This is a genomic window from Kitasatospora sp. NPDC051914, assembly GCF_040680995.1.
Taxonomy (GTDB): domain Bacteria; phylum Actinomycetota; class Actinomycetes; order Streptomycetales; family Streptomycetaceae; genus Kitasatospora.
Genome location: NZ_JBFAXX010000011.1, coordinates 1 through 55,315, shown reverse-complemented (window position 1 = coordinate 55,315; position 55,315 = coordinate 1). Strand labels below are relative to the sequence as shown.

Here is a 55,315-nt window from a genome sequence, read left to right as displayed (position 1 = left end):
GGTAGTTGAGGAAGGAGTAGGGCGAGGTCGGGTCGGCGAGCGTCACCAGGTCGGCCATGAACGGCGTCTGCAGGGTGGCGAAGTCGAGCAGCATCCCGGGGTGCCAGTCGAAGTCCGACTTGCTCTCCAGGAACAGGCCGTCGAGGCCGTCGATCGGCTCGGTGAGGCAGGCGAGGCCCAGGTTGTAGGGGCCCAGCCCGATCGCGACGAAGTCGTGGGTGGACATGCTTCTCCCGTGGTGCGGAGGGGGCGGGCAGGATCAGCCGGCGACGCGGCAGAGTTCGGGGGCGGCGGCCTTGTCGTTGACGTACCGGCCGGCGTGCTCGGCGAGGAGGTCGAGGACGTGCGCGATGTCGTCCAGCGTGGTCTCCGGGTTGAGCAGGGTGAACTTCAGGTAGTGGTGGCCGTCGACCTTGGTGCCGGCGACGACGGCCTCGCCGGAGGCGGCGAGCGCCTCGCGGGCGTACAGGTTGGCGTCGTCGGCGAGTTCGCGGGCCGGGCCGGAGGGTGGCAGCCAGCGGAAGACGACGGTGGACAGCTGCGACTTGGTGACGACCTCGAAGCGCGGGTCCTCGGTGAGCATCTCCCAGGCCGCGGCGGCGCGGTCGACGACCTCGTCGAAGAGCACGCCGACGGCCTCGGCGCCCATGATGCGCAGCGTCAGCCACAGCTTGAGGGCGTCGAAGCGGCGGGTGGTCTGGATGCTCTTGTCGACCTGGTTGGGGATGCGCTGCTCGGCCATCCGGGCCGGGTTCAGGTAGTCCGCGTAGTAGGTGGCGTGCCGCAGCACGGCGCCGTCGCGGACCAGCACGGCGGAGGAACTCACCGGCTGGAAGAAGGACTTGTGGTAGTCGACGGTGACCGAGTCGGCCCGCTCGATGCCGTCCAGCAGGTGGCGGCGGGTGGGGGAGACGAGCAGTCCGCAGCCGTACGCGGCGTCGACGTGCATCCAGGTGCCGGAGGCGGCGCAGAGCGCGGCGATCTCCGGGAGCGGGTCGATGGAGCCGAAGTCGGTGGTGCCGGCGGTGGCGACGACGGCCATCACGGTCAGACCCTCGGCCTCGCAGCGGGCGAGCTCGCGGGCGAGCGCCTCGGGCTTCATCCGGCGGCTGCGGTCGGTCTCGGCGGAGATCACCGCGTCCATGCCGAGGCCGAGCAGTTCGGCGGACTTCTTGACGCTGAAGTGGCTCGCCTCGGAGGCGATGATGCGCAGCTTCGGCAGCAGCTCGTGCTTGGCCGGCGGGGTGTCGGCGGCGGCCGCGAGGGCGGTGCAGGCCTCCTCGCGGGCGAGCAGCAGGGCCTGGAAGTTTGACTGGGTGCCGCCGCTGGTGAAGACGCCGTCGGCGTCCGGGCCGAGGCCGATCCGCTCGGCCGTCCAGTCGATCAGGCGGCGCTCGATCAGGGTGCCGCCGGCGCTCTGGTCCCAGGTGTCCAGCGAGGAGTTGACGGCGGTGAGGACGGCCTCGCCGAGGAGGGCCGGGATGACCACCGGGCAGTTGAGGTGTGCCAGGTAGCGGGGGTGGTGGAAGTAGACGGCGTCGCGGAGGTAGACGTCCTCCAGCTCGGCGAGGGCCTCGGCGGGGTCGCCGAGCGGGCGGTCGAGGTCGATGCCGGATATCTCCGGCGCGAGCCTGTCGGGTGTCGTCCCGGTGAAGGGGCGGCGGGTGCTCGCGATCTTCGCGGCGACGGTGTCGACGCCGGCCGCGAGGGACTGCCGGTAGCCCTCCACCGTGCGGTCGTTGAAGAGGTGCGATCTGGCGCCCTCCAGGGTGGCGGTGCTGTCGGCCGACGGCTCGACGGTGTGGCCCTGGAAACTCATGGTCAGTCCTCAACGGTTCGCGGACGGGGTGGCGAAACTTAGGTTAGCCTACCCTAAGTAGAGCCATGCGCGAAGGCCCGGTCCCCGATGGGTGGGGAACGGGCCTTCGAAGCCGTTCGGTTGACGGTGCGGCAGATCGAACGGTGCGGCAGGTCACTCGGCGTCAGGATCGCCGCCGGAGGCCGCCTCCAGGCGGAGCTGCTCCTCCGAGGCGCCTCGGCGCCAGTACCCGGAGAAGGTCACCCGGCTGCGGTCCACGCCGCGCTCGCCGACCAGGTGCCGGCGGAGCGCCCGGACGCTGCCGGACTCGCCGGCGATCCAGGCGTACGGGGTGCCCTCGGGCAGTTCGGCGGCCCGGACGGCGTCCGCCAGCGGGGCCGCCCCGCTCTCCCGGACCAGCCAGGTGATCTCCACCTCCGGCCCGGCCGCCAGGTCCTGGACGTCCCCGGCGTGCGGCACCTCGATCCACACCCGGGCCCGGGTTCCGGCCGGCAGCCAGTCCAGGATGCCGCCGGCCGCGGGCAGCGCCGTCTCGTCGGCCGCGACCAGCACCCAGTCGGTGCCGGCCGGCGGCCTGAAGCAGACGCTGCGGTTGTCCTCGACCGCCGGGCCGAGCAGGATCACCCGGTCGCCGGGGCCGGCCTTCGCCGCCCAGGACGCGGCCGGCCCGGCCGCACCCGGGGAGTCCACCCCGTGCAGCACGAAGTCGACGTCCACCTCGTCCGGATCGCGGCGCTGCCCGCGGATCGTGTACGAGCGCATCACGGCCCGCACGTCCTCGTCCAGCGCCCGCCACGCGGCGAACCAGCCCTCGCCCTCCTCGACCGGCAGCACCGGGGCCTCCTGCCCCGGGTGGGGCAGGAAGAGCGAGAAGCTCTGGTCACGGCCGCCGGAAGCGAACCCGGTCAGCTGCTCCCCGCCGAAGGTGACCCGCACCAGCGTCGGCCCGAGGCGCTCGGTCCGGACGACCCGCACCTCGAAGAAGCCGTACTGCGCCGCGATGTCGGAAGCGGTGGCCATCGGTGCGTCAGCTCACCTTCTTGGCGTTGCGGATGGCCTTGGCGAGGTTCTCCAGCAGCGGCGCGGCACCGGCGTACGAGAAGCGCGGCACGGCGTCCCAGCCGACGACCTGGCCGGCCTTGACGGCGGGCAGCTGGCCCCAGGCCGGCTTGGAGGCCAGGTCCTTGGGCTGCAGCGCGGTCGAGCGGTTGTCCAGCAGGAGCAGGTCGGCGGGGAACTTGCCGGCGTTCTCCCAGCTGAGCGCCTCGAAGTAGTCACCGGCCTCCAGCTTGGTCGGCACCACGATGTCGACGCCGAGCTCGGCGAAGTACATCAGGTCGGTGGAGACCTTCGGGTTGGAGACGTAGAACACGTCGGCGGCGCCGGAGCAGGCCATCACCTTGATGCCGCCGCTGGCCTTGGCGGCCTGGCGCAGCTCCTCGGCGGCCTTCTCGAAGCGGGCCTTGGCGTCGGTGACCTTCTTGGCCTTCAGGTCGGCGCCGAGCGACTCGGCGAGCGCGGCGTAGCGCTCGATCGGCTTGGTCATCGGGACGCGGGCGGTGGTGATCGCGACGCTCGGGGCGAGCTGCAGGATCTTGTCCTTGCTCTCGTCCGGCACGTACCACAGCGCGTCCGGGTCGTACATGTGCGTCACCAGCAGCTCGGGGCGCAGGGCCGCGTACTTCTCGACGCCGAACTCGCCCCAGACGTTGCCGAGGATCTCGACCTTGTCGACCTTCAGGTCGCCGGCGGTCGGGTCGGCCTTGCCGTCCGCGGTCTTGGTCTCGCCGAAGACGCCGACGATCTGCGCGTCCAGGCCGAAGTCGACCAGGGCGGCCGCGGTGCCGGTGTACGCCACGACCCGCTTCGGCGCGGCCTTGGCGGTGACCTCCTTCTTGCGGTCGTCGGTGAACGACCACGGGCCCGCGCCGGCGGGCTTCGCCGAGGAGGAGGCACCGTCCGAGCCCGAACCGCCGCTGCTTCCGCAGGCGGCGAGCACGGCTCCGAGGGCGGTGGCGCCACCGGCGGCGAGCAGGCCGCGACGGGAGAGGTGAGCGGCAGTTCTGGAACGCGGCATGACGGTGTCTCTCTCACTGGCGAAAGGGGTGCGACTGCGGATCGGAACTGGCAGCAGACCGGCAGCGGGCATTAGGTTAACCTAACCTAAGTCATTGTCCAGAGGGGGTTCCGGAAGCCGGTCCCCGCCAGCGCCGGAGCACCACCCGTGTCTCTCACCAAGCCACCCCGGGCCCGAGGGGGTTCGGCCGAGCCCGCCGCGGCCGGCCGGCGCCCGCCCGCTGCCCGCACCGCACTCCGCGCCGCCGGCCTCGCCGCCGCCCTGGCCGTCCTGCTCGCCGTCCTGGCGCTGAGCATCGGCGTCGGCGCCAAGCAGCTCTCGGTCACCGAGGTCTGGCACGGCCTCGTCGACAGCGACTCCGACTCCGACTCCTGGACGGTCGTCCACGAGATGCGGCTGCCCCGCACCCTGCTCGGACTCCTCGTCGGCACCGCCCTCGGCCTCGCCGGCGGCGTCATGCAGGCCCTGACGCGCAATCCGCTCGCCGACCCCGGCCTGCTCGGCATCAACGCCGGCGCCTCCGCGGCCGTCGTCTCGGCCGGCACCTTCCTCGGCATCGCCACCTTCGACGGCTACGTCTGGTTCGCCCTCGCCGGCACCGCCGCCGTCGCCGTCCTCGTCTACGCCGTCGGCGGCGGCCGCGGCGCCACCCCCGCCCGGCTCGCCCTCGCCGGATCGGCCCTCAACGCCACGCTGTTCAGCTACGTCAGCGCCGTCATGCTGCTCGACACCGGCGCCCTGGAGAAGATGCGCTTCTGGACGGTCGGCTCACTGGCCAGCGCGCAGAGCGGCACCGTCCTCAGGGTGCTGCCGTTCATCGCCACCGGCCTGCTGCTCGCCCTCGCCCTCGCCCGGCCGCTCAACGCCATGGCGCTCGGCGACGACTCCGCCCGCGCGCTGGGCGCCCGGCCCGAACTGATCCGCGCCGCCGCCATCGTCGCCGTCACCCTGCTCTGCGGCGCGGCCACCGCCGCCTGCGGCCCGATCGTCTTCGTCGGCCTGATGGTGCCGCACTTCGTCCGCGCCCTCACCGGCCCCGACCTGCGCTGGCTCTTCCCGTACTGCGCCGTCCTCGCCCCCGTCCTGCTGCTCGGCGCCGACGTCCTCGGCCGCGTCCTCGGCCGGCCCGGCGAACTCCAGGTCGGCATCGTCACCGCCGTCCTCGGCGGCCCCTTCTTCCTCTGGTTCGCACGCCGCGGAAAGGTGGCCCGGGCATGAGCACCCTCCGCATCGGCTCCGCCGTCTCCGTCCGCTACCGGCCCCGCGCCCTCGCCGTCGGCGCCGTCTGCACCCTGCTCGCCCTCGCCACGGGCGTCCTCGCCCTGGGCAGCGGCGACTACCCGATGAGCGCCTCCGACGTGCTGCGCACCCTCACCGGCGGCGGCAGCCCCGCCGAGGACTTCATCGTCAACGAGCTGCGGCTGCCCCGCGTCGTCACCGCCCTGCTCGTCGGCGCCGCCCTCGCCCTGGCCGGCGCCCTCTTCCAGTCCCTCGTCCGCAACCCGCTCGGCAGCCCCGACATCCTCGGCTTCACCCAGGGCGCCGGCGCCGGAGCCCTGCTGGTCGTCCTCGCCGGCGGCAGCAGCCTCGCCCTGGCCGGCGGTGCGATCGCCGGCGGCACCGCCACCGGCGCCGCGATCTACGCCCTCGCCTGGCGGCAGGGCGTCCAGGGCAGCCGGCTCGTCCTGATCGGCATCGGCAGCGCCGCCATCCTCACCGGCATCAACGGCTACCTGCTGACCCGCACCCAGCTGATGGACGCCGCCCGCGCCATGCTCTGGCTCACCGGCAGCCTCGACGGCCGCGGCTGGCGCGACGCCGTCCCGCTGATGATCGCCCTCGCCGTCCTCGGCCCCGCCGTGCTGCTCGGCGCCGGCCGCGCCCTGCAGATGCTGGAGATGGGCGACGACGCTGCGAGCGGCCTCGGCATCCGCGTCGAACGCGTCCGGCTCGCCCTGCTCGCCACCGCCGTCCTGCTCGCCTCGCTCGCCGCGGCCGCCGCCGGCCCGGTCAACTTCGTCGCCCTCACCGCGCCCCAACTGGCCAAGCGGCTCACCCGCGCCCCCGGCCCCAACCTGCTCGCCTCCATGTGCACCGGCGCGGCCCTGCTCGTCACCGCCGACTACGCCGCCCAGCGCGCCTTCGCCGACCACCAGCTGCCGGTCGGCGTGGTCACCGGCGTCCTCGGCGGCGGCTACCTGGTCTGGCTGCTCGCCACCGAGCGCAGGGCGGGGCGGCTGTGAGCAGACGGCCCGAACCCCGCACCGGCACCACGCACCCGAACGGAGACCCGACCATGGAAAGCGGCGGATCGCGCCTCGGCGGCGCCGACCTGACCCTCGCCTACGAGAAGCGCATCATCGCCGAGGGCCTGACCGTCGCCGTCCCCGACCGGTCGTTCACCGTCGTCGTCGGCCCCAACGCCTGCGGCAAGTCCACCCTGCTGCGCGCCCTCTCCCGCACCCTCAGGCCGACCGCCGGCTCCGTCCTGCTCGACGGCCAGGACATCGCCACCGTCCCCGCCCGCAAGGTGGCCCGCACCCTCGGCCTGCTCCCGCAGTCCTCCGTCGCCCCGGACGGCATCACCGTCGCCGAACTCGTCGCCCGCGGCCGCTACCCGCACCAGGGCCTGCTCCGCCAGTGGTCCCCGCGCGACGAGGAGGTCGTCGCCGAGTCGATGGCCGCCACCGGCGTCGACTCCCTCGCCGACCGGCTCGTCGACGAGCTCTCCGGCGGCCAGCGCCAGCGCGTCTGGATCGCCATGGCCCTCGCCCAGGAGACCCCGCTGCTCCTCCTCGACGAGCCCACCACCTACCTCGACATCGCCCACCAGATCGAGGTCCTCGACCTGTGCGCCCGGCTGCACGAGGAGCAGGGCCGCACCCTCGTCGCCGTCCTGCACGACCTCAACCACGCCGCCCGGTACGCCACCCACCTGATCGCCATGCGCGACGGCAAGGTCGTCGCCTCCGGCCCGCCCACCGAGATCGTCACCGCCGACCTCGTCGAACAGGTCTTCAAGCTGCCCTGCCGGGTCATCGACTGCCCCGAGACCGGCACCCCGCTGGTCGTCCCCGCCGCCCGCCGCGGCGCCGTCCGCCCCGAGGAGAGCCGGGCATGACCGCACGCACCTACCGCGACGCGTACGGCATACCCCACCTGCGCGCCGCCGACCCGCTCGAACTCGCCCGCGCCCAGGGCCGCAACGCCGCCACCGACCGCGCCTGGCAGATCGAGGTCGAGCGGCACCGCGCCCTGGGCACCTCCGCCGCCTTCCTCGGCGCCGACGCCCTCGGCTGGGACGTCTTCGCCCGGCAGGCCCGGCTCGCCGACACCGCCCGCCGCTGCTACGACGCCCTCGCCCCGGCGACCGCCGAATGGGTGCGCGCCTACGTCGACGGCGTCAACGCCGGCCTCGCCGAACACGGCGACCGGGCACCCGAGTTCGCCGCCGCCGGGATCACCCCCGGCCGCTGGGAGCCGTGGACCCCGCTCGCCGTCTGGCTCTCCCACCACGTCCTCTTCGCCGGCTTCCCGACCAAGCTCTGGCGCGACCGCGTCGCCCGCGCGCTCGGCGACGAGCACATCGAACTCTTCGCCACCGACGGCCCCGGCACCTCCGGCAGCAACGGCTGGCTGGTCGCCGGCGAACGCACCGGGAGCGGCGCCGCACTGATCGCCGGCGACCCGCACCGCTTCATCGAGGACCCGGGCATCTACCAGCAGATCCGGCTGGCCTGCCCGGAGTTCGACGTGATCGGCCTGGCCGTCCCCGGCGTCCCCGGCATCGGCCACTTCGGTCACACCGGCGGCGTCGCCTGGGCCATCACCAGCGCCATGGCCGACTACCAGGACCTCTACCGGGAACGGCTGCGCCGCACCGAAGGCCCCGGCGGCCCCGGCATCGAGGCGCTCGGCCCGGACGGCTGGCAGCCCGCCGCCGTGCACACCGAGACGGTCGAGGTCGCCGGAGCCGAACCGGTGGAGATCGAGATCGTCGAGACCGACCGCGGGCCGGTGATCATCGGCGGTGCGGACGGCGGGGGAGAGGCGATCAGCCTGCGCCACCTGCCGCGGGCCGAGGCCGCCCTCGGCTTCGACACCCTGCCGGCCCTGCTGCACGCCCGTACCGTCGCCGACGTCGACCGCGCCTTCGACCGCTGGGTCGAGCCGGTCAACGTCGTCCAGGCCGCCGACACCGAGGGCGGCCTGCTGCACCGGGTGGCCGGTGCCGTACCGCTGCGCGCCCGCGAGAACAGCCTGCGGCCCGTCCCCGCCTGGGACGCCGAGTACGCCTGGCGCGGCCGGCACCCGATGCCGCGCGCCGAGGTGCACGGCACCGCGGTGATGGCCAATCAGCGCGGCCTGGCCGCACCGCTCGGCGTCGAGTTCGCGCCGCCGCACCGCGCAGAGCGGATCGCCCGCCTGCTGGACGCACCGGTCGCCTGGGCACCGCGTGACATGGCCGCCGTCCACATGGACACCCACCTCACCTCCGCCCGCCCGCTGCTCGACCTGCTCGCCGCCCTCGACGGGCTGAGCCCGGCCGCGGAGAAACTGCGCGGCCGGCTGCTGGACTGGGACCGTCGGATGGAGGCCGACTCGGTGGAGGCCGCCCGGTTCGCCGCGCTCCGCTCCGCCGTCGTCCGCCGCCTCGCCGCCGACCCGGCACTCGCCGGCCTGGCCGGCCCGTCGCCGTACCCGGACCTCTTCCTGCCCTGGCTCGCCCTGCTGCCGCGGGTCGCCTTCGCGCTGGAGACCCTGCTGGCGGACGACCACCTGCCCGGCGTGGACCGGGCGGAGCTGGTGCGGGCCGCGGTGGAGGAGACGGCCGGGGCGGGCGGCGAGGTGACCTGGGGTGCCACCCACCGGCTGGCGCCCTGGCAGGCCCTGCCCGGCGCGGACGGCACGGCCGACGAGGAGTGGCCGGGGCTGGCCGGCGACCACGACTGCGTGCTCGTCACCTCCAGCGTCCCCGGCTTCACCGACCGCAGCGCCCGCGGCTCGGCCGCCCGGTACGTCTGGGACCTCGCCGACCGCGACAACAGCCTCTGGGTGGTGCCCTTCGGCGCCTCCGGGCTGCCCGGCCACCCGCACCGCCGCGACCAGCTGCCGCTCTGGCTGAGCGGCGGCCTCGCCCCCGTCACCACCGATTGGACCCGCCTCACCGAGGAGCCGTGATGACCGCGAACACCCCCGTCCGGGCGGCCGCACCCGCGGACCGCCCGGCGGTGCACGAGGAGAAGCTCCCGGCCTTGGGAGCCGTCCGGATCGTCGAGCTCGACCCGGCCGCCGACGCCGGCCTGGTCCACCGCTGGGTCACCCAGCCGCGCGCCCGCTACTGGGGCATGCTGGACCACGATCGCGAACAGGTCCGGGAGATCTACGAGTTCGTCGACTCGCTGCCCACCCACCACGCCTTCCTGGCGCTGTGCGAGGGCCGTCCGGCCGCGCTCTTCCAGAGCTACGAGCCCGAGCACGACCCGGTCGGCGAGTGCTACGACGTCCTGCCCGGCGACCACGGGCTGCACCTGTTGATCGGCCCGGCGGACGGCCCGCCGCAGCCCGGGTACAGCCGGGCGCTGCTCGGTGTCTTCCTGCGCCACCTCCTCACCGGGCCCGACCGCCGCCGGATCGTCGCCGAACCCGACGCCCGCAACGACCGGGCGATCGCCCTGCTGCAGCGCTGCGGCTTCGAACTCGGCCCGGAGATCGACAAGCCGGAGAAGCGCGCCCGGCTGGTCTTCCTCACCCGGGAGGCCGCCGAGCGCGCCTGATCCGGCCGCCTCGGCAGCGGCGGCCGCCACACTGCCCCCGGCCCGGCCGTCGACCGGGTGGGCTACCGCTCCGGGTACGCCTTCGCCGGGGCCTCCGGGCGCGCGTACGGGCTCGCCGACGGCGCGGGCCAACACGCCGAGGCCGGCGGACGGGGCGCGCACGGCCCGTTCGCGGCGGATACTGGCGCCATGCGCCAGAACCCAGAGAACCCGGAGTTCCCCGAGGACTACGACGAGGAGTCGCCGGCCGTCATGGAGGCGGAGGACGAGGAACGGGAGGTGTCCGAGCGCCAGGGCGACGAGTTGGAGCAGCTGCGCGAGCGGCGGGCACTCGGCGCGGACCAGGCCGACGACGGCGACGCCGTGGAGCAGTCCCTGGTCGTCTCCATCGACGAGGACGACTACCGGGACTGACGTCCGAGGCATCCAGGGGCCCCTGCGGTGCTGCCCCTGTGCCTTTGGACCCTCTACAGGGCCCGGCGGCGCTGGAGCCAGGTGAAGGCGAGCCAGCCGGGGAGGACCGGGAGCAGGAAGACCAACAGGCGGAAGAGCATCACCGCGGCGAAGGCGCTGCCCTGGTCCATGCCGCCGGTGTGCACCAGGCCCTCGGTCAGCAGTCCTTCGACCACGCCCGCGCCGCCCGGGGTGGGTGCGGCGGAGCCGGCCGCGTTGCCGGCCAGGAACACCACGGCGACGGCACTGAAGGACGGCTTCGCGCCGACCGCCAGCGCGCAGCAGTACAGGCAGGCCACGAAGGCCATCGACACCAGCAACTGGCCGGCCACGCCGACGGCCAGCTTGCGGGGCTGCTGCACCAGGTCCAGCAGGCGGGGCAGCACCTCGGCGCGCAGCGGCCGCAGCAGCCCGGCGATCCGCCGCCGCAGCCACGGCACGGCGAGTGCGGACAGCAGCACCGCCGCCACCAGGCCGAGTCCGGCCGCGAGCCAGGCCGGGTCGGGCAGGTCGGCCTGCGGGCCGAGGCCCAGCATCGTGGTGAAGACGGCGAGTTGCAGCAGGTGGAGCACCAGGCCGAGGAGCTGGGCGGCGCCCACGCTGGACAGTGCCTGTGCGGTGGGGATGCCGCTGCACTGCAGGAAGCGGGTGTTCAGGGCGACGCCGCCGACCCCGCCGGGGGACACCAGTTTGACGAAGGAGCCCGCGACCTGGGCGGCCAGGGCGCTGCGGGGGTCGAGCCGCTCCGGGACGAAGCCGACGAATCCCATGGTGGCGGCGCCGTAGCTGGCGGCCGCCGCGAGCACGGCGGCCGCCAGCCACAGCGGGTCGGCGTCGGAGACCGCCCGGAAGGAGTCCAGGCCGGCGCCGAACAGGGCCTGCAGCAGCAGGTATCCGCCCGCCATCCCGGCGGCCACGGTGGCCAGCGTGCGCGGCCGCAGCCGTTCCAGCCGAACCGGTTCCACCGGTGCCTGCGGGCGGCAGCGCAGTACCTCCGCGCGTATGGCGGCGGCCAGTTCGGGCTGTGTCGACAGCGCCTCGCGGGTCGCCCTGGGCAGTGCGATCGGCTGCAGCAGCGGCAGTGCGGCGCCGATCGCGGCGGGTCCGAGGACGGCGACGCCGGTGGCCACCGCGCGTTCCGCCCCGGCGCGCAGCGCGAGGACGGTCAGCATTCCGGCCACGTCCAGGCGCAGCAGCAGTTCTCCGGCGGCTATCTCGCCGTGGGCGAGTTCGGCGAGCTGCACCCCGCCGTCGGGGCCGATCCGGACGGCGTCCGGGGTGAGCGCCCGGTGGGCGATGCAGCGCCGCTGCAGTAGTTGCAGCTGCTGCCAGGCGTCGGTGAGGAGTTCGTCGGTGACCTCGGCGGTCGGCACTTCGGCGAGCGGCCGGCCGGGCAGGTGGCGGTACGCCACCAGGGCGGCGTCCGCCCCGAGTTCGGCGGCGGCGAGCGGTTCGGGGGTGCGTACGCCGGCCGCGGCGGCGGCGTGCGCGAGCAGGGTCTGGTGCTCCAGGCCGGCCCGCAGCGAGCGGAGGCCGAGCGGGAGCGGTGCGGTGCGCAGCCGCAGCAGCTGCCACACGTGGTGGGGGAGGCCGAGGGCGCTGGCCCGGCGGTCGAGCAGCCGGACGTCGAGGTCGGGCCGGTCCTGGTGCTGGGTCACCAGGTAGCGGCAGGGCCCGGCCACCCGGACGGTGTTCGGGCGGGCGCCGGCGTTGCGCAGGGTGACCCAGATCTGCAGTTCGGAGGGTTCCCGGGTGGGCTCGCCGAGCCCCCAGGCCACCAGGTGCGCGGAGGTCCAGCCGACCAGTAGCCCCAGCAGCACCGACAGCGGGGTCGCGTACCCGGTGAGCAGCCCGGACAGGCCGGCGGTGGTGAGCGTTGCGGCCACGGCCGTCCGCCAGCGCGGCAGGCCGCCGGTGCCGACCGCCGTCATGAAGGCGAGGACGGGGGCGAGGTGCCCGTAGACCGGGTCCGTCCGGCCGATGCCCTCGGGGGAGGGGTGGGTGAGGGCGGTCAGGCCGCCCGCGGCCAGGTCGAGGACGAGCGAGAGGGCGTACGCCAGGACGGCGGCGAGCACGCCGTCGGCGATCTGCCGGCCGGCGCGGCGCAGCAGCCGGCCGACGGCGAAGGCGAGCGGCACCACCAGCAGGGCGGCGGCGCTGACGGCGGCCACCAGCCGTACCGGCGGCCGGGGGAGCAGCCCGCTGCCCTCGACGACATCGGCGTCCATGCCGCCGGCGGTGCCCTGGGCGTACTGGGCGATCAGCAGGATCAGCCCGGTCACGGCGAGGCCGATCAGGGCGCGGGTCAGCGCCGCGGGGTGTCGCACCCGCCGGTGACGCGGGGTCGCGGGTGCGGTCCGCAGCTCTTCGGCAGGGGTCAGCGTGGCCACGCGGCATGCTCCCACATCGCGGTGCCGGGCCCGTGGGGAACGGCGGACCGCTGCCGCGCGGTGAAGCGTGCACCCAGGTATGAAAGGGCTAAAATCCGGACATAAAACCCCGTGCGGCCGGTGTTCCTCGAGCCCAGCGCCCCCAGCGGGCGGCCCGGCTGCCGAAGGGAGGCAGACCATGGCCAAGCAGACCACAGGGAAGATGACCAAACTCCGCCGCGGCACCCAGGAGCTCCTCGAACGCCGCGGCATGGCCACCAATCCGGGCCCGCTCACCCCGCAGCTCCACACCGACACCCCGGCCGCCGCCCGGAGCGGACCGTACTTCGGCGACGCCGTGTTCAGCCACGGCGGACGCCGCACCGACACGGCCGCCGGCCCGATGGCCGGAGTGGCCCAGCACGTCGAACTGCCGGGCCACCGGCACCGCGGCGCGGAGAAGCACTCCGCGCACTGATCCGGCCCGCCCGCGAGCCGCGCTCCGCCGCACCGGCAGGGGCGCGGCCGCCCGTGCGGACGCGGCCGGGCAGGACGGCCACGGGCGGCGGCGCCGATGCGGAAGAGTGGGGTGCGTGCCGCCGCCGGGCGGCCGACCGACCCGAGGAGCGCCGATGTCCGACAGCCCGCTGCTGCAGTCCCGTGAAGAGTGGCTCGCCTCCCTGCCCCGCGTCTACGCCGCCGCGGGCTGCCTGATCACCGACCCGCAGGGCCGGGTGCTGATCGTCAAGGCCGGCTACCGCGACCACTGGCAGTTCGTCGGCGGCACCGTCGACCTCGGCGAGAACCCGCAGCAGTGCGCCACCCGCGAACTCGCCGAGGAGACCGGCATCGAGAAGGAGGCCGGCCAACTGCTGGCCGTCGGCTGGACCAACCCCTCCGCCGAACTCGACCACCCGGCCTGCCACTTCCTGTTCGACCTCGGCACGATCCCGGCCGACACCCCGATCACCCTGCCGGCCGGCGAACTCGACGACCACCGCTGGGCCGAGGTCGACGAGGCCCTCGAACTCCTCGGCCCCGCCCGCTCGCTGCGCCTGGCCGCCGGCCTCGCCACCCGCGCCGACGGCCGCACCAGGATGGTCGGCACCCCGGTCAGCGGCTTCTGACCGGAGCGGCCCCGGCCGGCCGCGCCTCAGAGCGTCAGCTTGAAGCCGTCGTGGCTGCGCTCGAAGCCCAACGAGGCGTAGAAGCGGTGGGCCTCGCGGCGGCGCTTGTTGCTGGTCAGCTGGACGAGCCCGCAGCCCTGCGCGCGGGCCCGGCCGATCGCCTGCTCCAGCAGCAGGCGGCCGAGCCCGCCGCCGCGCCGGTCCGCCCGCACCCGTACGGCCTCGATCAGTGCCCGCTCCGCGCCGCCCCGGCCGAGCCCGGGGATGCGGGTCAGCTGGAGGCAGCCGAGCACCGTGCCGTCGCCCTCGTCGAGCACCATCAGTTCGTTGCGCCCGTCCGCCTCGATGGCGGCGAAGGCGGCCTCGTGTGCCGCACCCACCTGCACGGTGGCCGGGTCGGTGACGGCGTTCTCGTCGGCGAGCAGGGCGAGGACGGCAGACAGGTCGCCGCGGGCGGCGGTACGGACGATCATGGGTGGAGTCTGGCAGACGGGGATCCCGGAGGCCGGGGTGCCGGGCGGGCGGTCAGTCCAGCAGGCGGGCCCTGACCGCGTCGGCCGCGCCGGCCGGCAGGTACGCGGAGGGGTCGAACTCGGCGATCGTCTCCAGCAGTGCCGTCTCGGCGGTGGTACCGGCGCCGTCCAGCACCGCCTCGATCTCGGCGGTCTCGTCCGGGCGGCCGAGCATCGCCCAGAGCGGGCGCAGGTTGTCCGCGCTCAGCAGGTAGTCGTCGACGATCGCGTCGGCCGTCACGCCCACGGTGGCGAGCAGGACGAGGGCGGCCAGCCCGGTGCGGTCGCGCCCGGCGCCGCAGTGCACGACCACGCCGCCCGGCCGGGCCCGGCCCACGGCGGCGACCACGTCCGCGACCGCCTGCGGGCAGTGGTCGAGGTAGGGCCGGAAGGACAGCGGGGTGCCGTCCAGGCCGCCGAACCGGGCCCACCACTCGGAGCCGGCCAGCTCGTCCAGCGGCACCCGCACCAGGTCCACCCCGTCCGGGCGCGCCAGCAGCGGCCGGTACTCCTCCTCGTTGCGCAGGTCGACCACGGTGCGTATGCCGTACGCCTCCAGCGCGGCCCAGCCCTCGGCGGTGAGCCGGTCCAGGTTGTCGGCACGGACGACGGCCCTGCGCCGTGTCCGCCGGCCGTCCCGGGTGGGCATCCCGCCGAGCTCTCGCACGTTGAGGCAGCCGTCCCACACCAGGCGCCGCTCGTCCGTCATGTCCCGTTCCCCCCAAGCCGTTGCAGGGGTCCGCGTCGGAGCCCCTCTGATCAGACTCCCGAGCACGGGCGGATGGTTCCCCGGGCGGCCGCCGGTCAGCGCCCGAACGCCCACAGGTCGCGGCCGGCACGGTCCCGGCAGCGGACGGAGCCGAAGCGGGTGTCGCCCACCGACAGGAAGCCGGTGGCGGCGCCGCGCAGCACCTCGCGGGCGACCGTGTCGGAGGAGGACCAGTCGCCGTACAGCCGCAGGGCGCTGCCGGCCAGCTCGGTGCGGCGGATCGGCGCGACGTCGGCGAGCCGCAGGGCGGCGTTCACGTCGACCAGCTCGTCCGGGGCGAGGTAGCACTCGGCGCCCGCGGAGCCGCCCTCCAGCCGGCGGAACAGCTCCGGCAGCGCGTAGTGGCGGACGGCGGCGACGGTGTCCTGGACGGCGACCGCCCAGCGCGGGCCCGGCGAGATCTGCCACCAGACGTCGCCGCCGACCGGCAGCAGCGGGCCGATCCTGGACCGCCAGGCCTCCAGGCCGGTGACGGTGTTCGGATCGGGCCGCAGCGCGCGGCGACCCCGGCCGGCCGTCCAGTCGGCCTTGGGGGTGAGGCCGAGGTTCACCGTGTAGCGGACGAGGCGGTCGTCGGCGCTGCCGAGTTCGATGCCGAGCAGCGCCCAGTGGTGCTCGTCGGGCAGGACGAACGTGTGCCGCCATCCGGTGAAGCCCATGGCGCGCAGGGCGGGCGCGAGGTGGTCGCGCATGCCCTCCGCGAAGAGCGTCCGGGCAGTGGTCATCACGGTGTCCTGGGGTAGGCGGGCCTGTGAGCGGGGCCGCGAGGGGTGGAGCGGCCCGCCACCAACGTATGCCCCGGTCACCTCTGGCGGCTTCGGACGAATGACAGCAACTGCCAGGACGTTGGTCCCGGCCGGCTCACGCGGTCCTGCGGCCGCGGACCTCGCCCCACCCGCCCCGGAGCGGCCCCGGATGGCCCATGATGTGGCGGGTGCACAGTGCAGACCACCACGGGCCGGGCGTCGGCGACCCGGCGGGCCCGATCACCAGTCCGGACCATCCGCCCGGCCGGGACGCGGACCTCACCGACACCGTACGGGCCGCCCAGGAAGGCGACGAACAGGCCTTCCGGCAGCTGTTCAGAGCCGTCCAGCCCGGCCTGCTGCGTTACCTGCGGGTGCTGGTCGGCGGAAGACCCGAGGACGCGGAGGACATCGCCTCCGAGGCCTGGCTGCAGATCGCCCGCGACCTCGGCACCTTCAGCGGGGACTGGGACGGTTTCCGCGGCTGGGCCGTGACGGTCGCCCGCAACCGCGCCATGGACCACCTGCGCCGCATGCGCCGCCGCCCCACCGCCGACCTCCCGGTCGACCACCTGCTGGACCTGGCCGCCGCCGAGGACACCGCAGGCAGCGCCATCGCCACCGTCACCACCGCCGACGCGCTCGCCCTGATCTCCCGGCTGCCCCGGGACCAGGCCGAGGCCGTCCTGCTCCGGGTGCTGCTCGGCCTCGACGCCGAGAGCGCCGCGCGCGCGCTCGGCAAGCGCTCCGGCAGCGTCCGGATGGCCGCCCACCGCGGGCTGAAGCGGCTGGCCAGGATGCTCGAGCAGACCGGCGGTCCGGCCGCCGGACTGCCCCGGCAGCAGCCCGCCGAAAAAAATTCCGCGCGAGGTGTGACACCCGCGCGGACCGCGACGCTGAAGGACATGAGATGAGCAAGAACCGATCCCGCCGGATCGACCGGGACACGGCCGAGCAGCTGCTCGGCGGTGCCGCGGTCGGCTCGGAGGCCGGTCGGGCCTCCCTCACCGGTCATGCGGCCCTCGCCGGGCTGCTCGCCGCCGCGGCAGCCCCACCCGCCGACGGCGCACTGCCCGGGGAGGAACAGGCCGTGGCCGCCTTCCGGGAGGCTCGTCGCACACCAGCACCGCAACCCGGGAGAGCAACCATGGCGGACCGCGCGCGAAGGAGGGCCTTCACGCTGAAGGCGCTCGCCGCGGCGTTCGCCGTGACCGCCGTCGGGGGCGTGGCCGTCGCCGCGGGCACCGGGAACCTGCCCGAGGCCCTCGGCGGGAGCCCGTCCCGCGAGCACGGCCCCGCCGCCCCCGCGACCGGGCCGTCCGACGCCTCCTCCACCGCCCGATCCGGCAGCAGCACCCCGGGCGCCCCCTCCACCGCCGGGTCCGGCACCGGCAGCGCCCCCTCGGCGACCGCCCCGGCCTCCGCGGCCTCGGCCCTGCCCGACCTCGCCGCGCTCTGCCAGGCGTGGACCGACGGGACGGGCCGCGGCAGCAAGCCGCACGACCTGCTCGCCGACCCGCGGATGGCACCGCTGGTCGCGGCGGCCGGCGGCGAGGCCAAGGTCGAGCCCTACTGCAAGGCCGCCAAGGCCAAGGGCCCGTCCGCGAGCCCCAGTGCGGCCCCGAGCGCCAGCCGCGGCAACGAGGGCCGGCAGCCGACCGCCACCCCGACCAAGGGCGGGACCGGCACCCGGTCCGCACCCCAGGACCTCGTCGACGACGCAGCCGGGAACGGCACCGCGATGAGGTGACCCCATGCTCCGGGCGGCCGGCGGGCACACCCCCCCGGGCTCGTCGGCCGTCCGGTGATGCACCACCCCCCGAAGACTCCGGGGGGACGGTGGGCTCCCCCGTGTCCACCGCCCCTCCGGGAACCTCTCCGGACGGTCGCAGGTACTCCCCCGGGTCCTGCGCCCGTCCGGAACCGCCCCCGGCGGGCGCCACGGATCCCCGGGCGGACGGTGGACCCCCCTGTATCCACCGCCCGCCCGGTCTCCGCCGGGGCCACCCCCGGGGACGACGTTTGGAGCAAGAGCCGTGACCGACGACACGCTGCAGATCCCGCGTGTGGTGGCCGCACGCCCGGCCGAGGGCGCCCCGGTGTTCGTCGACACCAGCGGCCGCCGCCTGCGCCGGGCCCGGAGGGCCGGCTGGCTGCTCGCCGTCCCCGCCGCCGGCTACCTCGCGCTGCTGGCCAGCAGCCTGGTCGGCGGGCCGACCCTGGACGCCCCCTTCCTCCCCGCACTCCCGGCGCACACGGCGACCCCGGCGGCCACTGTCCCCGCGGTGCCCGCCCCGGACCGGACGGAGACCGGCGGAGCGGCGGCCGACCCCGCCCGCGCCGACCGGACCGCCTCCGCCGCGACCAGGACCGCCGGCACGACCACGGGCACCCGGGCGCCGGCCACTCCCACCGCGGCCCCGACGACCGCCACCCCCGCCCCGACCGGCACCGGTCACGGCAGGTCGACCGCCCAGCCCAGCCGCAAGCCCACCAAGACCCCGTGAGTGCGACCCCGTGACTACCGCCACCCGCTCCCGCAAGGGCTCCCGCCGAGGCCGCCGGGCCGCCGTCCGCCAGGCCCCGCTGCGCACCCACTGGCTGCTGCTGACCACCCTGGTGCTCACCCTGGCGGCCGCGCTGCTGCTGCAGGGCTACACCCGGCACATGTACGGGCACGCCGCGGACGGTGCCGCGCCCGACCGCGGCGGCAGTGCCACCGTCCCCGAGCAGGTCCGCACCGGAGGGCCGGTCATCGCCGCCGACGACGGTGCCGAACCGCGTACCGCCCGCCCGGCCGCCGGGACGATCGCGCTCACCTTCGACGACGGCCCCGACCCGCGCTGGACCCCGCAGATCCTCGACGTGCTGCGCCGCCACGGCGTGCACGCCACCTTCTTCACCGTCGGCACCCAGGTCGCCGCCGAGCCCGAGCTGGCCCGCCGGATCGTCGCCGAGGGCCACCAGATCGGCGTGCACACCTTCACCCACGCCGACCTCTCCGCCGCCGCCCCGTGGCGCCGCAACCTGGAACTGCGCGAGGCCCAGCTGGCCCTGGCCGGCGCCACCGGGCGGACCAGCACGCTGTTCCGCCCGCCGTACTCGGCCGGGAACGACGCACTCACCGACGCCGGCTGGGACGTCGTCGGACAGGCCGGCCGGGAGGGCTACCTCACCGTGCTGACCAGCCAGGACAGCGAGGACTGGCGCCGCCCCGGCACCGACGCGATCGTGGCCGCCGCCACCCCGAAGGGCCGCGACGGCCAGATCCTGCTGATGCACGACGCGGGCGGCGACCGCAGCCAGACCGTGGCCGCCCTCGACCGGCTGCTGCCCCGGCTGCAGGCGGAGGGCTTCCGCTTCGAGACCGTCTCCACCGCCGTCGGCCTGGCCGACCCCGTCCGCCCGGCCGGCACCGCCGAGCACTGGCAGGGCCTCGCCCTGATCGCCGTCCTCGGCGCCAGCTCGTGGGTGCTCGACCTGCTGGACTGGCTGCTCTGGGCAGCCGGCGCGATCGGCGTGCTGCGGGCGGTCGCCCTGCTCGCCGCCGCCCGCCGGCACAAGCGGCTGCGCGCCCACGGCTGGGGCCCGCCGGTCACCGAACCGGTGTCGGTGATCGTCCCGGCCTACAACGAGAGCGCCGGCATCGAGGCAGCCGTCCGCTCCCTGCTCGCCTCCGACCACCCGGTCGAGGTGATCGTCGTCGACGACGGCTCCACCGACGGCACCGCCGACCTGGTGGAGTCGCTGAACCTCCCGTACGTCCGGGTGTTCCGGCAGCCGAACTCCGGCAAGCCCGCCGCCCTCAACCTCGGCCTGCGCTACGCCCGCGCCGAGCTCGTCGTCATGGTCGACGGCGACACCGTCTTCGAACCGGACGCCGTGCGGATGCTGGTGCAGCCCTTCGCCGACCGCCGGGTCGGCGCGGTCTCCGGCAACGCCAAGGTGGTCAACCGCGGCGGTCTGCTCGGCCGCTGGCAGCACATCGAGTACGTGGTCGGCTTCAACCTCGACCGCCGGCTCTTCGACCTCGCCGAGTGCATGCCCACCGTGCCCGGCGCCGTGGGCGCCTTCCGCCGCTCCGCCCTGCTGCGGATCGGCGGCGTCGCCGAGGAGACCCTCGCCGAGGACACCGACCTCACCATGGCGCTCTGCCGGGCCGGCTGGCGGGTCGTCTACGAGGAGCGCGCCAAGGCCTGGACGGAGGCCCCCGCCTCGCTCGGTGCGCTCTGGCGGCAGCGCTACCGCTGGTGCTACGGCACCCTGCAGGCCATGTGGAAGCACCGCGGCGCACTCCGCCAGCGCGGCCAGGCCGGCAAGCTCGGTCGCCGCGGCCTGCTCTACCTGCTGATGTTCCAGGTCCTGCTGCCCCTGCTGGCCCCGGTGGTGGACGTCTTCACGCTGTACGGCCTGGTCTTCCTCGACCCCGTCCGGATCATCGGCCTCTGGCTGGCCTTCATGCTGGTGCAGATGGCCATGGGTGCCTACGCCTTCCGGCTGGACGGCGAGAAGCTCGGCCCGCTCTGGACCCTGCCGTTGCAGCAGTTCGTCTACCGCCAGCTGATGTACCTGGTGGTGATCCAGTCGGTGTACACCGCGCTGGCCGGCTCCCGGCTGCGCTGGCAGCGGATGCAGCGCTACGGCAGCCTCTCCGTCCCGCCGCCCGCCGCCGGCTCCGCGCCGGGCCGCTAGGGTGCACAGGTGCACCAGGCGGGCGGCGAGGCCCGGACGACCGATGCGAGAGGAGCCGGACGGGTGATCGGACGCGCGCTCAACGGGCGCTACGAACTGACCGAAATACTCGGCGTCGGGGGCATGGCCACCGTCTACCGCGCCGTGGACCACCAGCTCGGCCGCCAGGTCGCGGTCAAGGTGCTCAACGGCGGCCTCGCCGACGACCCGCGCTTCGCCGAGCGCTTCGGCCGCGAGGCCCAGCACGCCGCGATGCTGGTGCACCCGCGGATCGTCATGGTCTTCGACTCCGGCCTCGACCAGGGCTCCCCGTACATCGTCATGGAGCTGGTGCAGGGCCGGACCCTGGGCCGCCTCCTCGCCGAGCAGGGCGTCCTGCCGGTGGACCGCGCCGTCGGCATCGCCGCCGCCGTCTGCGAGGCCCTGGAGGTCGCGCACGGCGCAGGACTGGTGCACCGCGACGTGAAGCCCGGCAACATCATGATCGCCGACGACGGCGGCGTGAAGGTGGTGGACTTCGGCATCGCCCGCGCCAACGCCTCCGCCGGGCAGCAGCTCACCCAGAGCGCCTCGGTGCTGGGCACCGCCTCGTACTTCTCGCCCGAGCAGGCCACCGCCGCACCGCTGGACGGCCGCTCCGACCTCTACGCGGTCGGCTGCGTGCTCATGGAGATGCTCACCGGAGCACCCCCGTTCGGCGGCGACACCCCCGTCGCGATCGCCTTCAAGCACGTCTCCGAGCAGCCCGCCCCGGCCTCGCTGCGCCGCCCCGAGGTCCCGCCCGCGCTGGACGTCGCGGTCATGCGGCTGCTGTCCAAGAACGCGGACGACCGCCCCGCCACCGCGGGCGCCGCCCGCGCGGAGCTGCTGGCCGCCGTACCGGTCGCCGCCGACCGCACCAGCGAACTGCTCGGCGCCGCCACCCAGCTGCTCCCGCCGGTGGCCGGTCCGCCCGGCGGCTTCCCGCCCGCGGCCTTCCCGGCCGCGCCCCAGCAGCCGTACGTCGAACAGCAGCACACCTCGATGCTGCCGCCGCTGGAGATGCCGCGACGGGCCCCGGTGGACCACGAGGAGCACCACGAGCCGCCGACCGGCCGCAACCCCCTGGTGCTGGCCGGCGCAGGGGCGGCCGTGCTGGCGGGAGTGGTCGCCGTCGCGGCCTTCGCGTTCAGCGGCGGCCCGTCCGGCGGGGGCGCCGCCGCGGCCGCCACCCCCGCCGTATCGGTCTCCGCGTCCGCGGCGGCGCCGTCCGCCGAGGCGCCCTCGCCCACCGCGTCCCCGACAGCGTCGGCGAGCCCCTCGCGATCCGCCTCGCCGGGCGGGAAGCTCGATCCGGCGGCCGCCCTCGCCGACCTGCGCTCCGACGTCGCGGGGGCCGATCTGGCCAAGGACCGCGACCGCAAGGAGGCGCTGCTGCGCACCCTCGACGCGGCCTCCGACGCGATGGCGGGCGGCGACTGGAGTGGGGCCGAGGACAAGCTGAAGTCGGCCCAGCGGACCGTCCGCGACCTCGCCAAGCGGCACGCCCTGCCCGCCGCGACCTTCGCCTCCTGGCAGACCCGGCTGAGCGCGATCACGGCGGCCGCCCACGCCAGGGCGGACTGACGGGTTCAGTCCCGGCGCCCCTCGGGCGGCTGCTGGCCCAGCCGGCGGCCCACCAGGTTGCGGGTCCGCCGGCTGACCGAGGTGGCGCCGGCGGTCAGGAAGATCAGCGTGTAGAGGATCTGCAGCATCACCACGCCGCGGGCCTCCTGGCTGACCGGGGTGATGTCGCCGTAGCCGACCGTCGCCATGGTGATCACGGTGAAGTACATCGCGTCGAGCCGGGTGTTCAGGGCGCCGTTGAACGCCCCCGGGGTCCGGGCCAGCGACTGGTAACTGGTGGCGAAGACGATCAGTGCCGCGGCGATCAGCATCACGATCACGAAGGCGGGGTGGCCGGGCCGCTCGGTGAGCTCGGCCCAGATCTCGTGGAGCAGCGCTCCCGCCAGGGCCACCAGGGCCAGCGCGAAGGCCGTCCAGCTGATCGCCGGGTGCCCCGGGCCGAAGACGCCTATCGGCACCAGGAACCACGCGGTCAGCATCAGCGCCGGCCCGCCGAGCATGAGCGCCAGTCCCCACAGGTTCGGACGCCGCCTCACGCCCCCACCTCCTTCGCCGGGCCCGCCGGGGCACCCGGGTCGTCCAGCAGCTCGACCACCGCGAGGACGGCGAGCAACGCCACACCGAGCCGGACGGCGACCAGGGCCGTCGGGTGGTTCCAGAGCAGCAGGACGAGCACCGCCGCGCCCACCGCCGCCCAGCACAGCCACGCCTTGAAGCGGTGGACGAACCGGCCGACCGGCCCGAGCCGCAGCCCCATCCGGCCCGCGGCCGTCCGGACGCCGCCCAGGCCCGCCCGCCACAGGCCGCGCACCGCGGTCGCCGAGCGGCCCGCCCCGCTCAGCCAGGCGCCCAGCGCCACCAGCAGGCCGAGCACCAGCACCAGCCGCACCGCGTCGCGCAGGTAGCGGACGAGGGTGTCGTAGACCGCGGCGGCGGCGTCCTGGTCGACGCCCGCGGGCAGCCTGTCCAGGTAGACCGCCCGGAAGGCGGTCAGCCCGAGCCCGAGCAGCCCCGCGGCCGCGGCCGTGCCCAGGGCTGCGGCCACGGCCGCCCGGCGCCGCCGCACCGCGGCGAGCACCCCGCCCACCGCGCAGGCCGCCGCCAGCACCGCCGCCCAGTACCCGGACAGCGACAACAGCCGGACCAGCGTGCGGACGTCGTCCACCTGGTCGGACTTGACCAGTACGTACGAGGTGTGGATCTCCGGGATGCGGTCGGCCGCCACCACTCCGTCGGCGACCAGCGCCTGTTTGACCCGGTCGATCACCGGCGCGAGGTCGAGGGTCACCGTGTCGTCCCGGATCTCCACGGCGCCGCCGCCCTTTCCGGTCAGCGCCCGGTCCACGGCGGCGTGGGCGCTGCGGTTCAGGTCGTCCCAGATCGCCGGGAAGGCGTCGCTCTGCACCAGGCGCTGCACCCCGTCGTGGACGAGCCCGGTGACCCCGCTGCCCAGGGCGGAGCCGAGGCGCTGCAGGAGGGCGTCCAGCAGCGGGGCGCCGCCCGGGGCGAGGTCGGAGACCAGGGACTCCACCGGGAGACGCTCGACGATCGCCGCGGTCACCCGGTCGGTGACGGCGGCCTGCACCGCCGGGTCGTCGGCGAGCGGCGCCATGGTGGCGACGTACCGGTCGGGGTCGGTGATCTCCGACTCCGTCCAGGCGGCGACCACGGCCAACGGGGTGAGCAGCACGGCCAGCACGATCAGCACGGCGGCCGCGGCGGAGCGCAGCCGGTGCCGCCCGTGCGGGGCCGCGGGGGCCCGCACGGGCGGCGGGGCCGGTACGGGGCCGTCCGGCCCGGCCGGCGTGCTGCTGGCCATCGGTGCCTCCACCCAGGGATGCGATGCGTCCCAGCAGACACCGGCCCGGGCGGGTGGGCCAGTCGGGAGAACGCCGGAGCCGCCGGCCTCCCTCTGGCGGGGGACCGGCGGCTCCGGGTGGAATCAGGCGCTGGTGGACGACTTGTTCGTCTCGGCGGCGGTGGTGATGCTGGTCGGGTTCACCGCCGGGCGCGGCTGCTCGGCCGCGGTCGACGAGGCGGTGGTGTTCTGCGCGTCGGCCGGGGCGTCGTCCTCGCGGAGCGCCTTCGTCTCGGCCTTCAGGATGCGCATGGACTTGCCGAGCCCGCGGGCCATCTCGGGCAGCTTCTTCGAGCCGAACAGCAGGACGAGCACTGCCACCATCACGAGGATGTGCCAGGGCTCGAGACCGTTACGGAACATCCCTGACCACCGGTCCTTCCGAGGAGTTCTCGTCGCTAGAGGAGCGCCGGACGGAGGTGCCCGACTCCGGCCAGTATGCCTGGCCGGAGCGACGGACGTATACACCGGCCCGGAAACCACGGTCAAAATGCAGGTGATTCCTCGATGGTGGTCTGGACCATTTCCGGCTCCCGGGCGGTCGGCCCGGCCGGCAGGTGCCGCATCAGGCGGTGCGCGGCCAGCGCGGCGCAGACCAGGAAGACCACACCGGCCGCGGCCGCGAGGTGCATGCCGTCCGCGAAGGCCGCCCGTGCGGTGTCGAGCAGGGCCTCGCCCGTCCGCCCGCCGAGCTGCGCCGCCGCGGTGACCGCGCCGCCGAGCGTGTCGTGGGCGGCCCGGGCCGCGTCGCCCGTCACACCGGCCGGCAACCCGTCCTCCAGCCGGGCCTTGTAGACGGCGGCGCCGGCCGTGCCCAGCACCGCGATGCCCAGCGACCCGCCCAGCTCGGTCGCGGTCTCCGAGGCGGCCGAGGCGGCGCCCGCCTGCTCCGGCGGGGCCGCCGAGACGACCATCTCGGCGGTGAGCGTCATGGTGCCGACGGTGCCGGCCGCGATCACGCCGGCGGCGGTGAGCGGCAGCCAGAGCGGCGAGTCGGGTGCGACCACGGTCATCAGCCCGTAGCCGGCCGCGCCGACCAGGAAGCCCGCGGTCATCAGCGGGGCCGGGCGGACCTTCCCGGCCAGGGCGCCGACCGCGCCGACCGCGGCACCCACGCCGACCGAGGGGAGCAGCGCCCACAGCGAGGCGGTCAGCGGGCTCATGCCCTTCACCAGCTGCAGGTACTGCGAGGTGAAGAGGGTGAAGCCCATCAGCGCGAACATCGCGACCGTGTTGACGGTGATCGCACCGGTGAAGGTGCGGATGCGGAACAGCGCCGGGTCGATCAGCGGGTGCTCGGCGGTCCGCAGCCGCCGGACCAGGACGGCGCAGGCCACCGCCCCGGCGGCGAGTGCGGCGGCCGGGGCCGCGCCCCGGCCGTCGACGGCGAGGGTCTTGATCCCGTACACCGCGGGCAGCACGGCGGCGATCGACAGGGCGGCGCCGGGGAGGTCGAAGCGACCCTGCCGCGGGGCGCGGTACTCGGGCAGCAGGAAGGGCGCGGAGGCGAGCAGCAGCAGCATCACCGGGACGGCGGCGAGGAAGGCCGAGCCCCACCAGAAGTGGTCCAGCAGCAGTCCGCCGGCGACCGGGCCGAGCGTGGCGCCGCCCATCATGGCGCCGGTCCAGACGCCGATGGCGGCCTGGCGCTGCTTGGGGTCGTGGAACATGTTGCGGATCAGCGCCAGCGTGGAGGGCATGACGGTGGCTCCGGCCATCCCGAGCAGTGCCCGGGCGGCGATCAGCCCGCCGGGCCCGTCGGCCCGTGCGGCGAGCAGCGAGGCCGCCGCGAAGCCGGCCGCGCCCAGCATCAGCAGTCGGCGGCGGCCGATCCGGTCGCCCAGGGCGCCCATCGGGATGAGCATCCCGGCCAGCAGGAACGAGTAGATGTCCATGATCCACAGCTGTTGGGTGCCGCTGGGTCGCAGGTCCGTGGAGATGAACGGGACGGCGAAGAAGAGCACGCCCATGTCCATGGTCAGGACGAGCGTCGGCAGGAGGAGGACGGCGAGTCCGGTCCATTCGCGTCGGCCGGCACGGCCGTGGGTTGCGGTCATGGCGATGACTGTACGGATGTGTGACACGTTCGTCTAGTACAAGCGTCTAAATCGCTTGTCTCGCTCGCCCGTACAAGACGCCCGTCCAGGTGGGAGCTAGCATCGGGGCATGGGAAATCGCGAGGATCTGCTGGCCGGTGCCAAGCGCTGTCTGCTGGAGAAGGGCTACGGGCGGACCACCGCGCGGGACATCGCCTCCGCCGCAGGCGTCAGCCTGGCCGCCATCGGCTACCACTACGGCTCCAAGGACGCCCTGCTCACGCAGGCGATGATGGAGGCCCTGGGGGAGTGGGGCGACGAGCTCGGCCGGGTGCTGGCCGAGCTCGGGGAGGAGACGGACCCTCAGGAGCGGTTCGTCGCCGCCTGGGACAAGGTGCTGGAGAGCTTCGTCGAGCACCGCGGCCTCTGGTCGGTGCAGATCGAGATCCTCGCCCAGATGGAGCACGCCCCCGAGCTGCGGGCGATGCTCGGCGGCGTCCAGAAGGAGGCCCGCCTCGGGCTGTCCGCGATGTTCCAGGGCGTTCCCGAGGTGCCGGACACCCCGGACGAGCTGGCCCGCGGCGCCTTCTACCAGGCACTGCTCGCCGGGCTGGCCTCCCAGTGGGTGATCTCGCCCGAACTCGCGCCGAGCGGCCGGGAGTTCCTCCAGGGCCTGCGGCTGGTCGGTGCCTCGGTGCTGCCCGGCGCGGGAGCGGGGTCGGCCGTCAGTTCGTGACCGCGGTCAGCAGCACGACCGAGTCCTCGTGGGCGATCAGGCCGTGCCGCTCCTGAGGGATGCCGTGCAGCTCGCCGGCCGCCGCCTCCTGCCGCCGGCCCGCGATGGTCAGCGACACCCGCCCGCGCAGCACTTGGAGGCTGGCGGCGACCGGCGCGTTGTGCTCGTCCAGCGAACTGCCCGCGGTCAGGGCGATCACGGTCTGCCGCAGCACGCCGTCGTGGAGGAGCAGATGGGCGCTGCGGCCGTGCGGGCTGGCGGCGGCGAGCGCGGCGTGCTCGTCGGCGAGCGCGCCGAGGTCGACGCGGACGGGTTCGGTCATCGCGGCCTCCTTGCGGACGGGTCGGCCTGATCCATGAGACACCTGTAGGGCATCCGGCCGCACCCGGACCCGTTCCGGCGTGCGGGCCGAGCGGACCGGCCCGATCGTGGATGCATGGCGACCAACCAGAAGTTCAGCAACCAGTTCCGCGTCAATCGCACCATGCTCGGCACCGGAGTGGTGCTCACCGGCATCGGTGCGGTGCTCTCGCTGGCCGGTACGGCGATCGTGTGCGCGACCCTCGCATCGGCCGGCCGCGACTTCGTCAACCGGATGGAGATCCCGCCGAGCGAGCAGGCGCGCCGGGCGATGCAGCAGGCGAAGGCCGCCTCGGTGGCCGGGCTGGAGGCCTGGCGGACCGAGGGCCGGACGGCCTCCGCCAACTGAGTTCCGGTGCGCGGGTCGGGACGCGGGGTCAGGACCGGGGCAGCGCCGCCCCGGCCTCCTCGCGCAGCGCCCGCTTGAGGATCTTCCCGGTCGGGTTGCGCGGCAGCGGCTCGGTGCGGAAGACGACGTGCGCGGGCACCTTGAACGCGGCCAGCCGGGCCGCCGCATGCGCACGCAGGGCCTCCGCGTCCGGCTCCGCGCCGGGCCGCGGCACGACCACCGCCGCCACCTCCTCGCCCAGCAGCGGGTGCGGCACGCCCACCACCGCGGCGTCCGCGACGCCCGGATGGCCGAGCAGGACCCCTTCGACCTCGCCGCAGTAGACGTTCTCGCCGCCGCGGATCACCACGTCCTTCAGCCGGTCCACCACGGACAGCTCGCCGTCCTGCAGGCGGGCGAGGTCGCCGGTGCGGAACCAGCCGTCGGCGGTGAACGCCGCGGCGGTGGCCTGCGGATCCCCCCGGTAGCCGAGGAACACCGCCTGGCCGCGCAGCTGCAGCTCGCCGACCAGGCCATCGGGCAGGACGGCCCCGTCCGGGCCGGCGATCCTGGCCTCCACCGCCGGGCAGGGGCGGCCGATCGAATCCGGGCGGGCCAGGTAGCGGGCGCCGACGTTGGCGGTCACCCCGCCGCAGGTCTCGGTCAGCCCGTAGCCGTTGCGGGCCTCGACCCGCCCGCCGAAGCGCCGGGCGATCCTGGGTGCGAGGCCCGGCGGGGCCGGGGCGCCACCGGTGCTGATCATGGTGAGGCCGGCCAGCGGGTCGCCGGCGGCGTCGGCCGCGTCGAGCAGGCCCAGCGCGGTGGTGGGCACGCCGACGAAGGTCGAGACGCCGTGCCGGTCGATCAGCCCCCGTGCGGTGTCCGGCTCCCAGCGGTGCATCAGTACGGCCCGCCCGCCCGCGGCCATCACCAGGAGCATCGTGGTGAAGGCCGCCACGTGGAAGAACGGGAAGGTCATCAGCACCGCCGGCGGCGGTGCGGCCTGCGGCGAGGCGCCCCGGCAGAGCGCCGCCTGGGCCGCGAAGAAGCGCGGGGTGTGGGCGCCCGCGCACCAGTTGGCATGGGTGGCGACCACGCCCTTGGGCCGGCCGGTGGTGCCCGAGGTGTAGATGACGGTGGCCACGTCCTCGGGGCCCGCGGACGGCTCGGGCGCGGGCGGCCCGGAAGCAGGCAGGTCCTCGAAGCGGTCGTGCGGGCCGTCGACGCCGACCGTGAGCAGCGGGACGCCGTGCGCCGCGGCCCACCCCGCGGTGCGCGCGGTGCGCTCCGGGTCGGCGACGATCAGCCCGGGGGCGCAGTCGTCCAGCGCGTACGCCAGCTCCTCCGCCCCCCACCAGGCGTTCAGCGGGACGGCGACCAGGCCGGCCGACTGGGCCGCCCAGAAGGCGGTCTGCCACTCCGGCAGGTTGCGCATGGCGATCGCCACCCGGTCGCCGGGGCGCAGCCCGTACACCGTCCGGCAGCGGTGGGCCAGTGCGGAGGCGGCGGCGTGGTGCTCGGCGTAGGTCACCGTGCGGTCGCCGGCCAGCAGGAACGGGCGGTCGCCGTGGGCGAGGGTGGCGTCGAGCAGCTCGCGCAGGGTGCCCGGCCCCCGGACGTACCGGGGGCCGCGCGGCCCGGGCTCCGCCTCGAACGGAGCGCCGGGCGCGCTCAGGGACGCCCGGACGCGGGTGACGACGGCGAGCGAGTCCTCCGGCCCGTCGGCCATGGCGTCCCTCACGCCCTACAGGCCGAGCGACTTGGCGATGATGGTCTTCATGACCTCGCTGGTGCCGCCGTAGATCCGGAACACCCGGTTGTCGGTGTAGAGGCGGGCGATGGGGTACTCCAGGATGTAGCCGTAGCCGCCGTGCAGCTGCAGGCACCTGTCGATCACCTGGGAGGCCGACTCGGTGCAGAACAGCTTGGCCGCCGCGGCGTCCGCGACCGTCAGTTCGCCGTTCTGGTAGAGCTCCAGGGCACGGTCCACCATCGACTGCTGGGCCACCACCTGGGCCTCGCAGTCGGCGAGCGTGAACTTGGTGTTCTGGAACTCGGCGACCGCCTGGCCGAAGACCTTGCGGTCCTTCACGTACTGCACCGCGAAGCGCACCGCGGCGGCCGCGGCGGCGTACGCGCCGACGGCGATCGCCAGGCGCTCCTGCACCAGGTTGTGGGTGAGGTAGGTGAAGGCCTTGCCCTCCTCGCCCAGCAGGTCCTCGACCGGCACCTTGACGTCGGTGAAGGAGAGTTCGGCGGTGTCCGAGGTGCGCAGGCCGATCTTCTGCAGCTTCCGGCCGACCGCGTAGCCCTCGGACGTGGTGTCCACGCACAGGATCGAGAGGCCGGCCCGGCGGTTCGCCGGGTCGTACGGGGCGGTGCGGGCCACCACCAGGACGAGGTCCGCGAGGACGCCGCCGGTGATGAAGGTCTTGGCGCCGTTGAGGACGTAGTGGGTGCCGTCCTCGGAGAGCTTCGCCGTGGTGGCGATGCCCGCCAGGTCGGAACCCGCGCCCGGCTCGGTCATCGCGATCGCCGTCATGATGTCGCCGGAGACGAAGCCGGGCAGCCAGCGCTGCTTCTGCTCCTCGTTGGCGTACTCCAGCAGGTAGGGCAGCACCAGGCCGGTGTGCACCCCGGACGAGCCGAAGCTGACGCCCGCGCGGGCGACCTCCTCGGTGACGACCGCCTGGTACTTGAAGCCGCTCTCGCCGGCGCCGCCGTACTCCTCCGGCACCTCGATGCCGTACACGCCGAGCGCGCCGAGCTTGCGGTAGAAGTCGCGCGGCGGGTGGCCGGCCGCCTCCCAGCTCTCGTAGACCGGGACGACCTCCTTGGCGATGAAGTCCCGGATGGTCGCCCGGAACGCCTCGTGGTCCTCGTTGAACACCGTCCGGCGCACGGCTGAGCTCCCTTCGTTCGGCGCTGATCGCCAGACAAGTTAATCGCCGGTAGCCATGGGTGTCCAGCACTCCCGCGCCTCTGTTTCGCAGGTCACGGACAGATAAGTGAATGCTTGCTACCCTGTCGGCGATCACCGGACGGGCGGAGGAGTGCAGGTGGCAGCGGAGCGCGGGCCGGCCGCGGGCGGGCGTGTGGTGCGCAGGCCGCCCGGACGCAAGGCGCAGATCCTGGCCGCCGCGGCCGGACAGTTCCACCGGCGCGGCTACCACCGGGTCTCCATGGCCGAACTCGCCGCCGAAGTGGGCATCACCGCCCCCGCCCTCTACCGGCACTTCCGCAGCAAGCCGGAACTGCTGCTGTGCGCCGTCACCGCCGACCTGGACGCCCTGCACGCCGCCGTACGGGCCGGCTCCGGCGGGCCCGCGGAACTCTGCGCCGCGCTCGCCGCGGCCGCGGTCGACCACCGCACCCTCGGCACCCTCTGGCAGCGCGACGCCCGGCTGCTGCCACCCGCCCAACGCGCCGCGCTGCGCCGCCGGCTGCGCTCGGACGTCCGCCGGATGGCCCGCACGGTGGCCGCCGCCCGCCCAGAACTCGCCGATGGGCAGGCCGAGTTCCTCTGCTGGGCGCTGCTCTCCGGCTACGGCAGCCTCTCGTACCACACCTTCGCGCCGCCCCGGCGGTGGTTCGAGGAGCTGCTGCGGCGGATCGGCGCGGAGCTGCTCGCGGTGGAACCGGAGCCCGCACCACCCGCCCCGGCCCCCGCACCGCCGCTGCCCGCCGGCGGCGAGTCGCGCCGCGAGGAACTGCTCCGGGCCGCCGCCCGGCTGTTCCACGAGCGGGGCTTCGACAACGTCTCCACCGACCGGATCGGTGCCGCCGTCGGCATCTCCGGGCCCAGCGTCTACAAGCACTTCGCCGCCAAGGCCGACCTGCTCGCCGCCGCCATGGTCCGCAGCCGCGAGCGGCTCCGGCACGAGGTCGAGGGCGCGCTCGCCGCGGGCGGCGGGCCGGCCGGCGCACTGGAGTCCGGCCTGCGCGCCTACCTCGCCTTCGCCCGGCGCCACAGCCACTACCTGGGGGTCATGCTCAGCGAGACCGAGCGGCTCGACCCGTCCGACCGCCGGGCCGCCGTCGACTTCCGCCGGGACTTCCTGCGGGTCTGGGTCGGACTGCTCCAGCAGGTGCGGCCCGACTACGACACCGCCGAGGCCAGGATCCGCATCCATGCGATGTTCGCCCTGGTCAACGACGGGGTGCGGCACCGGCCCGGCGGCGCAGGACCGGCCGCCGACGCCCTGCTGGCGCCCGCCGCCCGCGCCGTGCTCGGCCTCCCCGGCCACCGTGCCACCGAGTCCGCGGCGAGCTGACGAAAAGAGCTGGTCGGCGGATAGTCGTACTGGCAGAATCCGACCTCATGTCCCAAGGTCTGCCGCCCGCCGACAATCTGCGTACGACCGAGGTCGACCTCGGCGGGCTGGTGAGCGTTCTCGCCACCCATCTGTACTCCACCCCGCTGGTCGCCCTGCGCGAACTCGTCCAGAACGCCCACGACTCGCACACCCGCCGCCGCCTCGAGGACCCGGAGTGCGCCGACGCGCCGCTCATCCGCGTCCGCGGTGACGCCGCGCGGCGCACCGTCGTCATCGAGGACACCGGCGCCGGCCTCACCGAGCCCGAGATCCACGCCTACCTCGCCACCGTCGGCACCGGCTACACCCGGATGCTGCGCGACCTGACCGGCAACCAGGACCTCATCGGCGCCTTCGGACTCGGCTTCCTCTCCGCCTTCTCCGTCGCCGAAGAGGTCACCGTCACCACGACCTCGCACCGCGAACCCCGGCTCGGCCACCGCTACCGCAGCCGCGGCGGCGAGCAGTACGGCGTCGACCCGGTCGACCCGCGGCCCGCCCCCGGCACCGCCGTCGAACTCCGCCTCAAGCCCGAGCACAGCCACCTCGCCGACGAGGACGCCCTGCGCGAGGTCCTCGGCCGCTACTGCGTGCTGCTGCCCATCCCCGTGTACGTCGGCGAGGACGAACGCCCCGTCAACGACGTCCCGGTGCCCTGGCGGCAGAGCGTGGACGGCGACCTGCACACCGCCCGGATGCAGTTCGCCTCCGCCTTCGGCCGCCGCTTCGAACCGCTCACCGCCTTCCCCGTCAGCCCCGCCGACGACACCACCGACGCCGTCGGCCTGCTCTGGGTCCAGGACGGCGGCACCTACGGCTCCACCGACAACCGCGACCTCGCCGTCTACCTGCGCGGCATGCTGCTCGCCGACGACGCCCGCGACCTGCTGCCCAGCTGGGCCGGATTCATCGGCGGCGTCGTCGAGTCCAGCCGGCTCACCCCCACCGCCAGCCGCGAGGACCTCCAGCGCGACGAGCACTACCGCGCCCTCCAGAAGGCCCTCGCCGACGCCGTCGTCGACGGCCTCTACGAGACCGCCCGGCTCCACCCCGCCGCCTGGCGCCGCATCCTCGCCCGGCACGGCCAGGACCTGCTCGGCGCCGCCCTCTGCGACGACCGCCTCTTCACCCTGCTCGCCGACGACGTCCCCGTCCCCACCTCCCAGGGCGACCTCACCGCCGGCGCACTGCGCGCCGCCGGCCGCGGCGCCCTGCACGTCGCCCTCGGCAGCAGCGGCGGCTTCGAGGAGATGCTCTACCGCGCCATGCAGGTGCCCATCGCCCGCGGCGACCGGTACGCGGTGCTGCCTTTCCTACGGCGCTACGCCCAGCTCAAGGACTGCCGGATCGTCGAACTCGGCAGCGAGAGCGGCAACCGCGAACTCTTCCGCGACCCCGCCGAACCGCTGCCCGCCGAGGAGACCGCCTGGCTCGCCGCCGCCCTCGCCGACGAGGGCGAACAGCTGGTGCCCGCCCGCTTCGACCCGCCGGGGCTGCCGCTCGTCCTCGTGCCCGACCGCGAGGCCGAACTCAAGGCCCGCATCGAGGACGACCAGGCCGACGCCCGGATACCCTCCGCGGCCCTGCGGCTCGCCCGGGCCTTCACCGCCCGCACCGACGGCACCGTCAAGGCCAGGCTCTACCTCAACCTCGCCTCGCCGGCCGTCCAGGACCTGCTCACCGCCTACCGGGCGGGGCACACGGGCAGCGCCACCGCCGCCGGGCTGCTCCGCTCGCTCAAGGTGATCATGGCCGCCGCGGGCGGCTCCGCCAACGGCGACCTCACCGCAGCCCTCACCGGCATAGGCACCGCGGTCGCCGCCCTCACCTGGGCGTAGGGCGACGTACCGGTAGGGGCGCGGGGAACTGCGCAATTCGGATGCGGGTCACTGCGCGGACCGGGCGGCCGATGCCTGTACGGGCAGCCACTCCCGGACCGTGCAGTCCTCTCCCAGCCTTCGGCCGGGAGGTACCCCTCCGCGCCCCTGAGGGTGCACCACCGGCGCCCCTGAGGGCGCACCATCGGCTTTCGTTCGTGGAGGAGTTCACCGTATGACCACCGACATCTGGGCCTGGGTGCGGGACACCCACGAGCAGCTGTCCGAGGCGGGCCACCACCGGCTCGCCACCGCCCTGGTGGAGATCGCCGGGCACGCCGTGGAGGGCCGCAACGAGCAGCTCGACGCCATGTACCCGGAGGCGCTGGCCTCCGCCCGGGCGCTCGGCCTGCCCTGGGTCGAGGTCTTCCTGCGGCACTGGCGGATGCAGAACCTGCTGAACAAGCGCCACCAGGGCGAGGCCGCGATGGCCGAGGCCGTCGACCTGCTGGAGTTCGCGCACCGCGAGGAGACCGCCTCCTGCCCCCAGTCGGTCTGCGCCGTCCAGGACTTCACCATCTGCCACGCCAACATCGACGGCCCCGGCTACGTGCCCGAGCGGCTCGCCGTGCTGGAGGAGACGCTGGAGCGGGTCGACCCGGCCCGCGCCTGCTTCGACTGCCTGTCCCGCGAGTACGCCGACACCCTGGAGGACGACGGCCGCGGCGAGGACGCCCTGGCCCACCTCGACCGCGCCCAGGCCCGCATCCAGGCGGCCGGCGAGCAGGTCTCGCTGGCCTTCGGGCACGGCAGGGCGGGTGCCCTCGTCCGGCTCGGCCGCCCCCAGGACGCCCTCGACGCGTACGACACCGCCGAGCGGGCCTACTCCGCCCGCCACGAACTCGACGACGACGACCGCCGCAAGCTGGCCGCCGGCCGGGCCGTGGCGCTCGCCGCCCTCGGCCGCAGCGAGGAGGCGCTCAAGCTGCTGCCGGACGCCGACGAGGCCGACCGCTTCCCCGACATCCGGCACCGCTGGGCGACCGCCGTGGAGACGCTGGCCGGGGCGGGCGCACTGCCGCACGGCGAACTCGCCAACGATGCCGCGCTCGGCGCCCGGCTCGCCCGCTGGGTGGGCTACCTGGACACCGCGGGCTCGCACCGCCCCTGCCTGGACCTGCTGCTGATCGTCGGCCGGCTGGCTGTCGCCCGCGGCGCCCGGACGGTCGCGCTCACCCTCGCCGCGACCGGCGAGCGCAAGCTCGGGCAGCTGCGCCGCACCGACGGCGTCGCCGACCGGCTCGCCGAACTGCGGGCCGCCGCGGAGGCGCTGCCGCTGCCCGAGGTGCCGGTGGCCGCGGCGGACCTGCCGGAGTGGCTCGGCACCCGCCAGGTCACCTTCGAGGAGGCGCTGGACCACTTCGCCGCCGCGAGCGCCGAGTCCCCGGAGGCCGCCGCGGAGCTGGCCCTGCAGACCGCGCGGGCGCTGGACGCCCTCGGCCACCCGCGGGCCGCCGCCGACCTGCTCTGGGCCCGCCTGGAGGAGGACCCGTCCGACGAGAACCTGGCCGGCATGCTCGGCCAGGTGCTGATCGACGCCGAGGACGCGGACGGCATCCGGCGGCTCGCCGAGCGCCTGATGACCGCCAGCCCCTCCGACGCGTACTGGCTCCGGGCCCGCTGGGCCGCGGCCGAGGGCCGCTGGGAGGAGGTCGGCGAGCACTGCGACGCCGTCCTCGCCCACGAGCCGGACGCCCTGAACACCCGCCGCCTCGCGGCCGCCGCCGCCACCCGCCTCGGTGACCACGCGCGCGCCCAGCGGCTCTACCAGGAGCTGCTGGAGCACGCGGTGCCCGCCGACGAGGCCGGCGAGGAGGAGCACCGCGCCGTCCAGGAGCCCGACCTGTGGCACCTGATCACCGCGGCGACCGCCAACCGGGACTGGGCCGCCGTCCGCAGCGCCGGCGCCCTGATCGGCATCGAGTTCGACACCGACGAGGGCCCGGTGGACGAGGAGTGGCAGATGGTCACCGTCCGCGCCACCCGCAGCAACGGGGCGAGCGTCGACCTGCCCGCCGTGCGCACCGGCCCGGCCACCGCACGGATCCTGCCGGTGCTCGGCGACGACGTCCCGCTCAACCACCGCGACGTGGTGGTGTTCGGCCCGGCCGTGCTCAACGAGCGCCCCGACGAGGACGAGCGGGACGGCTGGCGGCCGGTCTTCGCCCAGCTCGCCCTGCTCGACCCGGCCGGCTACACCACGTACTGGCTGGACGGCGCCCGGCCCGACGGGGACGCCTGGTGGGCGCTGCGCGAGGCCCTGGAGGCCGAGGGGTACGGGCTGTGGGCGTACAGCGGCGAGCAGTACGAGATCACCGACCCGGCCGACGAGGACGGCGTCCTGCCGGGCATCTACGCCGCGCTCGGTGTGCCGCCGACCGCCTCCACCGCCGAGGCGGACGCCCTGCTGCAGCGCCTGACGGGCGACTGGGAGCACCCGCTGAGCTGGCTCGACCTGGCCGCGGCGGCGGGCGCCGACACCGCCCGGCACGAGGACATCGTCCGCCGCTACGGGCTCTGACCGGGGCGCGGCTCCCGGCCCGCGGGCCGGGAGCCGCACTGCGGGCGGTATGTCCGCGAATGTCCGGTCCGGTGTCCCGTCCGGTGTGCGGCGGCCGTCCGGTCCGCCGCTGCGGACATGTGCGTCCGCGCGTTCGATCGGGCAAGGTGGGGCGCAGGATCGGAGCGTGGCCGGCGCGGCCACCAGGGGCGGCGAGGAGTGGCGGACGTGCCGAAGCGGGGTCGGCCGGGCGGCGGCAAGAAGTCCAGGGGCGGCCGGCGGGCCGCACCCGCGGTGGCGCCCGCGGCCCGCACCCCGGAGACGCCCGCCGCAGCGCGCAGGACCGCGCCGCCCACCGAGGGACTGCTCGGCCCCGACGCGCCCGCCCGCCCGCGGGGGACCGCGGTGCCGCTCGCCCCGCCGCCCCCGCCCACCGAGGGCCTGCTGACCCCCGCCACGGCCGGCAAGGGCCCCGAGGACACCCTCACCCCCGACGACTGGCGCGTCGCCGGCTACACCCCGGCCGCCGGCATCGACCTCTCCGAGCTGCAGGAGGGCGCCCCCGGGGCGGCGCCCTGGCCGGACCGGATGCGCACCCTGCTGCGCACCCCGATGACCGAGCGGCCCGCGTTCGAGCGGACCCCGCGCGACCTGCACCCCTCCGCCGCCCGGCACGTGCCGCGGGTGCTCGACCTCACACTGCGGATCGGCGAGCTGCTGCTGGCCAGCGGCGAGGCCGCCGAGGACGTCGAGGCCGCCATGCTGGGCATCGCGCACGCCTACCGGCTGGACCACTGCGAGCCGCAGGTCACCTTCACCCTGATCTCCATCTCGTACCACCCGTCTCTGATCGACCCGCCGGTCAGCGCGGCCCGCACCGTTCGGCGCCGGACCTCCGACTACACCCGGCTCGCGGCCGTCCACCGGCTGGTCGCGGACATCACCGCCGAGAGGATCCCGGTCAACGACGCCTACCGCCGGCTCGCGGTGATCCGCCGCAACCGCCACCCGTACCCGGTCTGGCTGCTGGCCCTGGCCACCGGCCTGCTGGCGGGCGCGGCCACCTTCCTGGTCGGCGGCCGGATCGACGGCAAGGCCTGGCTGGTCTTCGCGGGCGCGTTCCTGGCCGCCGTGGTCGGCGACCGGCTCGCCTCGCTGGTCGCCCGGCGCGGACTGCCGGAGTTCTACCAGTTCGTGGTCGCCGCGACACCGGCCGCACTGATCGGCATCGTGCTGTCCTTCAACGACCTGCACCTGCGCGGCTCGGTGGTGATCACCGGCGGCCTGTTCGCCCTGCTGCCCGGCCGGGCGATGGTCGCCGCCGTCCAGGACGGCCTCACCGGCTTCTACATCACCGCCGCCGCCCGCCTGCTGGAGGTGCTCTACCTGATCGCCGGCATCGTCATCGGCGTGATGTCGGTGCTCTACCTGGGCGTCAACTACAACGCCAAGCTGCGGCCGGACGAATCCATCGGCGGCACCGTCGACCCGCCGATCCAGCTGCTCGCCGCCATGGTGCTCGCCCTGGCGTTCGCGGTGCTGCTGCAGACCGACCGCCGCACCCTGCCGATGGCGGTCGTGATGAGCGGCATCGGCTGGTCCACCTACGGCGTGCTGGTGAACGCCGGGGTCTCGCCGATCGCCGCGACCGGCCTGGCGGCGGGCCTGGTCGGCCTGTTCGGCCAGCTGACGGCCCGCTACCGGCGCACCTCCGCACTGCCGTACGTCACCGCGGCGATCGGCCCGCTGATGCCCGGATCGGCGATGTACCTCGGCATGCTGGCCTTCGCCCAGGGGCACGCCAGCGCCGGCCTGGTCTCCGTCACCCGGGCCGCCGCCCTGGCCATGGCCCTCGCGATCGGCGTCAACCTGGGAGGCGAGGTGGCCCGACTCTTCCTCAAGACCCCCGGCGCGACCGACCCGCTCGCGCCCCATCTGCTCGTCCCCCGCCGGGCGGCCAAGCGCACCCGGGGCTTCTGACCGGTCGTTGGCCCGTCGACGCCCCGGAGCACCACCGAGAACGAAGGCACCACCCGTGATCAACGACCTGCTGGACGGCTACCGCGAACACATCGTCGATGCGCACAAGCAGCCGCTCTTCCTGCTGCTCGTCGGGTTCATCGTGGCGTTCGTCGGCATCCGCTTCAGCGTGCGGATGATCCGCGCCCAGGTGCGCTGGTGGCCGGGCAACATCACCCCCGGCGGGCTGCACATCCACCACATGGTGTTCGGCCTGGGCTTCCTGCTGGTCGGCGGGATCGGCGTGTTCGCCACCAACGGCGGCCACCCCTGGATCGACTGGTTCGGCCTCTGCTTCGGCATCGGCTGCGGCCTGGTGCTCGACGAGTTCGCGTTGATCCTGCACCTGGACGACGTCTACTGGAGCGAACAGGGCCGCAAGTCGGTGGACGCCGTCGTCCTGGTCCTGCTCGGCACCGCACTGCTGCTCACCGGCTACGTGCCGCTCGGCGTCGTCCCGGGCCAGTCCTCTCCGACGGGGGAGGGTCGCTGGGGCCTGGTCGCGGTGATCTCGGTGAACGCCCTGGTCTCGGTCGTCGCCCTGATCAAGGGCAAGCTGTGGACCGGCCTGCTCGGCATCATGGTGCCCGGCCTGGCCTGGGTCGGCGCCGTCCGGCTGGCCCGCCCCGGCAGTCCGTGGGCGCGCTGGCGGTACACCGGGCGGCCGCGCCGCATGCAGCGGGCCGTCCGCCGCGAACGGCTGCTGCACGCCCGCGCCGACCTCGCCCGCACCTGGCTCTTCGACCTGATCGCCGGCGCCCCCGACAAGGTGCCCGCGCACCACACCGCCACCCACCGGGTCGCCGAGCGGATGGCCGCCCGCGCCACCGCCCACCTGGACGCCCAGCACGCCCGCAGGCTCGCCCGCCGCTCGGCCCGGCTCGCCGACCGCCGGGCCGCCGCCCTCGCCGCCCGGCAGGCCGGCGCCACGGCCGCCCACCCCGTGGCCGCCGCACCCGACCCGGAACGGCAGGCCCTGGCACACGCCCGCCGCCGCACCGTCCGGGCCGGCCGCCAGCGGGTGTACGCCGCCCGCCCGGCCCCGTCGGAGACCCCGGAACAGCACACCCCGTACCGCCACCCCCGCCTCCCGCACCCCCAACCCCGCCGCCCGAACTGACCCGTGAGCGGCTTGCCTACGCCGCCACCGGGGTGCGTGCGGCGAGTTCGGTGATCCGGTGCGGGGCGTCCGTGCTCGGCTCCCAGCCGAGTTCGCGGCGGGCCCGTTCGGCCGACAGCCGCAGGTTGGTGGCCAGCATGGCCGCCGCCAGCGGCGCCGGCCGGAACAGCCAGCGCGGCACGCTCATCGGCCGCGGAGCACCGAAGGCCTCGGCGACCGCCCGGACGTGGGCGCCGAACCCGAGCGGCAGGCCGTCGGCGATGTTGTACGCCCGGCCGTTGCGGCCGCGCTCCAGCCCGAGGACCAGCGCCCGGGCGGCGTCGTCCACGTCCACCCAGGACAGCTTCCGGCCGTGGTCCGGGGTGACCGGCAGCGCCCGGCGGCGCAGCAGCGGCAGCACGGTGGTCTCGGTGACGCCCGAGCCGTAGAGCAGGCCGAAGCGCAGGCTGACCGCCTCCAGACCGTCGGCGGCGAAGGCGAGGTCCTCCTTGGCGCGCACGGCGTCCACGTGGGCCCGCTCCCGGAGGTCGGGCACCCGCGGGCCGTACGCGACGCGGTCCTCCTCCAGCGGCCGGTCGCCGTGGTCGCCGTACCCGTAGCCGAACATCATCGTCTCCAGGACGATCCGCCGGGCGCCGACGGCCCGGGCGGCCTTCAGCAGGTTGACGGTGCCGGTGGTGCGCAGCGCATCGGTGCCGTCCATGTCCCGGTGCCGCATCATCGACCTGCCCTGCAGGGCGGTCGCGGCGTGCACCACCGCGTCGAAGGACTGCCCGTCGACCGCGCGCAGCACCGCCTCGCGGTCCAGCAGGTCCGCCCGGAGCGCGTTCGCCGGACCGCGGCCGAGCCCGGCGACCTCGTGCCCGGCCGCGGCCAGCTCCCGGGCCGTCCGCTGCCCGAGCACCCCGCTCGCTCCTGCCAGGAGAACCCTCATCGTCCTGCTCCCTCCGTTGCGGCGGCACCGGCTCCTGCGCGGCGCTCCACCAGACGGACGGGACAGCGCCCCGGAACGTGACAGCGCCCGGCGCGCTCCGCGCCGCACCGCCCGCCCCGGGGTGCGGGAAATTCGGATGCCGGGCCCGCGGACCGGTCGTACGGTGACCGAATGGGCACCGACGCAGCGGCCGGGGACGGCCGACCCACCGACAGGCACACCGACGGACCGGCAGAGGGGCGCCAGGCCGGGCAGGACGGCATCGAGATCCGTGCCGTCACCGCGGACGAGCTCCCGCTGTGGGACCGCGCCGTCGCCCGCGGCTTCCTGCGCCCGCACCTCGACGAGGGCACCGAGTTCCGCCGCCTCAGCTTCCGGCCCGGCCGCTTCCTCGGCGCCTTCGACCCGTACGACCCGGGCCGCTGCGTCGCCACCTTCCGCAGCTTCGACACCGAGCTGACGGTGCCCGGCGGCGCCCTGCTGCCGGTGGACGCGATCACCGCCGTCACCGTGAACTCCACGCACCGCCGCCGCGGCCTGCTCTCCCGCATGATGGCCCGGGACCTCGCCGCCGCCCGGGAGCGCGGCGCCGCCGCGGCCATCCTGATCGCCGCCGAGTACCCGATCTACGGCCGGTACGGCTTCGGCCCCGCCACCCGCAACCAGTCCTGGACGGTCGACGTCAACCGCGGCCGGCTCCGCGACGACCTGCCGGCCGGCACCGGCCGCACCGACTTCGTCACCATGGCGGAGGCCCGCAAGTACGGCGCCGAGCTGCACGAGCGCTGGCGGCGCACCCAGCCCGGCGCGATCGGCCGCAACCCGGTCTGGTGGCAGCTGCGCACCGGCGAGGCGACCCTGCCGGGCTTCGACTGGCGGGAGCCGTTCACCGCCCTGCACCGCGACGCCGAGGGCACCGTCACCGGCCTGATCAGCTACACCGTCGACGACACCTGGGTGGCCAACAACCCGGACTGCACCCTCACCGTCGTCGACTTCCTCGCCATGGACCGGGAGGCCGCCCTCGCGCTGTGGCGGCTCGCCCTCTCGGTCGACTGGGTGCGCACCGTGGCGGTCGGCAACATCGGCCCGGACGACCCGCTGCCGCTGCTGCTCACCGACCCGCGCGCGGCCGTCCCGGCCAAGGACAGCTCCGACTTCCTCTGGCTGCGGCTGCTGGACGTGCCCGCCGCCTTCGCCGCCCGCAGCTACCGGGCGCCCGGGCGGCTCGTCCTGGACGTCACCGACCCGGGCGGCTACGCGGCCGGCCGGTGGGCACTGGAGACCGCGGCCGACGGCACCGGCCGCTGCACCCCGACGGAGGACCCCGCCGACCTCGCCCTGGACGCCCCGGCACTCGCCTCGCTGTACCTCGGGACGGAGTCCGCGGTGCGGCTGGCCGCGGCGGGCCTGGTGGCCGAGCTCACCCCGGGCGCGGCGGACCGCGCCGACCTGCTGCTGCGCACCGCGGTCCAGGCCTGGAACCCGGACATCTTCTGAGCCGCATTGTCGCCCGCTCGCCTCCGGGCCCTCTTGACCCGGCGCCGACGGTCGTCGCGCTGATCGTCGCCCGCTCGCCTCCGGGCCCTCTTGACCCGGCGCCGACGGTCGTCGCTCCGTCGCTGCGCTCCCTCGCTCCTCCCTTTCGACGCCGGCGGGCCCTTCGGCTCGGGGCGGGTTGCCGCCGTCAGGTCGCGGTGCGGCCGATGGTCGGCAGGATGAAGTCCTGGATGAGGCCCTTGACGTCCCGCACCAGCGGGCGGAACACCCGGTAGCGGGAGAGCACGACCACCTTGGCGACCATGGGGGTGGACCGGCGGACGAACTCGCGGGTCCGCTCCTGGTCGGGGGTGTGGTCGAAGACCCAGTACAGCACGATGATCATCAGGTGCAGCCAGAGCAGGTCCGGCAGCAGCTCGCGGAGCTCCGGGTCGAGCTTGGGCGCGATGTCGGAGCCGGTGAGGACGTCCCGGAAGAGGCCGACGGCGGTGGCCCTGGCCCGGTGCGACTCGTTGGCGAACGGGCTGAGCGAGCTGTTCGGGTCGGCGGCCGTGCGGAAGAACTGGGCGGCGAACTCGTGGTACGGCGCCGCACAGTCCAGCCAGGAGCCCAGCGCGATGTACAGGCGGTCGGCGAACTCGGTGTGGCCGTGCAGCTTCTCGGTGGCGTCCCGTGCGTGCTCGACCGTCATGCCGTCGTAGAAACCCTGGATCAGGAATTCCTTCGACGCGAAGTAGTAGTAGGTGTTCCCGACCGAGATCCCGGCCTCGGCGGCGATGGCGCGCATGGTGGTCTTCTCGTAGCCGCGCTCCTGGAAGAGGCGCATCGCGGTCTCGAGGATCAGGGCGCGGGTCTGCTCGCTCTTGCCGGTCTTGGGGCGCGCCCGGCCGCCGGGGAGCTCCGCCCCGAGGGCCTGGTCCTGGGCGCTGTCGTCCATGCCGCGGGTGCTGCCCTTCTGCTCGTCCACGGCCCTGAGCCTAGCCGGGCCCGGGCGGCCTCCCGTCCCTGCCGGTGCGGCCGGGGGCCGTGCGGGTCCGTACCGGATCCCCCCTCCGTACCCGGTACGGCCCGCGCTTGGTTTTGAACGCGTTCAAAACCTGTGGAGACTCTAGAGGCGGCAGTGGACATGTTCAAGTGGCGGGATGGATCCCCGAGGCGGCCCGGCGGCCGGTGGCCGGTGCGGCTGTGGCAGGCTCGGGCCATGACCGCAGAGATCACCGTCCGGGCCGGGGGGCCCGCCGACGCGGACGCCGTCGCCGCCCTGCACGCCGACAGCCGGCGGACGGCCTACCGGGGGCTCGTCCCGGACGAGGCGCTCGGCGACGGTCTGCCCGCCCAGCGGCGGGAGATCTGGTCCCTGCGGCTCACCGTCGACTACGGCGGCCCCGGGAACACCCCCGACCTGCTGCTCGCCGAGGACCCCGGCGGCGACCTGCTCGGCTTCGCCTACCTCGTGCCCGAGCCGGACGGCCGCGTCCTGCTGGACAACCTGCACGTCCGCCCGGGCCGCACCGGGGGCGGCATCGGCAGCCTGCTGCTGCGCGCCGCACTCGAACGGGCCGCACCCGCCGAACTCCGCCTGGAGGTGCTGCGCGCCAACCACCGCGCCGTCGCCTTCTACGAGCGCGAGGGCGGTGTGCGCACCGCCGAGCTGACCGGGATCTTCCCCGGTGGCCACGAACTCGACGAGTACGAGTACAGCTGGCCGCCTCACCGGTCGTAGACGGTAACCGCCACGCCGCGTTCGGACAGCCGGGCGCGGACCAGCGGCTCGACCCGCTCCCACTTCCCGCCGGCCAGCCCGCAGCCGATCCGCGGCATGTGCACCGACGCGCCCAGCCGCAGGGCGTGCCCGGCCAGCGCCGCCAGCCCGGTGTCGATCGCCTCGTAGCGCACCGGCACACCGGTGGAGCGGCCCGTCCGGATGCCGCGCTGGCCGACGATGTTGGCCACCCACAGGTACGGGCCCACCTGCACCAGCTGCACCGCACCGAGCCCGAAGTCGTTCTTCGCCCGCCCGCGGTGCCAGGCCCGGTACGCGGCCTCCGGCTCCGGCCAGCGCCGGGACAGCGCCAGTACGAAGCCCTTGCCCCACCCGCCCAGGTCGTTGCAGACGTGCGCGATCACCTTGGTGCCCGCGCCCTGCGGCGCGCTCGCGTCCCCGCGTACGTACGTGATCTCCGCCCCCATGCGTGCGACGTTAGCGCGCGGCACCGACAGCGGGCGCGTCCATTTCGGCGGGCTCCCCGGCGGGATGTCCCGCAGCGGCGGGTGCCGCGGCCGGCCCGCCGCGCAGCAGGCGGAGACCGGAGGCCGCGATCAGCAGGGCGGTGGCCGCGGCGGCGGCCGGCACCAGGTAGCCGGTGCCCGCGGCGGCCCGCTCGGCGACCGCCCCGCCGAGCGCCGAGCCGGCCGAGATGCCGACCAGGATCGCCGAGACCGCGGCCGCCATCCCCTCGTTCAACCGGCCCGCCGGCAGCAGCTGCTGCACCAGCGTCATCCCGCTCACCATGGTCGGCGCGGTGCCCGAACCCGCCAGGAACAGCGCCGGGGCCAGCAGCACCGGTCCGGCACCCGAGAGGCCCACGGCCAGGGGGAGCAGCAGCAGTACGGCCATTGCGGCCACCCCGCCCACCAGCCGCACGACAGGACTGCGCCGTACCGGCAGCAGCCCGAACGCGAGCCCCGAGACGCAGGACCCGGCCGCCACCAGCCCGAGCAGCAGCCCGCCGAGCGGACGCACGCCGTGGGCGTCCGTCCAGGCGATCGTCGTGACCTCCATCGAGCCGAACACCACCCCGGAGCACAGGAACACCGGAACCAGCACCCACAGCCCGGCCGGCACGGCCTTCCCCCGCCGGCCGACGGGCCCGGTGGGGTCGACGCGCGGCGACGGCGGCGGCTCGGTGCCGCGCTGCACGGCCAGCAGCAGCACCCCGGTCACGCAGAACAGGCCCGAGGCCAGCAGCCCGGCCTCCGGGAAGAGCGCACCGCAGAGCAGCACCGCCAGCACCGGGCCGGTCATGAAGCACAGCTCGTCCAGCGCCTGCTCCAGGGAGTTGGCGAGGTGCAGGCGCTCGTCGCCGGGCAGCAGGTGTGCCCACCGGGCCCGCACCATGCCGCCCAGGTTGGGCACCACCGAGGACGCGGCCCAGCAGAGGAACAGCGTCCAGTCCGGCGCGCCGAGGCGGACACACAGCAGCAGGCCGGTGATCGGCACCCCGGCCGCGAGCACGGCCGGCACCGCGACCCTGGCCTGCCCGTACCGGTCCACCAGCCGTCCGAGCAGCGGCATCCCGATCGCCAGGGTGACCAGGCCGGACGCGGTGACGGCACCGGCCAGCGCGTACGAGCCGCGCCGCTCGGAGATCATCACGACGACGGACACCCCGCCCATCGAGGCGGAGAGGCGGGCGAGCAGCCCGGCCAGGGTGAAGGCGAGCGCCCCGGGCAGGGCGAGCAGGCGTCGGTACGCGGCGAACACGGAACTCCCGGTGGAGGCTTTGGCGGTGGCACCAGCCTGGCCGCCCGCGCGGTGCGCGGTCCAACACCTGTTCGGCCGGATCGACGCATTCTCGTTGTCAATCGCCGCATCGGCGCCTACGCTGCCGGGACCATGCCCCAGGACCTGCACCCCCGCCTGCTGCGCGGCTTCGTCGCGACCGCCGAGACCCTGCACTTCGGCCGCGCCGCCGCCCGGCTGCACGTCGCCCAGCAGGCGCTCAGCCGCGATGTCCGCGCACTGGAGCAGCAGTTGGGCGAGGTGCTGTTCCACCGCACCACGCGCAGCGTGCAGCTCTCCCCGGCGGGGGAGGCGCTGCTGCCGCAGGTCCGCCGCCTGCTCGCACTGCACGACGAGATCGTCTCCTCGACACGGACCAGGCCGCTGCTGGTCGACCTCGGCAACGAGGTGGACGGCAGCGACCTGACGCAGTACCGGCTGCTCGCCGCAGCCCGCGCCGCCCTGCCGGACGCGGAGCTGCTGGCCCGCTTCCACGGCGGACTCGCCGCCGCGGCGGACGAGTTGCTCGCCCACCGGCTGGACGTGTCCTTCGGCCGGTGGGCCGGACTGCCCGCCCCCGTGCAGGCCCAGCTCGTCCAGGTGCCGCTCCGGTTGGAGCCCGTGGCGGTCTTCCTGCCGGAGGACCACCCGCTGGCCGGGCGCCCCGCCGTCCCGATGGCGGCCCTGGCCGGCCACCCCGTGGACGTCCTGGTCGGCAACCCGGCCACCACCGAGTGGGCCGGCCTGGGGCTCGCCCTCCTGCAGGCGCACGGCCTGCGGGCCGCGGACGGGCACGCCCCACCGGTCGGTGCCGCCGAACTCGCCCGCTACCTCGCCCGGCACCGCGAGCCCGTGCTCACCACCGTCGGCGGCCCCGACATCCCCGGCACCGTCACCCGGCCACTGGTCGACCCGGTGCCGCTCTGCCTGGTGAGCCTCGTCCACCGGCCCGGGCTGCGGCACCCCGGGCTCACCGCGTTGCTCGCCGCGGCCGCGCGGCTCGGCGGCCCCGAGGGCTGGCTGCGCCGGCCGCCGGGCAGCTGGCTGCCGGACGAGGACGCCGCCCTGCTGTCCCGGTGAGCCGGTGCGGCCGGGTCGCCGCCGGGAGCCGCGGGTCGGCGGTCCGCGGCGAGGGTGTCGGCGTGGACGACGCAGGCCGTCCCGGACATGGCGGCGCCCCCGCCGCGGGTGCGGTGGGGGCGTGGCCGGGTGGAGCGAACCGTCGTGCCGTCAGGCGGCCTTGACGGCGGAGATGTCGAAGGTGAGCTTGACCTTCTCACCGATCAGCACGCCGCCGGTCTCCAGTGCGGCGTTGTAGGTGAGGCCCCACTCGGTGCGGTCGACGGTGGTGCGGCCCTCGAAGCCGACCCGGGCGGCGCCGTACACGTCGGTGGCGTGGCCGGTGTAGTCGAGGTCGAGGACGACCGGCTTGGTGGTGTCCTTGATGGTGAGCTCGCCGGTCATCCGGTACGTGTCCTCGCCGATCCGCTCGGCGGAGGTGGAGCGGAAGCGGATCTCCGGGTACGTCTCGGCGGCGAAGAAGTCCCCGGTGCGCAGGTGCTCGTCGCGCTGGGCCTGGTTGGTGTCGACGCTCGCGACCTTGATCACCAGCTCGGCGGAGGACTTGGACGGGTCGCTGCCGTCCAGGCTCAGCCTGCCGTCGTACTCGGTGAACTCGCCGCGGACGTTGGTCACCATCGCGTGCCGGACGGCGAAGCCGATGCGACTGTGGGACGGGTCGATGGCCCAGTCGCCGCTGAGGTGGCCCAGGTCCGGACCGGCGGCGGGGGTGGCGACGGTGGCGGTGGTGTCGTTGCGGCGGCCGAAGATGCCCATGGTTCCTCCTCGATTGCGAAGCCTGATTGTTTAGGCTTCAACTTGTTGGCTCCACCATAACCCCATCTGGTTCAAAGTTCAACCATCAGTGCGGGGTGGTTCCCGGAATCCCTCCGGGAACCACCCCTCCGGCCGTACCGAGCCGATCAGGCGCCGGCCTGTGCCACCAGCTCGAAGGCCGTCCGGCCGTCGATCGTCTCCCGGATGATGTCCGCGTGGCCGGCGTGCCGGCCCTGCTCCTGGATCAGGTGCAGCAGCACCCAGCGCGCGGTGCGCCGGCTGTTCGGCGGGAACCACGGCGCCTGCGGCAGCGGGAAGTCCACATCCAGGCTCGGCAGCGAGCGGACGATCTCCTCGGTCTCCGCCGCCACCCGCTCGAACTCCTTCAGCCAGTGCTCCACCGTCTCGCCCTCGCCCAGGCGGTACTCCTCCGCCCAGTCCTTCGGGCCGTCCTCGGCCCGTCCCATCAGCTGCTCGACGATCCAGTACCGCTCGGTGCGCGCCGCGTGCCGCAGCAGCACCGCCAGCGAAAGGCTGCTCGCCGTCGGCGTGGCGGCCGCCTGCTCCTCGGTCAGCCCGAGCACCGCGCGGCGCAGCCCGCCGCGCTGCGCGTCCAGGAAGGACAGCAGGGCGTCGCGCTCGTCGGTCTCCGCGTTCACCAGCGTCGGCATCTCGGCCACCTCTCGTCGTCCCGCTGCCGGGCTCTCCGGCTTCGGTACGACCGACGCTATCGAGCCTTGCGGACAACCACTGTCCTCGACTGTGCTGTCGGCAGCCCCGGTTAAGGTGAACCGTCCGCCCACGGAAGGTGCCCCGATGGACGCGCTGCACGCGCTCTGGCAGGACGGCGGCCGGCTCGCCCTCTGGGCCGAGAGCGCCGCCGCGTACCTCGACCGGCACCCCGGCCCCGTCCGGGCCGCCGGGGCCGCCCGGGGCGCCGCGCCCGCCACCCACCCGTTCGCCCTGCCGGCCGCCGGCACCGCCCGGCTGCTCGCCGGACTCGGCCCCGGCCCCGGCTGGCTCGCCGACCGGGCCGCCGAACGCTGGGCCACCCTGCACCTGCCCTCGCTCGGCGCCGCCCCCTCCCCCTCCCCCCAACTGCCGGTCGGCACCCGGTCGCAGGGCACCGCACCCACTCCCTGGCGGGTCCCCGTCCTCGTCCTCTCCGGCCCGCACACCGCCCAGTTCCTCGGTGCGCTCTTCGACCCGCACCGGGCGAGCGCGCACTGCCAGCCCGACGACGGCCCGCCCACCGAACTCGCCTACGGCGCCTCGCTGCGCTGGCTCACCGCCGTCCACGACCTCGCCTGGCGGATGGTCGGCCGCGGCCGCGTCCTGCCCGCACTGCGCGACCAGGACGGCACCCCGTACGCCTGCTGGCGGCCCGCACCCGACGGAGAGGACCGCGCCGAGGCCGCCGCCCTCGCCCGCGGCTGCCCCCGGGTCGTCCTCGCCGCCGACGCGGCCGCGGCGGGCGGCCGCCGCCGCGCCGACACCCTGCTCGCCGACGTCCTCGACACCCTCACCGACCTGGAGGCCAGGGCCGCCCTCGCCGACCTGCCGCCCCCGCCCGGCAAAGACCCCTGGCTGACCGCCCTGCACGCCCCCGACGGCCGCCTCGACACCGCCCCCGACACCCTCGGCCCGCTCGCCGCGGGACTCGCCGCCTGGCACGCCAAGGCACCGGCCGACCCCGCCGTCCGCCTCGTCCTGCGCCTCGCCGAACCGCTCGGCCCCGCCGACGACGACCCCGACGGCCGCCCCGATGACGACGACTGGCGCCTCGACCTGCTGCTCCAGGCCGCCGACCGGCCGTCGCTGCTCGTCCCCGCCGCCGAGCTGTGGACGGAAGGCCCCGGCCACGCCGCACTCGCCCGCACCACCCGCCGCCCCGAGGCCGCCCTCGCCGCCGAGATCGACCGCGCCGCCCTGCTCTACCCGGCGCTGCGTGGCACCGCCCGGGAGATCCGGCCGACCGGCCTCGCCCTCGACCGGGCCGGCGCCCTCGCCTTCCTGCGGGACGCCGCACCCGCCCTCGCCGATGCCGGATTCGGCATCCACCTGCCCAGCTGGTGGCAGCGCCGGCCCGGACTCGGCCTCACCCTCGCCGCCCGCACCGGCACCCCCGGCGCCGTCGAACAGCCCGCCCGGATCGACCGCGACGACCTCGTCGCCTTCCGCTGGCAGGCCGCCCTCGGCGACACCGCCCTCACCGAGGACGAACTCGCCGAACTCGCCGCCGCCCAGCAAGGGCTCGTCCGGCTGCGCGGCCGCTGGACGGAGGTCGACCCCGCCCAGATCCGCGCCGCCCACGCCTTCCTCACCCGGCACGCCACCGGCACCATGGACCGCGCCGACCTGCTCCGCCTCGCCCTCGACGACACCGCGAGCATCGCCGGGCTCCCCGTCACCGCCGTGCACGCCGACGGCCCGATCGGCGACCTGCTGGCCGGCCGGGCCGGCACCCGCCCCGCCGACGCCGCCGACACCGACCCGCCCGGATTCCACGGCGACCTCCGCCCCTACCAGCGGCGCGGCACCGCCTGGCTGCACGCCCTCGGCCGGCTCGGCCTCGGTGCCGTCCTCGCCGACGACATGGGCCTCGGCAAGACCGTGCAGACCCTCGCCCTGCTCGCCCGCGAACACGCCGAGGGCGCCACCGGCCCCGTCCTGCTGGTCTGCCCGACCTCCGTGGTCGGCACCTGGCAGAAGGAGGCCGCCCGCTTCACCCCCGGGCTGCGGGTGCACGTCCACCACGGCGCCGAACGCGGCGCCGCCCGTGCCGCCGCGGCCCGCGCCGACCTCGTCGTCACCACCTACGACACCGTCCGGCGCGACGCCGCCGACCTGCGCACCGTGCGCTGGCGGCGGATCGTCGCCGACGAGGCGCAGGCCGTCAAGAACAGCGCCGCCGACCGCTCCCGCGCCCTGCGCGCGCTGCCCTCCGGGCCGCGCATCGCCCTCACCGGCACCCCCGTGGAGAACCGGCTCGCCGAACTCCACGCCGTCCTCGACTTCACCAACCCCGGCCTCTTCGGCACCGCCGAGTCCTTCCGCGAACGCTTCGCCGTCCCCGTCGAGCAGAACGCCAACCCCGCCGCCGCCGAACGGCTGCGCCGCCTCGCCGGGCCGTTCCTGCTGCGCCGGGTCAAGAGCGACCCGGCGATCGCCATCGACCTGCCCGCCAAGCAGGAGTTCACCGTGCCCTGCGCCCTCACCGCCGAACAGGCCGGGCTCTACCGGGCCGTGGTGGCCGACCTGCTGCAGCGGGTCGAGGGCGCCCGCGGCGTCGAGCGCAAGGGCGCGGTGCTGTCCGCGCTCGGCCGGCTCAAGCAGGTCTGCAACCACCCGGCCCAACTCGTCCACGACCGCGGAGAACTGGCCGGCCGCTCCGGCAAGATCGACCGCCTCGAGGAGATCCTCGCCGCGGCCCTGGCGGGCGGCGACCGCACCCTCGTCTTCAGCCAGTACGCGGGCTTCACCGCCCGGCTCCGCCCCTACCTCGCCGAACGGCTCGGCACCGAAATCCTCCACCTGCACGGGGCGGTGCCCCGGACGGAACGCGAGCGGCTCGTCGAGCGCTTCCAACAGCCCGACGGGCCGGGGGTGTTCCTGCTCTCGCTGCGGGCCGGCGGCACCGGGCTCACCCTCACCGCCGCCAACCAGGTCGTCCACCTCGACCGCTGGTGGAACCCGGCCGTCGAGGACCAGGCCACCGACCGCGCCCACCGGATCGGCCAGCGCCGGGGCGTCCAGGTGCGCCGGCTGGTGTGCACCGGCACCGTCGAGGAGCGGATCGGCGAGCTGATCGAGGCCAAGCGCACCCTGGCCGGCACCGTCGTCGGCGAGGGCGAGCAGTGGCTCACCGAACTCTCCACCGACGCCCTGCGCGACCTGCTGACCCTCTCCGCCGACGTGACCGGAGGCTGACGCCGATGACCGCCGAACGCAGCTCCGCCGAGCACCCCACCGAGCCCGGTTCCGCCGAGCGCGCCGGCGAGACCCCCGCCGGGCTGCTGCCGCCGAGCGCCGCCGCGGAGGCCGCCGAGCGCGACCGCGCCTTCTGGGCGGGTGAGTTCACCCTCCGCTCCGACGACACCCCCGACCGCCAGCCGGCCCCCGCACTCGACCCGCTCGGCCCGTCCGGCACCACCGTCCGCGGCCGCGACCTCGCCGAGCTGCTCGCCCCCGCGTACCGGAGGTTCACCGGCCGCGGCTGAACCCGCCGGCAGCGCATGTCACGTTTCCGGGGCCTGCGCCGTCCACCCTCCGAAGTCCGCAACGACCCAGGAGGAACCGGTCATGGCCCGCATCGCGCTCACCCCGCCCCGCACTCTGCTCAACCGCATCGGCGCCTGGTACTCCCGGCGGACGTACGGCAAGGTCCTCGAACCGGGCCTCGCCCTCGGCCACAACGGCCGGGTGCTGCTCTCCTACGTCCGCATGGAACGCGGCGTCGCCCGCTGGAACGCCCTCGACCCCGGCCTCAAGCACCTCGCCGTGATGGCCACCGCCGCCAGGATCAACTGCTCCTGGTGCATGGACTTCGGCCACTGGGAGGCCGACGGGCTCGGCCTCCCGCTCGACAAGATCGCCCTGGTGCCGCAGTGGCGCGAGCACACCGAGGAGTTCACCGAGCTCGAACTCCAGGTCATGGAGTACGCCGAGGCCATGACCGAGACCGAGCCCGCCGTCCCCGACGAGCTCGCGGCCGCCCTGATCGCCCGCCTCGGCGAGGCCGCCTTCGTCGAACTCACCGCGATGGTCTCGCTGGAGAACTTCCGCTCCCGCATCAACAGCGCCTTCGGACTGACCAGCCAGGGCTTCTCCGAGTCCTGCGCCGTTCCGGCCCGGGGCTGACCGGCCGCACCGATCCGACCGGCCGTCATGTCGGCCCGGGAAAACCCGCTGCGCGGCCGGCCGGGCGGCTGGCAGGGTGGCCGGATGACCGAGCTGCGCCAGATCCGGGCCGACTACGACGACCGCACCATCGTGGTGTACCAGGCGTACGCACCGGCGATCGCCGGCCCGGCAGTGGCGGCCGGCCGCTTCGTGGACCCCTTCTCGCGCGGCCGGATGACCTGGATCAAGCCGTCCTTCCGCTGGCTGATGCACCGCAGCAACTGGGCCCGCAAGCCCGGCCAGGAGCGGGTGCTGGCCGTCCGGATCACCCGCGAGGGCTGGGAGCGGGCGCTCGCCGAGTCCGCCCTCACCACGGGCGACCCGGCCGCCCTGGCCGGTGCCGCCGTGCACGTCCAGTGGGACCCGGAGCGCTCCGCCGCCGGTGCCGCCCTCAACCACTACAGCATCCAGGTCGGCGTGGGCCGGACCCTGATCGGCGCCTTCGTGGACGACTGGACGGTCTCCGTCACCGACCTGACCCCGCAGGTGCACCGGATCGCCGGGCTGATCCGGGCCGGACGGAACGCGCAGGCCGTCCGGATGCTCCCCGCCGAGCGCCCCTACCCGCTGGCGCCCGAACTCGCCCGCCGCCTGGGGATCACCGCCAGGCGCTGACGGGCGACTGCGAGGCCGGGGTGTGTGGCCGACGCGTGTGCGCGGCCGACGTGTGTGGCCGGCGCCTGTGCCGCGGCGGCTCAGGGCTTCGGGCGGTCGGCGGTGCCGGTGACCGCGCCGAAGTCGGCCACGAAGCGGGTCAGCAGGCGGGCGAAGGCGGCGCGGTCGGCGTCGCTCCAGTCGGCGGTGGCCTCGGCCACCACGAGGCGGCGGAAGGCGTGCACCCCGTCCAGGACGGCCCGGCCGTCCGCGGTGAGCCGCAGCAGCGAGCGGCGGCCGTCCGCCTGGTCCGCCTCGCGGCGCAGCAGCCCGGCCGCCAGTGCCTGGGAGGCCAGGCGGCTGGCCCGCGGCTGGTCCACGCCCAGGGCGGCGGCCGCCTCGGTGACCGTCGGGGCGGCGGACTCCTCCACGGCGTCCAGCAGGAGCACCACCGCGTCGGAGGGCGGGCCGGCCGGCGTGGCGGCGGCCGCCTGTGCGGCGGCGGCCGTCGGCCCGGCAGTGTCCGGCGCCTGCGGGGCGGCGCGCCGTTCGGCCAGCCGGGCGAGCGCCCGCCGGGACTGGCTGCGGCGGATCGCCGCCAGTGCGCGGGCGATGTCGGCGACGTCCGGGGCTGCCGCCGGTGCCTCGTCGGGTTCGCGGTTGCGGTCCATCGCCGTCCAGGTTCATAGTGGGAGACAACTGCATGTAACTTTACATGGATCTGGGGGAATCGCCGACATGCCCGGAACCGCCGACCCGACCGACCGCCCCATCGGGTACTGGCTGAAGCACCTGCACAACCTGCTCGAGGCCTGCTTCGAGGAGGCCCTGGCCGACCTCGGTGTCCGCCGCCGCCAGTGGCAGGCCCTCAACACCCTCGCCGCCGGCCCGTGCACACCTGCCGACCTCGCCCTGGCCCTCGCGCCGTTCTGGCCCGACGCCGCGGCCGGTGTCGACGACCTGCTGCACGGCCCCGACGGACTGCTGCCGCGCGGCTGGGCCGAGCCCGCCGGTGCGGGCGCGGTCGCCCTCACCGCCGACGGCCGCCGCCTGCACGGCGAGGTCCACGGCAGGGTCGCCCGACTGCGCGCCGCAAGCCTCGCCGGCCTGACCTCCGAGCAGTACGCCGGGACCGTACGGGTGCTCGCCGCCATGGCCGCCAACCTGGAGGACCCCGCCCCGGCGGTCGCCTGAGCGCTCAGTCCTGTTGATTGCGGCGCGATTGCAGGAGTTAGCAGCGTGCTTGCAATTGCAAGCAGGGCTGTGCATGCTGGTGGCATGGCCTCACTGAACGTCGGCTCGCTCGGCGAGTACATCCGCGAGCAGCGGCGGAACGCCCAGTACTCGCTGCGGCAGCTGGCCGAGGCCGCAGGGGTTTCCAACCCGTACCTCAGCCAGATCGAGCGCGGGCTGCGCAAGCCGAGCGCGGAGATCCTGCAACAGATCGCCAAAGCGCTGCGGATCTCCGCCGAGACGCTCTACGTGCAGGCCGGAATCCTCGAGGAGCGGCAGGAGGAGGGCCCGGGGCTGCGGGCCGCGATCCTCGCCGACCCGCTGATCAACGAACGGCAGAAGCAGGCCCTGCTCTCCGTCTACGACGCCTTCCTCAAGGAGAACCGCGAGAGCGCCGCCGCTCCCGACGGGGCTCCTGCCGCAACAGACTGACGCACCGTCGGGGCGCCGCCGCACTGCGGGCGCCGACCGCACGGGACCACCGCACGCACCGAAACGCCCGGGAGGACCGGCCATGCCGATCACCGAAGACCTCAAGAAGACCCTCAGCGACCCGACCCCGCTCTACGCCCTCGCCGGCGCGGGCGACCTCGCCTACGAGAAGCTGCGCGAAGTGCCCGGCCGGGTCGAGGCGCTCGCCGCCGACCGCAAGGGCACCCAGGAGAAGGCCGCCGCCCGGCTGCAGGAGGCGCAGGCCCTGATCGTCGAGGCCCAGGGCAAGGTCAGCGAGGCGGTCACCGCGCTGCCGACCGACCTGAAGGACCTCAAGGAGCTCCAGGAGAAGGCTCAGACCTTCGCCCTGCAGCAGGTCGGCCGCGCCGCCGAGTTCGCGGTGAAGGCGAAGGAGGCCTACGACGAGCTGGCCGTGCGCGGCAAGGCCGTCGTCGACAAGAACCGCGGCGGCGCCGGCGACATCGAGCCCGCCGGCGAGGTGGTGGCCGAGGCCGAGGTGACCGAGGTCGCCCTCGATGCCGAGCCCGCGCAGGACGAGGCCGCCGAGCCGGCCGCCGACGCGGCGGAGCAGCCGGCCCCCGCCGCCAAGAAGAGCACCCGGGCCCGCAAGAGCTCCGGCAAGTAAGGGCGGTCCGCGACTGACGGGGCGGCCGGAGCCGCCGTGCCGTCGGCCGTACCGGGCACGCCCGGGCGGTTCGGATCGTTGTCCCCGTCGCAGGCCGCCCGCCGTGCCACCATGGGCGGAGGAGCCGAGGCCGCAGTGAGGAGTCCGCAGTGTTCCACATCCTGCTCTTCGACGTGCTCAACCCCTTCTGGTGGTTGGCCGTCGCGATCATCGGCTTCAAGCTGTTCGCCTTCGTCGACGCAGCCGTGCGCCGTGAGGACGCCTACCGGGCCGCGGACAAGAAGACCAAGGGGTTCTGGCTGATCGTGCTCGGCCTGGCGCTCGGGCTGGACCTGCTGTTCGGCGCCAATGTGCTGGGCAACTTCCTGACCCTGATCGGCCTGGTCGCCGCGATCGTCTACGTGGTGGACGTGCGCCCTGCGATCAAGCAGCTCACGGACGGCCGCGGCGGTGGCCGACGGAACATCGGCCCGTACGGGCCCTGGTGACCGAACGGCCCCGGCCGGGGCCGGCAGTACGCCGAGAGGGCGGCACCCCTGTGCAGGGGTGGCGCCCGCTCGGCGTACCGGGGGGGGGGGGGGGGACCCGTGCGAACGGCAGAGCACAACTCATAACAACCCTCACCAAAAACGACAACATG

53 protein-coding genes (1 of these 53 cut by a window edge) are annotated in these 55,315 nt (G+C 75.1%); 31 read left to right on the top strand and 22 right to left on the bottom strand.

Annotated features, from left to right (window positions below):
- The 4 genes from AB0M03_RS09930 to AB0M03_RS09915 all read right to left on the bottom strand — a co-directional run.
- Positions 1 to 226, bottom strand: partial view of a SidA/IucD/PvdA family monooxygenase gene (locus AB0M03_RS09930; protein ID WP_363490398.1) — the 5' portion only. 1,067 nt of this gene lie to the left of the window's left edge; 226 of the gene's 1,293 nt are visible here — the first part of the coding sequence; its start codon is at positions 224 to 226; its stop codon lies off the left edge, out of view.
- Between the two features lie 33 nt (positions 227 to 259).
- The gene (locus tag AB0M03_RS09925; protein ID WP_363490396.1) at positions 260 to 1,819 is read right to left on the bottom strand and encodes an aspartate aminotransferase family protein; all 1,560 of its coding nucleotides are present in this window, start codon (positions 1,817 to 1,819) and stop codon (positions 260 to 262) included.
- Between the two features lie 153 nt (positions 1,820 to 1,972).
- Positions 1,973 to 2,839, bottom strand: coding sequence for a siderophore-interacting protein (locus tag AB0M03_RS09920; protein ID WP_363490394.1), 867 nt, complete (start codon positions 2,837 to 2,839; stop codon positions 1,973 to 1,975).
- 7 nt (positions 2,840 to 2,846) lie between these two features.
- Entirely contained in the window at positions 2,847 to 3,896 is a 1,050-nt protein-coding gene (locus AB0M03_RS09915) for an ABC transporter substrate-binding protein (RefSeq protein WP_363490392.1), read from the bottom strand.
- 147 nt (positions 3,897 to 4,043) lie between these two features.
- On the opposite strand from AB0M03_RS09915, the gene AB0M03_RS09910 reads away from it, so the two are divergent.
- The 6 genes from AB0M03_RS09910 to AB0M03_RS09885 all read left to right on the top strand — a co-directional run bounded on the left by AB0M03_RS09910 (position 4,044) and on the right by AB0M03_RS09885 (position 10,087).
- The gene (locus tag AB0M03_RS09910) at positions 4,044 to 5,114 is read left to right on the top strand and encodes an iron ABC transporter permease (protein ID WP_363490390.1); all 1,071 of its coding nucleotides are present in this window, start codon (positions 4,044 to 4,046) and stop codon (positions 5,112 to 5,114) included.
- On the top strand, positions 5,111 to 6,139 hold the full coding sequence (locus AB0M03_RS09905; RefSeq protein ID WP_363490388.1) for an iron chelate uptake ABC transporter family permease subunit: 1,029 nt from the start codon (positions 5,111 to 5,113) through the stop codon (positions 6,137 to 6,139). The genes AB0M03_RS09910 and AB0M03_RS09905 overlap by 4 nt, the downstream gene beginning before the upstream one ends.
- Before the next feature lie 53 nt (positions 6,140 to 6,192).
- Positions 6,193 to 7,017 carry an ABC transporter ATP-binding protein gene (locus tag AB0M03_RS09900; protein WP_363490386.1) on the top strand — a complete coding sequence of 275 codons (825 nt, stop codon included), beginning with the start codon at positions 6,193 to 6,195 and terminating at the stop codon, positions 7,015 to 7,017.
- A complete protein-coding gene (locus AB0M03_RS09895) occupies positions 7,014 to 9,077 on the top strand; it encodes a penicillin acylase family protein (RefSeq protein WP_363490384.1) in 2,064 nt (687 codons plus the stop codon). Before AB0M03_RS09900 ends, AB0M03_RS09895 begins: the two co-directional genes overlap by 4 nt.
- A complete protein-coding gene (locus tag AB0M03_RS09890) occupies positions 9,077 to 9,673 on the top strand; it encodes a GNAT family N-acetyltransferase (protein WP_363490382.1) in 597 nt (198 codons plus the stop codon). Before AB0M03_RS09895 ends, AB0M03_RS09890 begins: the two co-directional genes overlap by 1 nt.
- Positions 9,674 to 9,862: 189 nt before the next feature.
- Complete coding sequence (locus AB0M03_RS09885; protein WP_363490380.1) at positions 9,863 to 10,087, top strand: hypothetical protein; 225 nt, start codon at positions 9,863 to 9,865, stop codon at positions 10,085 to 10,087.
- Positions 10,088 to 10,140: 53 nt separating this feature from the next.
- On the opposite strand, the gene AB0M03_RS09880 is transcribed toward AB0M03_RS09885, so the two are convergent.
- On the bottom strand, positions 10,141 to 12,516 hold the full coding sequence (locus AB0M03_RS09880; protein ID WP_363490378.1) for a lysylphosphatidylglycerol synthase transmembrane domain-containing protein: 2,376 nt from the start codon (positions 12,514 to 12,516) through the stop codon (positions 10,141 to 10,143).
- A gap of 178 nt (positions 12,517 to 12,694) precedes the next feature.
- Between AB0M03_RS09880 and AB0M03_RS09875 the strand changes: the two genes are divergently transcribed.
- Positions 12,695 to 12,973 carry a hypothetical protein gene (locus AB0M03_RS09875; RefSeq protein ID WP_363490376.1) on the top strand — a complete coding sequence of 93 codons (279 nt, stop codon included), beginning with the start codon at positions 12,695 to 12,697 and terminating at the stop codon, positions 12,971 to 12,973.
- A gap of 154 nt (positions 12,974 to 13,127) precedes the next feature.
- Complete coding sequence (locus AB0M03_RS09870; RefSeq protein WP_363490374.1) at positions 13,128 to 13,622, top strand: NUDIX hydrolase; 495 nt, start codon at positions 13,128 to 13,130, stop codon at positions 13,620 to 13,622.
- Positions 13,623 to 13,648: 26 nt separating this feature from the next.
- Here AB0M03_RS09870 and AB0M03_RS09865 read toward each other — a convergent pair whose 3' ends face one another.
- The 3 genes from AB0M03_RS09865 to AB0M03_RS09855 all read right to left on the bottom strand — a co-directional run bounded on the left by AB0M03_RS09865 (position 13,649) and on the right by AB0M03_RS09855 (position 15,628).
- The gene (locus AB0M03_RS09865) at positions 13,649 to 14,095 is read right to left on the bottom strand and encodes a GNAT family N-acetyltransferase (protein ID WP_363490372.1); all 447 of its coding nucleotides are present in this window, start codon (positions 14,093 to 14,095) and stop codon (positions 13,649 to 13,651) included.
- Between the two features lie 52 nt (positions 14,096 to 14,147).
- Positions 14,148 to 14,843, bottom strand: coding sequence for a tyrosine-protein phosphatase (locus AB0M03_RS09860; protein ID WP_363490370.1), 696 nt, complete (start codon positions 14,841 to 14,843; stop codon positions 14,148 to 14,150).
- 95 nt (positions 14,844 to 14,938) lie between these two features.
- The gene (locus tag AB0M03_RS09855) at positions 14,939 to 15,628 is read right to left on the bottom strand and encodes a DUF4304 domain-containing protein (protein WP_363490368.1); all 690 of its coding nucleotides are present in this window, start codon (positions 15,626 to 15,628) and stop codon (positions 14,939 to 14,941) included.
- Positions 15,629 to 15,828: 200 nt separating this feature from the next.
- Between AB0M03_RS09855 and AB0M03_RS09850 the strand changes: the two genes are divergently transcribed.
- The 5 genes from AB0M03_RS09850 to AB0M03_RS09830 all read left to right on the top strand — a co-directional run bounded on the left by AB0M03_RS09850 (position 15,829) and on the right by AB0M03_RS09830 (position 21,946).
- Positions 15,829 to 16,563 carry an RNA polymerase sigma factor gene (locus tag AB0M03_RS09850; RefSeq protein WP_363490554.1) on the top strand — a complete coding sequence of 245 codons (735 nt, stop codon included), beginning with the start codon at positions 15,829 to 15,831 and terminating at the stop codon, positions 16,561 to 16,563.
- Positions 16,560 to 17,399 (top strand): hypothetical protein, encoded by an 840-nt coding sequence (locus tag AB0M03_RS09845; protein WP_363490366.1) that lies wholly within the window; start codon positions 16,560 to 16,562, stop codon positions 17,397 to 17,399. The genes AB0M03_RS09850 and AB0M03_RS09845 overlap by 4 nt, the downstream gene beginning before the upstream one ends.
- 286 nt (positions 17,400 to 17,685) lie before the next feature.
- Entirely contained in the window at positions 17,686 to 18,156 is a 471-nt protein-coding gene (locus AB0M03_RS09840) for a hypothetical protein (RefSeq protein ID WP_363490364.1), read from the top strand.
- Between the two features lie 10 nt (positions 18,157 to 18,166).
- Positions 18,167 to 20,341, top strand: coding sequence for a bifunctional polysaccharide deacetylase/glycosyltransferase family 2 protein (locus tag AB0M03_RS09835; RefSeq protein ID WP_363490362.1), 2,175 nt, complete (start codon positions 18,167 to 18,169; stop codon positions 20,339 to 20,341).
- 63 nt (positions 20,342 to 20,404) lie between these two features.
- Positions 20,405 to 21,946 (top strand): protein kinase, encoded by a 1,542-nt coding sequence (locus AB0M03_RS09830; RefSeq protein WP_363490360.1) that lies wholly within the window; start codon positions 20,405 to 20,407, stop codon positions 21,944 to 21,946.
- A 5-nt stretch (positions 21,947 to 21,951) separates the two neighbouring features.
- Here the strand turns inward: AB0M03_RS09830 and AB0M03_RS09825 are convergent, their stop codons facing one another.
- The 4 genes from AB0M03_RS09825 to AB0M03_RS09810 form a co-directional block, all read right to left on the bottom strand.
- A complete protein-coding gene (locus AB0M03_RS09825) occupies positions 21,952 to 22,482 on the bottom strand; it encodes a potassium channel family protein (RefSeq protein ID WP_363490358.1) in 531 nt (176 codons plus the stop codon).
- Positions 22,479 to 23,765 carry a hypothetical protein gene (locus tag AB0M03_RS09820; RefSeq protein WP_363490356.1) on the bottom strand — a complete coding sequence of 429 codons (1,287 nt, stop codon included), beginning with the start codon at positions 23,763 to 23,765 and terminating at the stop codon, positions 22,479 to 22,481. Before AB0M03_RS09820 ends, AB0M03_RS09825 begins: the two co-directional genes overlap by 4 nt.
- A gap of 123 nt (positions 23,766 to 23,888) precedes the next feature.
- Positions 23,889 to 24,167, bottom strand: a complete 279-nt coding sequence (gene tatA, locus AB0M03_RS09815; protein ID WP_363490354.1) for a Sec-independent protein translocase subunit TatA — start codon at positions 24,165 to 24,167, stop codon at positions 23,889 to 23,891.
- A gap of 122 nt (positions 24,168 to 24,289) precedes the next feature.
- Positions 24,290 to 25,861, bottom strand: a complete 1,572-nt coding sequence (locus tag AB0M03_RS09810; RefSeq protein WP_363490352.1) for an MFS transporter — start codon at positions 25,859 to 25,861, stop codon at positions 24,290 to 24,292.
- Positions 25,862 to 25,970: 109 nt separating this feature from the next.
- Between AB0M03_RS09810 and AB0M03_RS09805 the strand changes: the two genes are divergently transcribed.
- A complete protein-coding gene (locus AB0M03_RS09805; RefSeq protein ID WP_363490350.1) occupies positions 25,971 to 26,576 on the top strand; it encodes a TetR/AcrR family transcriptional regulator in 606 nt (201 codons plus the stop codon).
- On the opposite strand, the gene AB0M03_RS09800 is transcribed toward AB0M03_RS09805, so the two are convergent.
- Positions 26,566 to 26,898 carry a cupin gene (locus AB0M03_RS09800; protein WP_363490348.1) on the bottom strand — a complete coding sequence of 111 codons (333 nt, stop codon included), beginning with the start codon at positions 26,896 to 26,898 and terminating at the stop codon, positions 26,566 to 26,568. The two genes, AB0M03_RS09805 and AB0M03_RS09800, sit on opposite strands and share 11 nt — an antisense overlap.
- 114 nt (positions 26,899 to 27,012) lie before the next feature.
- Between AB0M03_RS09800 and AB0M03_RS09795 the strand changes: the two genes are divergently transcribed.
- Positions 27,013 to 27,285, top strand: coding sequence for a hypothetical protein (locus AB0M03_RS09795; protein ID WP_363490346.1), 273 nt, complete (start codon positions 27,013 to 27,015; stop codon positions 27,283 to 27,285).
- Positions 27,286 to 27,313: 28 nt separating this feature from the next.
- On the opposite strand, the gene AB0M03_RS09790 is transcribed toward AB0M03_RS09795, so the two are convergent.
- Together AB0M03_RS09790 and AB0M03_RS09785 are read right to left on the bottom strand one after the other, a co-directional pair.
- Positions 27,314 to 28,993: a class I adenylate-forming enzyme family protein gene (locus AB0M03_RS09790; RefSeq protein ID WP_363490552.1), complete on the bottom strand. Its 1,680-nt coding sequence runs from the start codon at positions 28,991 to 28,993 to the stop codon at positions 27,314 to 27,316.
- A gap of 15 nt (positions 28,994 to 29,008) precedes the next feature.
- Positions 29,009 to 30,166, bottom strand: a complete 1,158-nt coding sequence (locus AB0M03_RS09785) for an acyl-CoA dehydrogenase family protein (protein ID WP_363490344.1) — start codon at positions 30,164 to 30,166, stop codon at positions 29,009 to 29,011.
- Positions 30,167 to 30,323: 157 nt separating this feature from the next.
- Here AB0M03_RS09785 and AB0M03_RS09780 point away from each other — a divergent pair, with 157 nt between their 5' ends.
- The 5 genes from AB0M03_RS09780 (at position 30,324) to AB0M03_RS09760 (ending at position 39,096) form a co-directional block, all read left to right on the top strand.
- Positions 30,324 to 31,538, top strand: coding sequence for a helix-turn-helix domain-containing protein (locus AB0M03_RS09780; RefSeq protein WP_363490342.1), 1,215 nt, complete (start codon positions 30,324 to 30,326; stop codon positions 31,536 to 31,538).
- Positions 31,539 to 31,585: 47 nt separating this feature from the next.
- Positions 31,586 to 33,418 carry an ATP-binding protein gene (locus tag AB0M03_RS09775; protein WP_363490340.1) on the top strand — a complete coding sequence of 611 codons (1,833 nt, stop codon included), beginning with the start codon at positions 31,586 to 31,588 and terminating at the stop codon, positions 33,416 to 33,418.
- Between the two features lie 214 nt (positions 33,419 to 33,632).
- Positions 33,633 to 35,978, top strand: coding sequence for a hypothetical protein (locus AB0M03_RS09770; protein WP_363490338.1), 2,346 nt, complete (start codon positions 33,633 to 33,635; stop codon positions 35,976 to 35,978).
- A gap of 207 nt (positions 35,979 to 36,185) precedes the next feature.
- Entirely contained in the window at positions 36,186 to 37,937 is a 1,752-nt protein-coding gene (locus AB0M03_RS09765; protein WP_363490336.1) for a threonine/serine exporter family protein, read from the top strand.
- A gap of 55 nt (positions 37,938 to 37,992) precedes the next feature.
- The gene (locus AB0M03_RS09760; protein ID WP_363490334.1) at positions 37,993 to 39,096 is read left to right on the top strand and encodes a hypothetical protein; all 1,104 of its coding nucleotides are present in this window, start codon (positions 37,993 to 37,995) and stop codon (positions 39,094 to 39,096) included.
- Positions 39,097 to 39,112: 16 nt separating this feature from the next.
- Here the strand turns inward: AB0M03_RS09760 and AB0M03_RS09755 are convergent, their stop codons facing one another.
- Complete coding sequence (locus AB0M03_RS09755; protein ID WP_363490332.1) at positions 39,113 to 40,030, bottom strand: NAD(P)-dependent oxidoreductase; 918 nt, start codon at positions 40,028 to 40,030, stop codon at positions 39,113 to 39,115.
- Between the two features lie 171 nt (positions 40,031 to 40,201).
- Between AB0M03_RS09755 and AB0M03_RS09750 the strand changes: the two genes are divergently transcribed.
- The gene (locus AB0M03_RS09750; protein WP_363490330.1) at positions 40,202 to 41,530 is read left to right on the top strand and encodes a GNAT family N-acetyltransferase; all 1,329 of its coding nucleotides are present in this window, start codon (positions 40,202 to 40,204) and stop codon (positions 41,528 to 41,530) included.
- A gap of 187 nt (positions 41,531 to 41,717) precedes the next feature.
- Here the strand turns inward: AB0M03_RS09750 and AB0M03_RS09745 are convergent, their stop codons facing one another.
- Positions 41,718 to 42,497 (bottom strand): TetR family transcriptional regulator, encoded by a 780-nt coding sequence (locus AB0M03_RS09745; protein ID WP_363490328.1) that lies wholly within the window; start codon positions 42,495 to 42,497, stop codon positions 41,718 to 41,720.
- A gap of 234 nt (positions 42,498 to 42,731) precedes the next feature.
- Between AB0M03_RS09745 and AB0M03_RS09740 the strand changes: the two genes are divergently transcribed.
- Entirely contained in the window at positions 42,732 to 43,253 is a 522-nt protein-coding gene (locus AB0M03_RS09740; RefSeq protein WP_363490326.1) for a GNAT family N-acetyltransferase, read from the top strand.
- Here AB0M03_RS09740 and AB0M03_RS09735 read toward each other — a convergent pair.
- Both AB0M03_RS09735 and AB0M03_RS09730 read right to left on the bottom strand, forming a co-directional pair.
- Positions 43,241 to 43,720 (bottom strand): macro domain-containing protein, encoded by a 480-nt coding sequence (locus AB0M03_RS09735; RefSeq protein ID WP_363490324.1) that lies wholly within the window; start codon positions 43,718 to 43,720, stop codon positions 43,241 to 43,243. The genes AB0M03_RS09740 and AB0M03_RS09735 overlap by 13 nt on opposite strands.
- Positions 43,721 to 43,730: 10 nt before the next feature.
- Positions 43,731 to 45,014 carry an MFS transporter gene (locus tag AB0M03_RS09730; RefSeq protein WP_363490322.1) on the bottom strand — a complete coding sequence of 428 codons (1,284 nt, stop codon included), beginning with the start codon at positions 45,012 to 45,014 and terminating at the stop codon, positions 43,731 to 43,733.
- A 132-nt stretch (positions 45,015 to 45,146) separates the two neighbouring features.
- On the opposite strand from AB0M03_RS09730, the gene AB0M03_RS09725 reads away from it, so the two are divergent.
- Complete coding sequence (locus AB0M03_RS09725) at positions 45,147 to 46,112, top strand: LysR family transcriptional regulator (RefSeq protein ID WP_363490320.1); 966 nt, start codon at positions 45,147 to 45,149, stop codon at positions 46,110 to 46,112.
- 150 nt (positions 46,113 to 46,262) lie between these two features.
- On the opposite strand, the gene AB0M03_RS09720 is transcribed toward AB0M03_RS09725, so the two are convergent.
- Positions 46,263 to 46,868 carry a YceI family protein gene (locus AB0M03_RS09720; RefSeq protein ID WP_363490318.1) on the bottom strand — a complete coding sequence of 202 codons (606 nt, stop codon included), beginning with the start codon at positions 46,866 to 46,868 and terminating at the stop codon, positions 46,263 to 46,265.
- A gap of 146 nt (positions 46,869 to 47,014) precedes the next feature.
- On the bottom strand, positions 47,015 to 47,539 hold the full coding sequence (locus AB0M03_RS09715) for a DinB family protein (protein ID WP_363490316.1): 525 nt from the start codon (positions 47,537 to 47,539) through the stop codon (positions 47,015 to 47,017).
- Positions 47,540 to 47,684: 145 nt separating this feature from the next.
- Here AB0M03_RS09715 and AB0M03_RS09710 point away from each other — a divergent pair, with 145 nt between their 5' ends.
- The 4 genes from AB0M03_RS09710 (at position 47,685) to AB0M03_RS09695 (ending at position 52,385) form a co-directional block, all read left to right on the top strand.
- Positions 47,685 to 50,798, top strand: a complete 3,114-nt coding sequence (locus tag AB0M03_RS09710) for a DEAD/DEAH box helicase (RefSeq protein WP_363490314.1) — start codon at positions 47,685 to 47,687, stop codon at positions 50,796 to 50,798.
- Positions 50,799 to 50,803: 5 nt separating this feature from the next.
- Complete coding sequence (locus AB0M03_RS09705) at positions 50,804 to 51,088, top strand: hypothetical protein (protein WP_363490312.1); 285 nt, start codon at positions 50,804 to 50,806, stop codon at positions 51,086 to 51,088.
- A gap of 82 nt (positions 51,089 to 51,170) precedes the next feature.
- Positions 51,171 to 51,728 (top strand): carboxymuconolactone decarboxylase family protein, encoded by a 558-nt coding sequence (locus AB0M03_RS09700; protein WP_363490310.1) that lies wholly within the window; start codon positions 51,171 to 51,173, stop codon positions 51,726 to 51,728.
- A gap of 84 nt (positions 51,729 to 51,812) precedes the next feature.
- Positions 51,813 to 52,385, top strand: a complete 573-nt coding sequence (locus AB0M03_RS09695; protein ID WP_363490308.1) for a DUF4291 domain-containing protein — start codon at positions 51,813 to 51,815, stop codon at positions 52,383 to 52,385.
- Positions 52,386 to 52,465: 80 nt separating this feature from the next.
- Here the strand turns inward: AB0M03_RS09695 and AB0M03_RS09690 are convergent, their stop codons facing one another.
- Positions 52,466 to 53,035: a MarR family winged helix-turn-helix transcriptional regulator gene (locus AB0M03_RS09690; RefSeq protein ID WP_363490306.1), complete on the bottom strand. Its 570-nt coding sequence runs from the start codon at positions 53,033 to 53,035 to the stop codon at positions 52,466 to 52,468.
- A 67-nt stretch (positions 53,036 to 53,102) separates the two neighbouring features.
- On the opposite strand from AB0M03_RS09690, the gene AB0M03_RS09685 reads away from it, so the two are divergent.
- The 4 genes from AB0M03_RS09685 (at position 53,103) to AB0M03_RS09670 (ending at position 55,163) form a co-directional block, all read left to right on the top strand.
- Complete coding sequence (locus AB0M03_RS09685) at positions 53,103 to 53,558, top strand: MarR family transcriptional regulator (protein WP_363490304.1); 456 nt, start codon at positions 53,103 to 53,105, stop codon at positions 53,556 to 53,558.
- An 84-nt stretch (positions 53,559 to 53,642) separates the two neighbouring features.
- Positions 53,643 to 54,029, top strand: a complete 387-nt coding sequence (locus AB0M03_RS09680) for a helix-turn-helix transcriptional regulator (RefSeq protein WP_363490302.1) — start codon at positions 53,643 to 53,645, stop codon at positions 54,027 to 54,029.
- Positions 54,030 to 54,111: 82 nt separating this feature from the next.
- Positions 54,112 to 54,675, top strand: a complete 564-nt coding sequence (locus tag AB0M03_RS09675) for a hypothetical protein (protein WP_363490300.1) — start codon at positions 54,112 to 54,114, stop codon at positions 54,673 to 54,675.
- Positions 54,676 to 54,824: 149 nt separating this feature from the next.
- A complete protein-coding gene (locus AB0M03_RS09670; protein WP_363490298.1) occupies positions 54,825 to 55,163 on the top strand; it encodes a DUF2516 family protein in 339 nt (112 codons plus the stop codon).
- The last annotated feature ends 152 nt before the right edge of the window (positions 55,164 to 55,315 follow it).

Coding starts and splice junctions, on each gene's coding strand:
- AB0M03_RS09925 (WP_363490396.1), bottom strand. CDS start 1,819: ATGAGTTTCCAGGGCCACACCGTCGAGCCGTCGGCCGACAGCACCGCC.
- AB0M03_RS09920 (WP_363490394.1), bottom strand. CDS start 2,839: ATGGCCACCGCTTCCGACATCGCGGCGCAGTACGGCTTCTTCGAGGTG.
- AB0M03_RS09915 (WP_363490392.1), bottom strand. CDS start 3,896: ATGCCGCGTTCCAGAACTGCCGCTCACCTCTCCCGTCGCGGCCTGCTC.
- AB0M03_RS09905 (WP_363490388.1), top strand. CDS start 5,111: ATGAGCACCCTCCGCATCGGCTCCGCCGTCTCCGTCCGCTACCGGCCC.
- AB0M03_RS09900 (WP_363490386.1), top strand. CDS start 6,193: ATGGAAAGCGGCGGATCGCGCCTCGGCGGCGCCGACCTGACCCTCGCC.
- AB0M03_RS09895 (WP_363490384.1), top strand. CDS start 7,014: ATGACCGCACGCACCTACCGCGACGCGTACGGCATACCCCACCTGCGC.
- AB0M03_RS09890 (WP_363490382.1), top strand. CDS start 9,077: ATGACCGCGAACACCCCCGTCCGGGCGGCCGCACCCGCGGACCGCCCG.
- AB0M03_RS09885 (WP_363490380.1), top strand. CDS start 9,863: ATGCGCCAGAACCCAGAGAACCCGGAGTTCCCCGAGGACTACGACGAG.
- AB0M03_RS09875 (WP_363490376.1), top strand. CDS start 12,695: ATGGCCAAGCAGACCACAGGGAAGATGACCAAACTCCGCCGCGGCACC.
- AB0M03_RS09870 (WP_363490374.1), top strand. CDS start 13,128: ATGTCCGACAGCCCGCTGCTGCAGTCCCGTGAAGAGTGGCTCGCCTCC.
- AB0M03_RS09865 (WP_363490372.1), bottom strand. CDS start 14,095: ATGATCGTCCGTACCGCCGCCCGCGGCGACCTGTCTGCCGTCCTCGCC.
- AB0M03_RS09860 (WP_363490370.1), bottom strand. CDS start 14,843: ATGACGGACGAGCGGCGCCTGGTGTGGGACGGCTGCCTCAACGTGCGA.
- AB0M03_RS09855 (WP_363490368.1), bottom strand. CDS start 15,628: ATGACCACTGCCCGGACGCTCTTCGCGGAGGGCATGCGCGACCACCTC.
- AB0M03_RS09850 (WP_363490554.1), top strand. CDS start 15,829: ATGTGGCGGGTGCACAGTGCAGACCACCACGGGCCGGGCGTCGGCGAC.
- AB0M03_RS09845 (WP_363490366.1), top strand. CDS start 16,560: ATGAGCAAGAACCGATCCCGCCGGATCGACCGGGACACGGCCGAGCAG.
- AB0M03_RS09820 (WP_363490356.1), bottom strand. CDS start 23,765: ATGGCCAGCAGCACGCCGGCCGGGCCGGACGGCCCCGTACCGGCCCCG.
- tatA (WP_363490354.1), bottom strand. CDS start 24,167: ATGTTCCGTAACGGTCTCGAGCCCTGGCACATCCTCGTGATGGTGGCA.
- AB0M03_RS09810 (WP_363490352.1), bottom strand. CDS start 25,861: ATGACCGCAACCCACGGCCGTGCCGGCCGACGCGAATGGACCGGACTC.
- AB0M03_RS09805 (WP_363490350.1), top strand. CDS start 25,971: ATGGGAAATCGCGAGGATCTGCTGGCCGGTGCCAAGCGCTGTCTGCTG.
- AB0M03_RS09800 (WP_363490348.1), bottom strand. CDS start 26,898: ATGACCGAACCCGTCCGCGTCGACCTCGGCGCGCTCGCCGACGAGCAC.
- AB0M03_RS09795 (WP_363490346.1), top strand. CDS start 27,013: ATGGCGACCAACCAGAAGTTCAGCAACCAGTTCCGCGTCAATCGCACC.
- AB0M03_RS09790 (WP_363490552.1), bottom strand. CDS start 28,993: ATGGCCGACGGGCCGGAGGACTCGCTCGCCGTCGTCACCCGCGTCCGG.
- AB0M03_RS09775 (WP_363490340.1), top strand. CDS start 31,586: ATGTCCCAAGGTCTGCCGCCCGCCGACAATCTGCGTACGACCGAGGTC.
- AB0M03_RS09770 (WP_363490338.1), top strand. CDS start 33,633: ATGACCACCGACATCTGGGCCTGGGTGCGGGACACCCACGAGCAGCTG.
- AB0M03_RS09755 (WP_363490332.1), bottom strand. CDS start 40,030: ATGAGGGTTCTCCTGGCAGGAGCGAGCGGGGTGCTCGGGCAGCGGACG.
- AB0M03_RS09750 (WP_363490330.1), top strand. CDS start 40,202: ATGGGCACCGACGCAGCGGCCGGGGACGGCCGACCCACCGACAGGCAC.
- AB0M03_RS09740 (WP_363490326.1), top strand. CDS start 42,732: ATGACCGCAGAGATCACCGTCCGGGCCGGGGGGCCCGCCGACGCGGAC.
- AB0M03_RS09735 (WP_363490324.1), bottom strand. CDS start 43,720: ATGGGGGCGGAGATCACGTACGTACGCGGGGACGCGAGCGCGCCGCAG.
- AB0M03_RS09725 (WP_363490320.1), top strand. CDS start 45,147: ATGCCCCAGGACCTGCACCCCCGCCTGCTGCGCGGCTTCGTCGCGACC.
- AB0M03_RS09720 (WP_363490318.1), bottom strand. CDS start 46,868: ATGGGCATCTTCGGCCGCCGCAACGACACCACCGCCACCGTCGCCACC.
- AB0M03_RS09715 (WP_363490316.1), bottom strand. CDS start 47,539: ATGCCGACGCTGGTGAACGCGGAGACCGACGAGCGCGACGCCCTGCTG.
- AB0M03_RS09710 (WP_363490314.1), top strand. CDS start 47,685: ATGGACGCGCTGCACGCGCTCTGGCAGGACGGCGGCCGGCTCGCCCTC.
- AB0M03_RS09705 (WP_363490312.1), top strand. CDS start 50,804: ATGACCGCCGAACGCAGCTCCGCCGAGCACCCCACCGAGCCCGGTTCC.
- AB0M03_RS09700 (WP_363490310.1), top strand. CDS start 51,171: ATGGCCCGCATCGCGCTCACCCCGCCCCGCACTCTGCTCAACCGCATC.
- AB0M03_RS09695 (WP_363490308.1), top strand. CDS start 51,813: ATGACCGAGCTGCGCCAGATCCGGGCCGACTACGACGACCGCACCATC.
- AB0M03_RS09690 (WP_363490306.1), bottom strand. CDS start 53,035: ATGGACCGCAACCGCGAACCCGACGAGGCACCGGCGGCAGCCCCGGAC.
- AB0M03_RS09685 (WP_363490304.1), top strand. CDS start 53,103: ATGCCCGGAACCGCCGACCCGACCGACCGCCCCATCGGGTACTGGCTG.
- AB0M03_RS09680 (WP_363490302.1), top strand. CDS start 53,643: ATGGCCTCACTGAACGTCGGCTCGCTCGGCGAGTACATCCGCGAGCAG.
- AB0M03_RS09675 (WP_363490300.1), top strand. CDS start 54,112: ATGCCGATCACCGAAGACCTCAAGAAGACCCTCAGCGACCCGACCCCG.